Source organism: Vibrio sp. SCSIO 43009, from assembly GCF_023716525.1.
Taxonomy (GTDB): domain Bacteria; phylum Pseudomonadota; class Gammaproteobacteria; order Enterobacterales; family Vibrionaceae; genus Vibrio; species Vibrio alginolyticus.
Genome location: NZ_CP071842.1, coordinates 3,283,340 through 3,341,010 on the forward strand (window position 1 = coordinate 3,283,340; position 57,671 = coordinate 3,341,010).

Consider the following 57,671-nt stretch of genomic DNA (forward strand, 5'->3'; position numbering starts at 1 on the left):
TGAAGGTGCACATACCCATAGAGAGTTAATTGCTCAAGTTGAGAACGAGTTGCAAGAGAACTACCTTGAAGGAAAACGAATTGTCGATGAAAAAGCCGCTAATGGTTCGATATTTTTTTTTATACTAACTAACGGTCAGGTAAATACACAGAAACGCGCTCAATCAATCAACAACAATAAACCCCGAAAGCCACATGACATTATTGCCCCTCTCGCACAAAAATTATCAAGTATTCCATTAAAAAACGGGAGTGATTTTCAGCGTTATCTAGCACAACTAATCACTGCTAATTACATTGTGTGTGGAGGGTTTAGCGGTATGCGTGATTCAGAGTTGGATAAGTTGACTCCCAATAGTTATTACACGGACACCCTTGATGGGCGTGAGTACCACATGCTTCAATCACATACCTTTAAGCTCGGCGAGAAGAGAGAAACGTGGATAACCGCCAGTTCATCTAAGACTGCTATTGAACTCATGACCACACTTACTGAGCGGTGGCGACAAGAGGTAATGTACCCAGATAAAAAGTACAACAATAGCCTTTGGGTTAATCAAACGTATCGCTCTAAATCACCCATATTCATCACGAATTGGAATCGACGCCTTCAACGCTTTTGTGAGCAATTTAATTTCATTGTGACAGAGGAAGACTATCAAGACTGCCTTGATTCCAACCCTCAATCTCATGAGAAAATTAAAAAGACGATACAGGTTGGTCAGCCTTGGTGCATGACTACCCACCAATTTAGACGCTCTTTAGCATTCTATTGCATTAAAAACCGCTTTGGCACACTGGTTGCCCTTAAACAACAATTTAAACATCTCCATCTTGCAATGACAGAGTGGTATACAAATGGTGGAAAGTTAGCGAGTTATCGAAATCTTATCGTAGATGACAAGTTTAAGGCGATGCTTGACGATATTAACGCAGAAACCACCGCTAACAAGATATTTAAACAATGGCACTCAGATGAAACCCTATCAGGTACTCATGGCAAATCGATCATGAAAATGCGAGGGGATGTCCCTACCATCTACAGTTCTTGGGATGTGATATACAAGGCCGTAAAAAATGGTAAGTTGACATTGCATGGCTCAATGCACAGCTATTGCAAATCTGGTTATGACTGCGATATGGACGGTGTGGTCACTCCCCAATTCTGTGTGGGCTGCGCCTCTGGTAGTAGCATCATTGACGAGCAACAGGCTAAGTGGTGGCAGAAAAAGCACCGCAGTCTAGTTGCTTACATGGTATCTGGCGAAGAAATTTCGGTAAGTGAACATAGCCACTATGTCACTCAAGTAAGAGCCGCAGAGAAAGTCATGGCTGACTTTGATATGTCCTTTACCCCTTTTGAACCTGACTTAAAGGTGGCCAACTTATGAGTAAGAGCGAAAATACACAATTAGCATTAGAGGCTGCACTAGAACGTATAAAACAAGGCAAGCCCAAGCGTATTCCCACCACGCGAAAGCTTAGCGTAAGAGCGGTGGAGGAAGAAGCGAACTTAGGTAACGGTAGCGGCTATTACTACCCCGATTTCGTTCAGAAGGTAAAACAGGTCAAAGCCGATATTGCCGAAGCCAAAGGAGAATATGTTCAACCTGAAATTCAATCAGTACGCACCAAGCTCAGTGAGCAAAAGCGCATCAAGCAAAACTACAAAGATAAGTATGAGGCTGTTAAGCAGCAACTAGCAGACTTTGCAGCAGCTCAGCATCATCTGAATGATAAACTCGTAAAAGCTCTGAGTGACAAGGAAGAGTTGGAGTTTGAGAATGCCAAATTGCGAGAAGAATTAGCAAATTTCAAGCGGAGTAAGGTCACCTCTATTACACCGATGGATTAACCCTTTTTGCATCCTCAACTCGAATGAACGTCAATCTTCTATGGTTTCGACACCACCTCAATTTCGAAGCCATAGAAAGCGCTAACAACTTACATGTATTTACTAAGATATTGATGGCCGTCATGTGAATTAAATTGAATAATACATTTCCGTAAGGATAATGAAACCATTCTCCATAATAGCGTACAAGACCATGAATAATATTGTTGGATCCAGATGGTGGAAGTTTGACTTTCACGCTCATTCCCCTGCATCACTAGACTATAAACAGAAAGATATTTCTCCGAGAGATTGGTTACTAGGTCATATTGAACATGGAATTGAATGTATAGCCGTAACCGATCATAACACTTCAGGGTGGATAGATTGTCTACAACAAGAAGCTCAACAGTTAAGAACGGAAGGCCATACCATACATCTATTCCCTGGAGTCGAAATAAGTACACAAGGCAACGTACATGTCCTTGCTATCTTTGACCCCTCTGTGGATGCTCAACATGTCGCAACAGCAATCGGAGCTGCCGGATACACAGGAACTTATGGTGATAGCGATACCGATGGAAGTCAAAGCCCAGAGCACGTCGTAAAAGCCATAACTGAGAATCTAAATGGTGTTGCTATTCCTGCGCATATTGAACTTGAAGGATCAGGTGTATGTAAATTAGGAAGTAAATCTGTATTGCGAGTCTGCAAAGCAGCGGATGCAGTAGAAGTTGTATTCCCTGATAAACCACAAATGTCGACCTTCAGAGCTACTGGATTATCATTACCACAAATCATTGGTTCCGACTCCCATGCCCCAAACGAGAATGGAAGAGCATACACATGGGTCAAAATGTCCTCTCCAACTATAGACGGTCTTAAACTTGCCTTGCTAGATGGGAATACGTGCATTAGGCGATCCGATGAAGAATTTACACCTAATACTCTTCCGTCGACATATTTGAAAGAACTGACAGTGAGTGATACAAAATATTGTGGCAGAGGTAAGCCATTTAGTGTCAAGCTAAACCCTTGGCTCAACTCAATTGTAGGTTCTCGTGGTAGTGGCAAATCGACTTTAGCGGAGTTCATTCGTATCGCTCTACACAAGACAGGAGATATTCTTCAACTCGATGAGTCAAATGAGATTAGGCGTAATTTTGAAAGGTTCTTCAGAGTTGCCCAAAATCGAAATGATTATGGTGTTCTATTAAACAACAGCCAGATCCAGTGTGTTGTTGCGAAGAACAATATTGATTACAGAATCTCTTGGGATCAGACACAACAACAAGCCACCATTCATCGAAAAGACAATGAGCAATGGGTTCCTGAGTTGGGTGACATTCAAACCCGATTCCCAGTCAGCATATTTAGCCAGAAACAAATATTTGATATGGCTAAAGACCCAAACACACTACTAGCGATCATCGATAACTCGCCAGAAGTAAGCATACAAGCATGGCAAACACATTGGGATGAGTTAAAAAATCAATTCATTCAGCTTCGTGCATCTGAACTAGGCTTAATCAATAAAGTTTCTAGTCTGAATACTATAAAAGGTCAGCTAGCAGACGTTAATGCTAAAATCGCACATATAGAGGCATCTGGTCACGCACAAATACTGCAAAACTACAATAATTTATACCATCAAAAAAACTACGTCTTGAATGCTCTCAATCTCATGAATAGTGAGATTACGACCATAACAAATAGCATTCAAACTTCCACTGGCCAGATAAGTGGAGGCATTAGTAACGAAGTCACAAATGATCCAATGATAGCTAACTCTCTCCAGCAAACGGCTCGGAAGATTGAAGATTGGAAACACAGCGCAACTCAAGAACTCGGCTTAATCGCATCTGAATTAGCCTTGCTGGGCGAGGCTGTAGAAAAGTCCAACCTTTCACAACTATGTACTGGTGCCTACAACCAATACTCTCAATTAGTCACCTCAATGCAGCAACAAGGCATAAAAGAGCCGTCTGAATACAATTCATTGGTAAAAGAGCGTGTTGCTCTAAATGGAAAGGTAGAAGAGATAGATTCCGCCAATAAGCAGCTAAACACACTAAGGGATCAAATCAAAAACTCTTATCAGAGCCTTATTGAATGGAGAAAAGAGCTGACCAAACGACGAGATGCATTTGTTAACCAATACATCTCACCACATCGAGATCTCAAGATAACAATTGGTCAATTGCAGCATTCTGAACACTTGGAGCTATCTTTTCGCGAACTGATTAATCGTGTTGATGGAGCCTTTGCCAGCGATTTAATGGATGAGGACAAACAACAAGGTATCCTGTATGCATTAAAGTCTAAAATGGCTGAAGCTGAAGAAAAGCAAGTAGGATCTTCTTACGAGCATTTACACCAATTCAAGTTAGATGTATTCAACCACCATACGTCAAAAACAAACATACTTAACTGCACTATTGGCAAACGATTATCATCTGTTATTGAGCAGTTAGATAGCTCAAGCCTAGATAGGCTCTGGAGTTGGTTCCCAGAGGATAACTTATCTGTAGAGTTTTACGATGGGCGTCGATTCAAACCTCTAAGCCAAGGTTCCGCAGGGCAAAAAGCTGCGACAGTTTTGTCATTTTTGCTATCGTATGGCGATGAGCCTCTCATCGTTGATCAACCAGAAGATGACTTGGATAATGCACTAATCTCCAAGCTGGTGATAACTAAGTTGCATGACATAAAACCTAAGCGTCAGTTTTTAATTATTACTCACAACCCAAATATTGTTGTGAATGGCGATAGTGAATTAGTCATCGTACTAGAGGATAAAGGAAATATTACATTGGCTGCTGCGGGTGGATTACAAGAACTATCTGTTAGGCAGGAGGTATGTGAAATCATGGAAGGCGGCAAAGAGGCACTGGAAAAGCGATATAAACGAATGAAGTACAATAGTTAACTCTCTGGAAAATGCTATACTGACAACACAGTTTTTAGAAAAAATGGCTATCAAAATTCATTTTTCTGGAAAACACACAAATACCTTGCCATAAAAGGCTTTACAGAAATCCTCCAGATTCTACGTGTGACGGTAATTCGTAACGATGCGTTAATTACGCTCTAATCGCATTGCTGATTTCAGTGAATCATTTGAAAAGGTCATCTTAGGATGACCTTTTTTTGTTATCCCATGCTTAACTCGCATTCTCTAATAATGTGCGAATAAACTCGGCTTTAATAGCACTCTCTTGCTTACCATCATGAATCAGACACAAGTCTGCACGCAGTGACTCTTTCAGCTTGATAAAACGAATCCCATGCCAATGATGCTGAGAAAACGTCGACGGAACCAACGTCACGGTATTGCTGTTTGCTACATATGCCATCAAGGTGCTTGGCTCCACCACTTGTTTGCCAATATGGGGTGAAAAGCCTTCTTGCAGACAGGCATTGATGATGAAGTTTGCCGAGGCAGAATTCGCCAAACTCATAAACGCAAACTCACACGTCTTTAAATCTTGGAGCCGCAGCAAAGATTTGCTGGCTAACTCATGTTGCTCCGACACCGCCACCACAAACACATCTTTGCCCAAAGATACCGACTGATACGGATAAATGTTGAGTGCATCAGCAAAACGCACAATGCCCACATCGATTTTCTTCTCGCTCAGATGCTTCTTTTGCGTCTCTGGGTTAAGGTCAAAAATGTCGGCGTGATAAGTGTCATGCTCAGCATGGAAGCGCTGTAACAGACGATCAAATCCGCCCCAAAATGCGCTACTTACCACACCAACTCGCAGGATATTTCTCTGGTTCAACCCCACTTGCTGCACTTGATTGAGCGAGACATCCAAGGTCTGAAAAATCAGTTGGCATTTGGACTCCAACAATCGCCCGGCCTCCGTCAGCATGACATTTCTTGAATCGCGCTCAAACAGTTTGACGTTAAGCACCTCTTCCAACTCTTTGATGCGATTGCTCAACGGCGAATTGGTGATATTGAGATTCTCAGCCGCCTTAGTGAAATGCTTGGTTTGTGCGACCTCGTAAAAGTAACGCAGCATCTTCAGCGTCACGCGCTCAAATGGTTCTGACTTCATGCATTGAGTCCTAGCGAATTTCATCATCCTCTTTTTAAGGATGATAGTAGCGAATAAAGCAAAGATAACCAGCGCAGAAAGTCACACAATGGAATCAACACACAACCAGAAGGTGACTAACATGAATCACGATCCAGTAATCGGCGCGCTACAAACCATTCGCGAACGCAAACCAAACTTCCAACCTAAAGCGGCGTTTATTTTAGGCTCTGGCTTAGGCGTATTGGCAGACGAACTACAAGACAAAGTGGTCATTCCATACGAAGAGCTCGAAGGCTTTCCGGTTAGTACCGTGCAAGGCCACTCTGGTGAGTTGGTGCTTGGTACCATGGGCGGCGTAGACGTAGTGTGCATGAAAGGTCGCGGTCACTACTACGAACACGGCTCAATGAAGGTCATGACCACGCCCGTGCGCACCTTTAAAAAGCTGGGCTGTGAGTTTCTGCTCGTCACCAACGCGGCAGGCTCACTTCGCCCTGAACGCATCGACGTCGGTTCTCTGGTGGTATTTCATGACCACATCAATACCATGCCTGAATCGCCAATGATCGGTCCGAATGATGAAGAGTACGGCCCGAGGTTCTTCAGCCTCGCCAATGCGTACGACAAAGACCTACGTGCAGAAGCGTTTGAAGTCGGCAAAGCCAATGGTATTCACCTGAATGAAGGTGTGTTTGTCTCTTACACAGGCCCCAACTTTGAGACCGCAGCCGAAATCCGCATGATGCAAATCATCGGTGGTGATGTCGTGGGCATGTCGGTCGTGCCAGAAGTGATTTCTGCGGCGCATTGCGGCTTACCCGTATTGGCAGTATGTGCGATCACCAACATGGCAGAAGGCTTGGGAGATGTAGAATTGTCTCACGCCCAAACATTGAAGTGCGCGAAGCTAGCCGAAGCCGATTTCATTCGCTTTATTAAGCGCTTTATGAAGCATCACTTCTAAAGCCGTTTCATCCCAAAAAGAAAAAGGGTCATCAAGTTACTTGATGACCCTTTTTCGTATCACGTTTCCCAACGTTCGGGGGCATTTCGGAGCCGTTTGTGCGTTTTACTTAACTGCGCGAACCAATTCAGCAATGCCTTCCCAATCGCCGTTGTCCATCATTGCGGTTGGCACCATCCACGTACCGCCACAAGCTACAACCGATTTCAGCGCTAGGTAATCTTCCACGTTGGATGGGCTTACGCCACCTGTTGGCATGAATTCAACTGGGTAAACCGCCGTGAGTGCTTTCAGCATGCTTACGCCGCCTGATGGCTCAGCAGGGAAGAACTTCAACGTACGCAGACCCATTTCCATCGCTTGCTCAACCAAGCTTGGGTTGTTTACACCCGGTACGATAGTCACGCCACGTTGCTGACAGTATTTCACTGTGGTTGGGTTGAAGCCTGGGCTAACGATAAAGTCCACGCCCGCTTCGATCGCGATGTCCACTTGTTCTGTGGTCAGAACGGTGCCCGCGCCAATCAACAATTCTGGGTACGCTTCACGCATGATGCGAATCGACTCCGCCGCCGCTTCGGTGCGGAATGTTACTTCCGCACATGGTAAACCGTTTTCTACCAACACTTTTGCCAGTGGCAGAGCGTGTGCTACGTCGTTGATTGCGATAACTGGGACGATTTTGATATCTCTTAATCGTTGTTCAAGTGTTGTCATGTGGAACCTCTAAAGAATAAAGCTTAATGTTGCGACGATAATAAACGCGATACCGCCAAGTAACGTTTCCATTACCGTCCAAGTTTTTAATGTGGTTTTCTCATCCATCTCAAGCAGACGAGATACCAACCAGAAACCAGAGTCATTGAAGTGAGACAGTACCGTTGCACCACCCGCAATCGCGATTACGATAAAGCAAAGGTCGAGTTCACTCAAACCTGTTGATGCTGCCACAACCGGCGCGATAAGAGCCGCCGTCGTGGTTAGCGCGACGGTTGCCGAGCCTTGAGCAACACGCAAACAGGTTGAAATCACAAACGCCGCCACAATCACAGGCATACCTGTGTCTGTAAGAACGTCAGCCAGTGCATCACCAATACCGCTTGAGCGCAGTACGCCGCCAAACATGCCACCTGCACCCGTTACTAGGATAACACCACAGATAGGAGCCAATGACTCACCACATAATTTTTCTAGTTTTGCCATGCCGTAGTCTTTGGCAAACACAGCCAGACAGACAATCAAAGTGATCAGCAACGCAACTGGGGTTTTACCTAGCATGCGTAGGAACTCAACCAGTGCCGTTTTGCCATCAATCACACCCGCAACCGCCAGTGTGTTCAATACCGTATCCAAACAGATTAGCAGGACTGGCAGCACAAGGATGGTCATAACCGTGCCAAATTTTGGTGCGTTGCGCTCATCCACCATCGCTTCGCCATTAAAGAAGGCTTTAGATAGTGGGATATCGAATTTTTTGCCCGCGTACAAACCAAATAGGTAAGCGCCAAGGTACCAAGTTGGAATAGCCACCAGAATACCCACCACCAATAGCAGACCGATGTTTGCGCCAAGGAATTCTGCCGCTGCAACCGGACCTGGATGTGGTGGAACAAACGCGTGCATAACCGCAAAAGCACCGGCTGCTGGCAACGCGTATTTAATTGGTGAGCCACCAAAACGAGCCGCCACACTTAGGATGATTGGCATCATCACTACAAGGCCAGCATCGAAGAAGATTGGGAAGCCAAACAGTAATGAAGCGACGCCCAAAGCAAATGGTGCGCGCTCTTTACCAAAGCGACCAATCAAAGTGTCTGCCAGCACTTTCGCACCGCCAGTCACTTCAAGAATTTTACCGATCATCGCACCAAGACCAACCAGCAATGCTACGGAAGCCAGTGTGCCGCCGAAGCCGCCCATCATGGTCGATACGACTTTCTCTGAAGGAACGCCAGTGGCGATTGCCGTACCTAAACTCACCATAGTAAGGGAAGCAAAAGCATGGACTTTCAGTTTAATGATCAGAACGAGTAACGCTGCAATGGCAAGGCCTGCAATCGTCAGTAGGAACGTAGGATCTGGGGCTTGGGTTAATTGCTCCATAGGTTCACCTTTAAGAATTATTGTTTGTGTTATGGTTCACATTTATTTCAGTTACCGGTAACATGTTACCGATAACATGAATAAGATAAACCCATATTTTAAAGTGAATTCAAAAATTGAGATCACGCGCAAATTTGGTTATGAGGATAAGTTATGGCTGGTAGTAGTGTCATCGTTATGGGCGTTTGTGCTAGTGGTAAAAGCACAATTGGTGAGCATCTAGCGAAAAAGCTAGGGCGTAAATTCATTGATGGTGATGATCTTCATCCACGAGCGAACATTCAGAAAATGGCTTCGGGCCAGCCTCTGAACGATGATGATCGCAAGCCATGGCTAGAACGCATTCGTGATGCGGCGTACAGCCTAGAAAGCAAAAACGAACACGGCATTATTGTCTGTTCAGCACTGAAAAAGATTTACCGCGATCAGATCCGCGAAGGCAACAACAACGTGACCTTCCTGTTCCTTGATGGCGATAGGGAGTTGATCCTTAATCGCATGCGTATGCGCAAAGGCCACTTCATGAAAGAAAACATGGTGAAGAGCCAATTCGAGACACTAGAGCGCCCAGACAACGAGCCTCAAACTCTGATCGTCAGTATCGACGGAGACATCAGCGACGTGGTGGAACGCTCTGCCGCTGAGCTAATCAAAATGCAAGCGATCGAGGTGGCGTAATGACTCACTCTGTTGTTCTTGAGGTCACACAACGCTTGACCGAGCGCAGCCGTGAAGCGCGCGCTGCCTTTCTTGCTCGCACCGAAGTGCAAGCCGAAGCTGGCAAAGGCCGTGTTGGTTTATCTTGTGGTAACTTAGCCCATGCAGTCGCCGCTTCTTGCTCTTCTGAAAAGAAAAATATTCTCGATTTTACTCATGCCAATGTCGCGCTGATCAGCGCCTACAACGACATGTTGAGCGCCCACCAGCCGTACCAAGACTACCCAGCACAAATCAAAAAAGTGCTGGCGGACTACGGCCATACGGCGCAAGTCGCAGGTTGTGTGCCAGCGATGTGCGATGGGGTGACTCAAGGTCAAGCCGGCATGGATATGTCGCTGTTTTCGCGTGACTTAATTGCGCAATCAACGGCGTTGTCTTTGAGCCACAATGTCTTTGATGCCACATTACTGCTTGGCATCTGTGACAAAATTGCCCCGGGGCAACTGATGGGCGCACTGTCTTACGCGCACCTACCGACTGCGTTTGTACCAGCGGGTCTGATGGCAACGGGCATCAGCAACGAAGAGAAAGTCGACGTGCGCCAAAAATACGCGGCGGGAGAAGTCGGCAAAGACGCTCTGCTGGATATGGAGTGTCGCGCTTACCACTCTGCGGGTACGTGTACATTTTACGGCACCGCCAATACCAACCAGTTGGTGTTCGAAGCCATGGGCTTGATGCTGCCAGGTTCGGCATTCATTCATCCCCATACCCAACTGCGTAAAGCGTTAACCGATCACGCAGCTCTGAAAATCGCCTCTATGACGGCGGGTTCTGCACACTTTCGTCCGCTGGCCGAGGTGGTCACAGAAAAGAGCTTGGTCAACGGCATCATAGCTCTACTTGCATCTGGCGGCAGCACCAATCACACCATTCATATGATCGCCGTGGCGCGTGCTGCTGGCATTTTGCTCACGTGGCAAGACATCAGCGATCTGTCGGATGCGGTTCCTTTGTTAGCGCGCGTTTACCCGAACGGCCCAGCCGATATGAACGCGTTCCAAGACGCGGGGGGCGTGCCAGCGTTATTGCACCGCTTGAACCAATCCGAGCTTTTGCATCGCGATGTGAAACCCGTGTTTGGTGAATTTGAAGACCAAATGACGCTACCGAGCCTTGTCGATGGCCAACTGACCTGGACATCGTGCCAAGGCAGCCAAGACGGTGACGTGATCGCCAAACCAGACGCCACATTCCAAAATACTGGCGGCACTCGCGTATTGACTGGCAACTTAGGCAAAGCCGTGGTGAAAGTGTCTGCGGTGAAAGAAGAGCAACGCGTGATTGTTGCACCAGCGATCGTATTCCAATGCCAACACGAAGTGGAGGCCGCGTACAAACGTGGCGAGCTGAACAAAGACTGCATCGTTGTGGTCACACACAACGGCCCAGCGGCAAACGGCATGCCTGAACTACACAAGCTGATGCCAATTTTAGGGAACGTGCAAAAAGCGAGCTTTAAAGTCGCGCTAGTGACGGACGGTCGTTTATCTGGTGCATCCGGTAAAATTCCGTCTGCGATTCACGTTTCTCCAGAAGCCATTCGTGGTGGCGCGATTGGTTTAGTGCGCAACGGTGATTTGATTCGCCTTGATTGTCAAACGGGCGAACTGAACAACTTAAGCGACACCACTGGTCGCGAGTTGATTCATTTCGATACCGAATCGACCCAACAAACTTGGGGACGAGGCTTGTTTAGCGTGATCCGCCAAAACGTATCGAGTGCAGAAGAAGGCGCAAGCTTTATTGTTTAAGGCGAGAAGAAAAACCTCGTCATTCCGACGAGACTAAGCAAGATCAGGAATCTAATATCAACGAGCTGTGAAGCCAGAGAAAATCCCCTCTGCCACTGCACTTTTTGTTGGTAGATTCTGAATCACACTCGTTCCTCGCTATTCAGAATGGCAAGCTTTGGAGTTGACCTCGGTTCTTTCTAGAAACGAATGAATCCGTCATTCCGACGAGCCTAAGCAAAATCAGGAATTTAATATCAGCGTGCAGTGAAGTCAGAGAAAACTCCTCTGCCACTGCACTTTTTGTTGGTAGATTCTGAATCACACTCGTTCCTCGCAGTTCAGAATGACGAGCTTTAGGATTGGCCTCGGTTCTTTCTAAAAAACGAATGAATCCGTCATTCCGACGAGCCTCAGCAGGATCAGGAATCTAATATCGACATGCTATGACGTCAGAGAAAACTCCTCTGCCACAGCACTTTTTGTTGGTAGATTCTGAATCACGACCGTCCCTCGCAGTTCAGAATGGCAAGCTTTAGGATTGGCCTCGGTTCTTTTTAAACGAATGAATCCGTCATTCCGACGAGCCTAGGCGAGATCAGGAATCTACTATCAACGTGTTGTGAAGCTAGAGAAAACTCCTCTACCACTGCACTTTTTGTTGGTAGATTCTGAATCACGCTCGTCCCTCGCTGTTCAGAATGACGAGCTTTGGGATTAGCCTCAGTTCTTTCTAAAAAACGAATGAATCCGTCATTCCGACGAGCCTAGGCGAGATCAGGAATCTAATAGCAAAATGCTGTGAAGCCAGAGAAAACCCCTCTTCCACAGCACTTTTTGTTGGTAGATTCTGAATCACGCTCGTCTCTTGCTGTTCAAAATGACGAACTTTAGGATTGGCCTCTGTTCTTTTTAAAAATGAATGAGTCCGTCATTCCGACGAGCCTAGGCGAGATCAGGAATCTAATATCAAGGTGCTGTGAAGCCAGAGAAAACCCCTCTTCCACAGCACTTTTTGTTGGTAGATTCTGAATCACGCTCGTCTCTTGCTGCTCAGAATGACGATATCTAGCATTCAGTAAATTACATCAAGCGGTCTTCATCACTACGACGGCAGCAATCACCACAAAGATACCAAACCAGCCGATTGGCTTGAGTTTCTGCTTAAACAGCAAGGCTCCACCCACTGCGGTACCCAAGATACCGATCGCACCCCAAGAGGCATAAGCAATGGCTAAGTCGATCTCTTTCACCGCTTGTGCCAACAGCGTGAATGCTGTCAGTACCAACACAATCGCCGCAATGCCCCAGCCTTTATATTTAAAACCTTTTGAGCGTGTCAGCGCCATATTGGCCATGATATCGACCAAGGCAGCCATCACGACAAATCCAAATGACATCGTAAAAAATTGACTCATGATTCGCACCTTGTACTAGTAGAAAATGAACGTTCTTTTGCCGGTTTATCGGCATTTTTCTTGGCGTTAGGTTGACCATGTGATTCCCCTAAGGTCACACACACAATGCCAACAACGGCTAACATCAAACCAAACAACTCTTGATGGTTTAAGTTGGCATCAAAGGCGATGATCGACACCACGGTGATCAACGAGATACCTAACCCTTCCCAGACAGCGTATGCCACACCGATAGATATTTTCTTCGCGGCAAACGCGAGAAAGTAGTAAGAGATTGCGATCAGCACATACATTACGATGTAGCCCCACCACCCGTGCCCTTGTCCGATAAGAGACATAGTGCTGGTGCCAGCCACTTCGGCAACGATGGCGAGCAATAAAAATAGACGTGCAACTAGCATGATTAATCCTCCATCAGAAATTAAAAAAATGCATAACGGAGAATGGTGAATGCCACGTACCTGTATCGACATTCAAAAAGTTAAAAAGATAAAAATGAGCCACTTCTCCTGACTATTTGAGATAAGGTTAACGCTGGGTAGGAAAAAGAGACAGGTAATTGAGATATTCATTTTTGAATATCTTAAGAAATAAGTTGTCTATGTAATCACACAACATTGATAAGGTTAAAGCATCTGCTCTCTCATTCAGCTGATGCCATCAGGTGACGTCACTGCGTAAAAATCAGCGGCGTATTGAGGGTTTGTCGCACCACTTTATGTAGGTGTCTGTGCAAAGGATGGTTGCGGTTGGTTTGAAGGAAACCGCCAGAGACCACAAACTGACTGAACTCACGATTAACGGGTGGCATTGCGTAAGAGGCGAGTTCTGGCATCAACAATGCCGAGCTTTGACTGGCATACATAATCGCGTCGGTTTCTTGCAACATTTGGCAAGCCAAACGCAAATTATAGGACTTCAGTAACACTACTGGCTCATAACCCATACGTCGATACTCGGACTCCACGGTACAAAGCGGTTTATATGACGCGGGCGCAGGCAAAGAGACAAGTGGTAGTTTGGACACCGTGTCCCAATCATTGCTGACTTTCGACAACGTTGGGTGGTTTTTGCGCGCCAAAATCACTCGTTTTTCAACGAATAACGGGCGCATGTAAATGTCTTTCGACAGCTCGGTCTCTTGGTCAAGAATGCAGTAATCGTGCTCGCCTTCTAACATTTCATCGTGCGAGTAAGTATTCCAGCTGGAAAAAGCAAAGTGCGCTTTGGGAAAGGCTCGATGACAACCAGTGAGCAGTCGCTGCCCTTGTTCATCCATCAAATAAGGGTCAGTTACAATCGCAATCTGCCCTTGGTATTGCAGCGGGTCGAACACTTCAAATTCTTGCACCACTTTTTCCAGTGGTGCAACCATATTGTCGAACTCGGCGGCGAGACGAATCGCCATGGGTGATGGCTCTACCCCATGTGCTTTACGCACAAAAAGCGGGTCATCAAACACTTGTTTCAACTTCATCACGCCGCGGCTGGCGCTCGGTTGAGAAATGCCAAGCTGCATTGCGGCCAGCTTGATGCTGCGGTTTTCCACCACGGCTTTTAATAAACGCATTAAGTTGAGATCCAATGCATCCAGCTGATGTGCCATACCCTAACCTGCCAATACCATTAATGAGCGAATACGAAGAGCGGTTAACTGCGAGTTAAACACTCTCTCCCGACGTAATCTGATACCCCATATCGAAGACTTTTTCTTCTTGCGTTTCGCCTTTCAGGCGCGCAATTAATAGTTCTGCGCTCTTTACACCAATTTGGAAACGCGGCGTATCAACGCTGGTCAGTTTCGGGCTGATGGTTTGACCGATATCCAGCGCGTTATAGCCCGCCACTGCCAATTGCTGTGGAACTTGAATGCCACGTTGCTGCGCACTCAACATGGTGCCAATTGCGATGTCATCGTTGGTACAGAACACCCCATCGAGCGTTGGGTGCGTTTCCAGTGCGCGTTCGAGCAAATCATGTGCTAAAGAAAAACTAGAATGATCACCAGTTAATACATGTTTGGGTTCTAGCCCTGCTTCTGTCATCGCGCGATCGTAACCTTGCATCCGCAATTTGGTTCGCGTATCCAGACGCGCGCCAAAATAGACGATTGTACGCTTCCCCGTATCTAGCATCTGCTTAACCACGGTGTACGACGCATCCTCATGATCGAGTCCAACCGCCATATCAATCGGCTCCGATGGCAGTTCCATGGTTTCGACCACCGGAATGCCCGCATTTTTGATCATCTGTAATGTACGCGGCGTGTGATGGCTTTCAGTTAGAATAAGCCCATCGACTTGATAAGAGAGTAATGACGCGATCTTGCGCTCTTCTTCAAGCTCATCGTAGCTAAAATGCGCTAAAAGCGTCTCATAGCCATTGGCTTTGGTCACCATCTCTATGCCCTGAACAAAGGAAGCAAAAATTTGGTTGGACAAAGACGGCAGTAAAATACCAATGGCTTTACTGGAGGACTTTGACAACATCGCCGGTGCACGGTTTTCGATGTAACCCATCTCTTCAATCGCAGTCGCAATCTTGGCCCGAGTCTTTTCTGCCACCGATTCGGGGTTACGCATATAGCGTGAAACGGTCATTTTCGTGACGCCAACCTGGTCTGCGACATCCTGCAATGTCGTACGAGTTTTCTTATTCTGTTGAGCCATAAATATGTGATTTATCAGTAATGTTACAAGTAACATTATGACGAATAGACTCTCTGCCGACAAGCTCAGTGAAAATAATTCGCAAAATCATGACGTTATTACTCCACTAGCCATCAAATTGCGTTTCATGGATTGTGAATCAAAACCGAATAAATAAATGACATTTATATCAAAGTTCTTATAAAATGCCGTACCTAAAAGAATAAGACATTAGTCACAGTGCAGTTAGGCTCTAGCGAAACCCAGATTTACTACCACCTGCTTGATCTGGACGACTCCCAAAAGCAGCAATACCTCCAAGCATTGCAACGAAGTCAACCTGAGCTGTATCGACAACTCGTTCCTCTTTTAGCCAACGAGACACCGGAAGAACAACTAACGCAGTTACTTTATTTTGGTGCTCATCAGGCAACGAACCAAGACGTCGATCTAAGCGGAGAAATCATCAGTAAGTACCGCCTAACTCATGAGTTGGGGCGTGGTGGCATGGGTGTCGTATACGCAGCTCTACGTGCAGATGAAACGTTCGAGCAAGATCTGGCTATCAAGTTTATTCAAAGCAATTTGAGCAATGTGTTAGGGCAACGCGCACTCTTCGATGAAGCTCAACTTCTCGCGCGTCTAAACCATCCTTACATCGCGAAAGTGTTTGACGGCGGTCTCCATCAAGATTCGGTTTACATCGTGATGGAGCGGGTGTTTGGTCAAACTTTGGATGAGTACCTATCTGAAAATAAGCTAGAAAAAACGGAGAAGCTGCTGCTGTTTAAGCAGATCTGTCAGGCGATGGAGCACGCCCATCAGCACCAGGTTTTGCATGCCGATCTAAAACCAGAAAATATACTGATTGATCGTAGCAAGCGTCCCAAGCTGCTTGACTTCAACTTGACTCAAAAAGCGCACTCCAACCGAGAAGATTCACCCTCAGCGCTGATTGCGTTTAGCCAAAATTTTGCCAGCCCAGAGCAGCAAGCAGGACAGGTTCTAACAGAGCAAAGCGACGTGTACTCCTTAGGCAAAATTCTCGCTTTGATGTTTCCATCACCAACAATTTGGTCTGATGTTTACTGGGTGATAAGACGCGCAACGCGTCCTGCCACTCAAATGCGATATATCAATGTTCGAGCATTGCGCATTGATATCGAACGAATTATCGAACGCCGTCCAATCGAGCAGAAAAAAAACTGGCCATTGTATAGCGCCTTTCGCTTGGTACAACGACGTCCCCTTGCTTCGGTATTGTCAGGCATCATTGTGCTCTCTGGTGTGTTATTTGGCAGCGCCATGATGCAAAAGAATATCCAGCTGCAACAAGAGAAGAAGATTGCAGAAGATATGATGTACGAAATGACTCGCCTCATCTTCCACGCGAAGGGGCAAAATGTCGAACATCTCTCAGTGAACTCCATGATGGAGTTAACACGAAGGCGGATACTCTCTAACCCAGATATCCCCAAACATATAAAACAAAAAATGTTGTTGGCGATGATGACACCGGTGCCAGAGAAGCACCTAACTACACCAATGAGTTGTCAGCCAAATTGTGCGTCTAAGGACAGCACCAACCAATAAGGCTTAAAACAAGATGTATACTCGTTCAGTGGTATTTTGGCTGTCTGCATTGACGGCTACGTCCACGTTGGCAGCAGACGTTTCAGCTGCCACTTCACACCCACCAGCTTCAACCTTGAAGCAAGGCTACTTTATCGACGCCCCAGTGACTGGCCTGTATTACAAAACCAGTTCCAATATCACTGGCGTCACTCAGCAAGGAGCATTTCATTACCAACCCGGTGATGTAATTAGCTTCTTCCTTGGTAACGATGATAAAGGTTATCTGCTGACGACCTTATCAAGCCAAGAAGTGCTGACGCCGACGATGGCGACAACCAAACCTAGCCGCAGCATCAATATGACGCGTCTGCTGCTTTCTCTCGACAGCACGCCTGAGAATCGTGAGGAAATTGTCCTAGCAAACCGTGTGCTGTCTGATCCTCACTTTCAAAGCCAGCTCAAAGGCCTTGATCTCAATTACCTGGATGACGCTAAACGCTACCTCAATCTCGATTGGGTATCTGTCAATGAGGCGATTGAGCACCTAAACGAAAGCCAGCAGTACATTGAAAAAAACTTTTCCTCTGATGAGATCATTTTTGAACCTCGCGACATGACGTTCAAAAACATCGTCATCAAAAAGAAGGATTGGCAAGGCCGCGCTTGTGCTTACGATCTACGCTATCAGCATCATCCCAAATATCATCCTCCTATTGGTGAAACTCGATTCACTATCACCAAAGACTCATTGATTGAACACCCAAGCATTGGCGATCATTTTCAAGGCTGCTTCCTCTCGATGAAGCGCCCTATCACGGAAGATGTCGTCGAACCGATAAGCAAGTTTGCGGATTGGTTTAATATCGTTGGTTGTTCAATCACAGGGTGCACCCGCAACGACTTGAATGGCTTCTCTCTCGAAGACTTCGATGATGAAGGCGACTGGAAGTACCGCTCCGTTGCCCTCAATTTTGATCCGAGCACCGTGTTATTGATGGAAAAAGTACAAGGTCTCGGGCGTAAAAAAAACATCCAACACAATAACCGCACAGAAATGCTCTGGTTTACGTATCCCAATACTAGCGAACACGACATTGACTACCTCGGCGTGTGGCAGCAAACCGAATACCACCAACAGTCCATGACACAATCGTGCCTATTGATGCGCCATCAACAAGTCATGCGACTGCCGAAAAATACGGACACCTGCCCAACCGATACAAGCCTGTACACCCAAGATGTTACCCGCGAATTTGCCGACATGTGGTGGGTCAACAATAGCGCCCCCAAAGCCGAACTCGCGCAAATGAACGTCATGGTACGTTGGTCAACAACCCCATCCGAAATCAATTACACCACCTGGGAATACTTGCCAGCTGGTGCAACTTGGGAGCAAGGCATTTTATATCGCTATCAACAAAATGTTCTGCGCAACCAAGACGGTTCCGATCGCATTGAAACCCACACCATTTCTGAATTTGTCAAAGTGAGCGAGGATGTATAACCATGGCAACAGCAGTAGCACTGACACAAATCATTCAACAATGGCAATCTGGTGATAAACGAGCTGAGAGCGAACTCTATCAGTTTGCTTATTTACAGTTGCGTAAGATCGCCCAACACGAGCGTGAACGAAATGCAGAAAAGTACGGCACCGACAACAAAGTACTGGCAGACAGCGTCAACAGCACCACAGCATTAATTCATGATGCTTACCTGAAAATGTCCAACTGCGACATGAGTGAAATTGAAACAAAGCGCGATTTCTTTTTGATGGCCGCCAAAGTGATGCGTCAAATCTTGATCGACAACGCACGCTCGCACCAAGCACAAAAGCGTCAACACATTACATTGATGAGAGATGAAGAAGATCGTTTCGAGCAATTGATTATCATGGATAAAGCTCTGGATAGTTTCAGTAGCCGCTATCCACGCCAATCGAGCGCACTCAAACTCAAGTATTTAATGGGCATGAAAAACCAAGAAATCAGTGAGCTACTCGAGTGCAGCGCAAGCCTGATAGAGAAAGACCTCAAATTCTCTCGCAGTTGGCTACAATCACGAATGGCGCACACGTAATCATGAACAAAAAGCTTTGGATAATCGGCACAGTATGCGTCGGTTTGTTCGGTATTTACTTCATTTCAAACAAACACAATTTGGCATCTGTGAAAGACTCGTCAGACAACGCCGACAAGTCAACCCAGCAAGCACATCGTCAATATGAGCGCACATCTTTAGTTGAAGTAAAGCAAGCGTTGACAGGTTCTGCGTTGGATCGCACTCCTAAAAAAACGGGAGATGACGCATTTAACTCCGCCCTTTTAGGACAACCAGGCCCTGTTACGAATCCATTTCATACCACAGAAGACAACACGTTTTACGAGTCAGCATTGGGTGATAAGAACAGCCGACCACAAGAGGACCCATCAGAGAATAATAAACCCATCATCAACCTCACTGTGGAACAGCAGCTACAAACCATTATTTATGCTTGGGAGCTGAAACAAAACTCTCCGGTGAGTTATTCGCTCAACCTTAACCAGCTTTTTGAAGACCCAGATGGCGATCTCCTCACCACTCAGATTTGGCTTGAAAACGCCAATGGGTTAAGAGTCCTCAACCAAGGACAAATGATGGTGCAAGGAGCGCCTGAGGAAATAAAAACCACCACATATTTGGCGGTAGCAGCGCGCGATGATTATCACGGTAATAGCGATCATGCATGGGTCACAACGCGCTTTGAGTTACCCGTTATCACACCCGATCAAAATGACACAGAACACCCGTTAGTTGGCGATGTAGTTTATCGCCTAGAGACGACACAAAATCTTGCAGGTATCGCGTACGCGTATGAAGTGGTGTATTGCGAGGCCTTTCAGTTTGAGGGGGGCGAAGTAAGTTATGCCGCCTCACACAACAAACGCCAGTGTCCTGAAAAGGGAGACTTGAAAAAAGTGGGCAAGTACAAAATCAGTGATGACTCGTTGATCGTTTATGTCCAAGGTGTACGCCAAATTTGGACCATCAAAAAAGAATACCCATCTCAGGTTCATGAAGATACTCGGAACTACTTCACCACCGTGTTTGATGGTAAACAATTCGAAAGCTATACCATGCAAAAGAACAAGCAGTCCATGGAAAAGCGCATCAATGCACCGACAGGACGATATCTGCATCAAATCTCCTTTTTTGATTATTTGCTACCTCTCCCAAGTGGGGGGTATCTGGTTGCTGAAGTTGGCAATTATATTTATCACTATGGTACTCAAGTCATTGGTCCTCATGGTGAAAGCATCGAATCCGATTTCAATTTACACACTTATGGTCCTAACCTGTATTGTAGCGATGTCGCCATTTGGTATCACAGCCATGTCATTGCTGGTCAAGGAGACTATCAAATCGACATCATATCAGACCCTAACCCAGACGATCCGACTTACCAAATTGATTGCCACGAGTTCATCAGCACCCCCGCTACTGGACAACAATCGTTATCGTTTGATCTTAACTATTCCCCTTACGACGAGCTACTTGATGGCGAGGTGTATAGCTACATTTTACGTCCAAAACCTGAGCTCGCTGATCGCGTTGAGGAATTTAAGATCAACATGATTTATCACGCCCCTGTCCTTAGCGACACCCAATAAACCTTTTTTACAGGTGGTTATTTTAACAAAACAATCATTTCCAAAATAAAACTGGAACCGTGATCAAATTATAAATTTTCTATCATAGACAAAAAATAGAAATAAATTTTACGGGTTTTGTGCGGATTTTCGTGTCTTGAACCTAAGCTCAATAGTCATTAAAAAGACACCACTCTCTTATATCTCACTAGTGAGATATAAAGAAAAAAAGAATAAAAAAGCGACTTTCTCATTCGGAAACGAAACAAGGACAAATAAATAATGAATAAGGTGAGTTTACTAGCAGCGTCAGTGGCTATCGCTCTTACAGGCTGTGGCGGTTCAGATGGTGGTTCAAACAGTGCTAACGACGGCGTTGTGATCACAGGTTTTGACGGCTACTTCAAGCATGCCGTTGTTTTTGAAGATACGAACAACAACGGCCAATGGGACACTCAAGAAACATTCCTTGGTCTGACCGATGAGAAAGGTCAACTGAAATTGGATGCAAAACCAGAAAGCACTCTAGCGCTACAGACCATCACACCAAACGGTTCAAAGCAGAAACAGCTCATCGCCTTGGATGCGAAAGAGTACGCTGGCAAATACACGGTTGATATGGATCATCCAGGCCAAGCTATGGCGCACGAAATCGTATTCCGTGCACCAACATCGTCAAACGTGATTTCACCTATCACGGATCTTGTGGCGATTGAAATGGCAAAAGATCCAGCCATTAGTGAAGAAGATGCGAAAGCGAAAGTAAACCAAGCGCTAGGAGGCTCAGAAGAAGCACCAATTGATCTGTACAGTGATTTTGTTGAAGGTGCGACAAAAAACGCCGAACTACATAAAACCGCTCAGATTCTGACCGACTCGAAAGCACAAAACCCAACGAACTACGAGAAAAAAGCCACGGAGTTTGCTCAAGCGGCAAACCAAGAAGTGGAACGTCTTGTTGCATCTGGCGAAAACATCAATGACCCAAATCTACGTCCAATCATCACTGACGCGACCCCAGACAGCGACACCTTAGCACCTGAAACGGCAGTTAATAACAAGCTAACCGTAAACAAAATCGTCGAAAAGGCAGCTAAAGATAAGCTAGAAAAACTACCAAAAATCGTACAAGGCGTGGACTTTGATGGCTTAGAGCTAGACATTGAAGGTCTATTTGCAGACAAAGACCAAAACCTTGTGACAACCAAACTGACGCACAACTTTGCAGGCACAGGCATTGAAGTTGTGCAAACTGGCAACCTGATTGTTCTACATCCAACTGCAATCGTAGAGAAAGCTGGTGATTTTGAGATTGTTCTAACGGCGCAAGACATTGATTCGTCAGGTAAGGTTTTGGGTACGGTAAGCACCGTATTTCAGTTCGAAATCGAATCGGCAAACTTACCACCAATGGTTGTAGAAACAGAACAAGCGCGTCTGCAGTCCATCGTTGATGGTTGGTACCTACAACAAGGTGAAGTGTTTGAACAAACACTCGATATTTCTGGTTTGTTCCAAGATAAAGACGGTCAAATTACCGACTACTCAGCGGACTATGTAGACATTGAAGGTCTAACAGTATCTGAGGATGGTAATGCAATTATCACCATTAAAGGCACACCAACAAAAGCAGGTGAAGCTGGAGCAGTACTTGCGATTAGCGCAACAGATGGCCATACCGCGGTACAAATTGCGCTCAGCATGCCAACGGTTATCGAAGGCGTCACGCCACCACCAGTAGTACCGACTTTGGGCTTCACTCACGAGCACTTCAACGGTCAAGAATGGAAAATGGGTAGCTTTGCACAGAAAGATGGTGAAATTGGCTACGCCATGTTGATGCAAGATTCTGAAGGCCTACTATTCTGCTGGGGTTCAAACCACGATGAGATGAATCAAGAATACAAAGCGAACATCAGTGACTTCCTAAAAGACACATGGGAACACGATGCTTACGCCATTCTTGCCGATCTGGACCAACAAACTGGTTACACGGAATACAACAATAAAGACTGTAACGACGTTGAGCTGAAAGACGGTAAGCTATACAACAGCTACGGCGACGAGTATGAAATGTTGTACCAGCACAAAACCGAGCATAACGGCACTCAAATGATCGTTAAAATCTCAGATGATGAGCTGTTCTGGATGGACTCAAGCAATACCCCATTTGCAGAATCACTTTCGGTTGCAGAACACATCAAACACGGCACGGTAGAGCATGACTTGATGGTAGAAAGTAATGGCACAGGCGACGACACAGTCCTGAAATACTCGTCAGGTGCGTACGAATACGACACTGATACTTACAACTACACTTCGTTCATGCCAACAGGATTCCAAACTCCAGGTAATTGGGAAATCCAGAATGATGAAGACCGTGAACTGCTGATTCTAGAAGAAACAGGCTCAGAGTCAGATTACAAAACTCGTCATCGTTACATCAACCGCGATTTTGGTGACTTTTATATTGGTATTCGTTGGAGTAAAGAACAAAACGGTCATGAATCCGCACCGGAATATGGTCTGTACTCTAACAGCAAAGAAGCCATGACAAGCATCGCGAGTTCACTACCGATTTTGGAGCCTGGTGATGATGACTAAAGCAACCATCGTTAACCCTTGCTGTGATAGCGTGCATTTGCGTAGAAGACGCAGAACACTTTGGGAACGATTGGTCGGCATCAAAGAAGTGTATATCTGCTCTAACTGTCACAAAGAAACGCCACTCAAATAGCGATAATATTTGAGACCGCAAAAAAGCCCCGAACTCGGGGCTTTCTTCTATATTTTGACCACAATATCTGAGTCGTTATTTCACGCACACCACGTTCAATAATGAGGTCCCGGTGAGCTGATTGGGCTCACGATCGGCGAACAAACCTTTCTTATCTTTGCCCCAATACGGCAGTTGCAGTGGCCATTGATTTTTTTCCATCACCCCAGACGCCCTCAGCGCTTTAAACTCTGCAGGGTTAGCTAAGTTCATACCCAGGTGCTGACATACTTTGTGCGAGTTTTCGTAGTTGAGGCGGTTCCACGGCTTACCATGTTCCATGTAAAACTGATTATGGTGATCGAGTAAATATGGGACCACGTACGTTTTGCCCTGTACTGAAGTTCTCAACCGAACTTCAATGTCATCATTTCCAGTGACAATTGGCTTCGCTTTGGTCTTAGCAACAGGCGTAGACGAAGAGCTATCATGTGAACTTTTTGCCTTGGTATCTGGCTTCTCTGCCCGCGCTTTAAAGGCGTCGGTATCAGCTCGCACAGCAGGAACTGGCGCGGGTTTCGGGGTCACCGTCGGTGTTGGCTTAACCGAAGATGCGGCTGATTTCGACGATACAGTAGATTTAGGTGTAGGTGGTGTTACTGGTTGTTTCGTCCCTTTCCCAACCACTCGGATGAACGCCTCTTTGTAATTCGACAAGGTTTTGACTCCTCGTAAGTCATCCCTCGCATCAGACAATGCCTTGTAAGGTCCAATCAAACAGCGATAGCCTTTGGATTCAGGCTTCATCCATACGTCAGTCGTGATTTTACTATAGAGAGGCTTAGCTTTCGCGAGAGACATAGGCTTGGGTAGCAATCCGCATTGAATCCAGTAAAGGTAGTTGCCCCCCTGCGGCACTTTCTTTCCCCATACTCCGTTACCAATTGGGCACGTTTTCTCAAGCATCGGTAATTCTTTCTCGCTAGCTTGAGTGGCTTGGCAAAGGAACTCCTCCGCCTCAACTGGATTAGAAAACTGGGCGCATACCAGCAACAAACCCAAAGCCAGGCTTGCTTGGAAGACGTTAGATGGGCGTTGGGCCTTCTTCATTTCCATACACTTCACTCTAAATTAGTGGGTAAGGTCATCATGGCGGAAAAGCGCCAAAAAAATGTGAACAAAGAATAACTAGCAAAAAAAGAGCCGGAATTTGCATCCGGCTCTCAGTTTAGGAAGGAATTAAGTGAATTTACAACGCTTGGTGGGAAAATTCTTATCCTTTGTACAGTTTCGGGTTGAATACATCACGCAGCCAGTCGCCCAACAGGTTGATAACCAAAACCAATGTTACTAGCACGATGCCAGGGAAAGCAGTAATCCACCATGCACCAGAGAAGATGTAGTTAAAGCCGATGCTGATTAGCGCACCCAGTGACGGCTGATCGACTGGCAGACCCAAACCTAGGAATGACAGCGCCGCTTCCGACATGATCGCGTTCGCTACCTGTACCGTCGAGATAACCAAGATTGGTGATAGACAGTTTGGCAGAATGTGACGGAACATGATTCGCGGAGCTTTAAAGCCCATCACACGCGCCGCTTCGACGTATTCTTTCTTCTTCTCTGCCAATACCGAGGCACGAATAGTCCGTGCGTATTGCGGCCATTCTGCCACACCGATGATCACCACCAGCATGACCACCGCATATTGGCTGTAAAAATCACTGCCAAAGCTGGCTTTAAAGATTGCAGAGACGATGATCGCCACCATCATGGTCGAGAACGATAGTTGAACATCCGCAAAGCGCATCAAGAAGCTATCGATACGACCACCGAAGTAACCCGCCGACAAACCAATGATGATACCCAGAATCAACTGAAGACCGACGGCTAAAAAGCCGATCGTCAAAGACAAACGAGAACCGTAAAGAATGGTCGATAAAATATCGCGACCTTGCTCGTCAGTACCCAACACAAAGCGCTCATCGCCATCTTCCATCCACGAAGGTGGCAACTCAGAATCCATGATGTCGATAGACGTCAGATCGTACGGGTCTGTTGGCGCAAGAATCGGTGCAGCCAATGCCAATACTAAGAACATCATAAAGACGGTAAAACTCGCCATCGCCACTTTGTCGCGTTTGAAGTAATACAGAAAATCTGACTCTTTGAAACGCTGCCACGCTGATGGAGCAGGAGCTGGTGTTAAATTTGATTGGCTCATGATTAAGCTCCTTTTCCAGTTAGGTTCACAGTTGGGTTGATGATGCCGTACAGCAAGTCAACGATGGTATTGGTTACCACGAAGATCAGACCAACAAAGATAACGTAGGCAGTGATCAGCGGTGTATCTACACGGTTGATTGCCTCTAGGAAAAGGAAGCCAGTGCCCGGCCATTGGAACACGGTTTCAGTAAGAATGGTGTAGGCAACCATGGTACCAATCTGCACACCACCTACTGTCAATACTGGCAGCATGGTGTTCTTAAGTGCATGTTGGTAATAAATCTTTTGTAAGTTCAAACCTTTTGCTTTGGCGAACTTAATGTATTCCGAACTCAGAACTTCCAGCATTTCTGAACGCACCAAGCGGATGAACAACGGCAACATGATAGACGCTAGCGCAATACAAGGTAGGATGAGGTGCTTGATACCATCAATGGTAAAGAAGCCAGATTCCCAACCGAGTACGTTAGCGGTTTCACCTCGCCCATAGGAAGGCAACCAACCGAGTTCTATTGAAAAGACATACATCAGCATGATTGCGGTTAAGAACACCGGAATCGAGATGCCGACACTGCTCATCGCCATGACAAATTTGGTAAAAACACTCTTAGGATGAATCGCAGAGTACACCCCAAGCGGAATAGAGAAAACAATGATGATAAGCGTCGCGCCAAACACGAGCTCTAATGTAGCTACCAGCTTGTCGAGAATCACCTCAACCGCAGGTCGCTTGAAAAAATATGAGGTACCCAAATCACCTTGCAGTGCATTACCCACAAAGCGCGTGTACTTTGTGATAAAGGGATCGTTCAGGCCCAAGTCGTCGCGTAGCGCTTGACGCTCCGATTCCGAAACCGACTGACCTACAAGCTCACGCAGCGGATCACCCAGGTTGTCCTGAATGGCAAACGCCACCAAACTGATCACAAACATCACTATCAGTGCCTGAAACAGGCGCTTGACCAGAAACGAAAACATTCCTTGCCCCTTAACTATCCATAGATCTCTAAATTAGAGAGAAAATTCAGTCTAAATAACCAACTCAATCCGACTGAAACAAAACTGAGTCGAGTGCTTTAAGTTGAGGAGGGAAATCCATCCCTCCTCAAAGTCGACTAACCGTGATTATTCAACCACTAGGTCACCGAAGTAAGGCATTACCATTGGGTTAACGATGTCTGCCGCTTTCACGTTAGACTTCGCACCCCACGCTTCACTTTGCCAGTGTAGCGGTACGAATGCTGCGTCGTTGTATAGTGTCGCTTCTACACCTTTCAGCATTTCTGCACGTTTCGCAGGATCCGTTTCTACGTTCGCAGCTTCAACCACTTTGTCCATTTCTGGGTTTGAGTAGTAACCACAGTTGTACTGACCACGGCCCGTTTCTTCGTTACGAGTCATGGTTAGGAACTCGTTGAAGTTCGCCGAATCTTCCGTATCTGAGTGCCAACCGATCATCAGCATGTCTGCCGCACACTTGTCGAACTCTGGCCAGTATTGCGCTTTTGGCATGGTCTTCAGATCAACCTTGATACCGATCTTAGACAACATTGCCGCCGCCGCTTGTGCTACTTTCGCATCATTCACGTAACGGTTGTTTGGTGCGATCATCGTTAGCGTCAGGCCGTTTTCGTAACCCGCTTCTTTCATCAGTTCTTTCGCTTTCTTCAAATCGTAGCGAGGAACCAGTTTGTCATCGTGACCCACGTAACCTGCCGGGCTTTGCTGACCAGCGGCCGTTGCGAAACCTTTCATGATTTTCTTCACGATACCTTCGTTATTGATTGCGTGAACAATCGCTTGGCGAACGCGAACGTCTTTCAATGCTTCGTTGCTGTTTTGGTTTAGTTGGAACGTGATGATACGAGTACCAGGTAGCGTAACTAGGTCGATGCCATCAGCATCTTCAACGCGTTTGTGGTCGTTTGGCGCTACAGGGTGAATCATGTCAACACCGCCAGAAAGCAGCGCTGCTACACGAGTTGCGTCTTCTTTAATTGGCACAAGCGTTAGCTTATCAACGTTACCTTTCGACTCTTTGTCCCAGTAATCTTTAAAGCGTTCAAATTCCACTTTTACGCCCTGTTCACGAGAAGTCACAATGAATGGACCCGTGCCAGAAACGTTAGTCGATGCGAATGAATTACCGTGCTTCACTAGCTCAGACTTATCTTTGCCGTCCGCAGTTTTGCCAGTGTAGAACTTGCTGTCCATTGGGAAAATGTACGTTGCGGTTTGCAGCACTAGTGGGTAAGGACCTTTAGTTACAAGATCGAACGTGTTGTCGTCAACTTTGACGATTTTCTCGTACGGGTCGAAGATGTTTTTAAAGTCAGGAGAGCTTTGTAAACGCTGGAACGTCCACACGACGTCGTCAGCCGTTAGAGTATTGCCAGAATGGAATTTCACACCTTCACGCAGTTTGAAACGAACAGTCGTATCGTTAATGCGTTCCCAGCTTTCTGCTAGGCGAGGCTCGAAGTCCATTTTTTGAGTAAAGCGAACCAACGGATCAAATACCATGTGTGACATTTGCAGTGTGCCACCTGATAGCTGCTCATGTGGGTCAAGCGATACTGGGTCAGCTGCATAGCCAACTTTGATATCTGCTGCCATTGCGTTAAAGCTTAGGCCCGCAGCCATTAGCGCCACTGCTAATTTGCTTTTCATGGTTTTCATTTGCATAACTCCTTCATGCGGGGATACGGATCCCTTGTTGTTGTGTTTGCGTCTTTGTTATGACTAAAGGTTAGCCAAGCGAATTGCTTGGTTTATGCCGTTTCGATCTCTTCTCGCAAGCCAGTAAACTCCGGCATCAGAGAAATCAATTTTTTGCTGTATTCGTGTTGAGGTGCCGTGAATAACTGTTCTGTTGGGGCCACTTCTAAAAGTGTACCCATTTGCATCACACCTACTCGGTCACACATCTGACGAATAACAGGTAAATCGTGGCTGATAAACAACATAGTCAAGTTCAGCTCACTTTGCAGATCTTTCAGCAAGTTTAGAATTTGTGCCTGTACCGATACGTCCAGTGCTGAGGTCGGTTCATCACAAATCAAAAGTCGAGGACGAGTCGCCAACGCACGCGCAATAGAAATACGCTGACGCTGACCACCGGAGAATTCATGAGGGTACTTAAGCCCAGCCATTCGACCCAAACCAACATGATCCAATAGGTCATTCACGATTTGGCGAGTTTCCGACTCGTTTTTCGTCAATTTATGGAAACGGATTGGCTCAGCAATAATATCGAATACCTTCATACGAGGGTTCATTGAAGTATATGGGTTTTGGAACACCATCTGCATTTGACGACGCATCGGGCGGCGCTCTTTCTCAGAGGTTAAAGCGGTCAGGTCAATGCCCTCGAATTTCACCTGACCAGAGTTAGGTTGGTATAAACCAGCAATCACACGTGCAATGGTCGATTTACCTGAACCAGACTCGCCCACCAAACCAAAGGTTTCGCCTTCGTGCACTTCAAAACTCACATTATTAGATGCTTGCACGTATTCTCGGCGGCTCTCGAACAAAGAGTCTTTGGTCACAAAGCGAAGATTGACGTTCTTCACGTCCAAAAGCGGGCCAGTGTACTCACGCTCATCTTGGCTTTGTCCTAACCAGTGGTTCTTGATATCGAGTGGCTCCATTTCCGCTGCTTCTTCGATATAGCTTACTAACGGGAAACGATCTAGCTTTCTGTCTGAACGTGGTACCGCTGAAATTAGACTGCGAGTATAAGAGTGATCAGGATCGCCCAATACTTTGGCTGTTGGTCCAAACTCCACTAAGTCACCACGATACATTACCGCCACGCGATCGGTGACGTTGGAGACGACACCCATATCGTGAGTAACCAACATACAGCCGACATTGTTCTTGATACACAGCTCGCGGATCAAGTTGAGGATTTGGTCTTGGATAGAAACGTCTAACGCCGTAGTTGGTTCGTCCGCAATGATGAGATCAGGCTCACCAGCCAAAGCAATGGCAATGACAACACGCTGACGCATACCACCAGAGAATTGGTGCGGGTACTGTTTTAAGCGGTTTTCTGGTTGCGGAATACCAACCTGCTGCATAAGAGAAAGCGCGCGCTGATACGCCTCTTCATCAGAGACCTTCATGTTGGCGTGGATCGTCTCTTTCAGCTGTTGCTCAACAGTAAAAAGTGGATTGAGCGAGGTCATCGGATCTTGGAAAATAAAACCTATTTTCGAGCCGCGAACCTTACGCATCGCTTCTGGTGATAGGCCAGAAATTTTTTCTCCATCCAAGAATACATCACCGCTAGCAACGCGACCTGGGGGACTAAGCAAATCGATAACAGCGTTACCAACGGTGGATTTACCCGCACCTGATTCGCCAACAACACCCACGATTTCACCACGTTCAATATGAAAAGAAAGTGACTTCACGGCAGCGTGAACGCCGTGTCGGGATGGGTATTCAATACGAAGGTTTTTCACTTCTAATAGTGACATTTCAGACCTCTACTGCCTTGTCTGTGGTATCGAATCATGCCAAAGGCACCATTCATCACCTGAATGAATCCGTTCAAATTCAGAATAATACTCTGAAATCTTAATGCGGAAATAATTTGGCAAAAATCACACAAAAAAGCAACAATTAAAGTATATTCCGCCGAAAAAACATTAAATAAACGCACAATTAGCGAATAAAAATGCATTAACAAGTATTTAACCATTTTCATATCACACTATTTTTGTGCGTCATGCACCAATAAAACTAGAAAAATGCTCTAAAAGTAAACATGAGCTAAACAAGATCATTAACCATATTATTCATGTGCATTTATTAACATTTAACAAACAATATCATATGCAAAAAGTGTTTTTTCAACATAAAAAACTATTAATAAAATAGTCGGCAAATACAAAAAGCCAAACTTAGGAAGAGAAAGGATAGGTCAAAACGTGAACAAAACAGCAAAACCACACAAATCCTGCTCCAACGCAGATTATGCGCCACTTAAGCGGTTTATTGACTAAACAAAGGAAAGTACCGCTATCCTCATTCGTACGTCATAAGAAAACTCGCCGGTTTTAACCCTTTACGACACAATTGAGAGTGGGATAATAGATGAACAGTGTCAAAGCCAAGCCGTAAATAAAAGGAGCCCCTGTGCTTAAAGCGATTTTTTTTGATATGGACGAGACTTTATGTGCAACGTCACAAGCCGATAAAGTTGCAGGACAAGCGTTTACAACTTGGATTCATAAAACCTACCCACAAGTGACTGAGCCAAAAGCTTTTTTGCAGTGCTACTTACAGGGTGTATACAAAAAGCTGAATGCTGAGTTCCCTCACCTTGTGGCTCTGCTACCCGATGAAAATGCCTTCCGTTGTGGCCTGATCCAAAACATCTTGGCGGAGCAAGGCGTCAGCATCACTGCAAAAGAGGCTCAACAAGCTCAAGACTACTTTGACTCTGCACGTATGGGCGCGTTCACTTTCTTCCCTGGTGTAAAAGAAATGCTCAGCGACCTTCGTCAACATTACAAACTCGTCGTGATCACTAACGGCCCGATTTTTTCTCAACACCCTAAATTAAACGCGACACAAATGAGCAACTGGGTGGACCATATTATTGTGGGAGGAGAAGAGCCAGAAGAGAAACCTGCTACAAGTATTTTCCAAAAAGCGCTCGACTTGGTCGAAGTAAAACCAGAAGAGGCTCTACACGTGGGCGACTCTTTACCTGCTGACATTGCTGGCGCTAACAATATGGGCATTTTGAGTGTGTGGGTGAATGCGACAGGCGCAAGTAACTCAACGGATATAACGCCAAGTTTTGAAATCCAAAAAACGGTAGAAGTAAAAGAAATCCTTAAAACACTCGCCCAATAAAAGCAGCGGATTAGAAAACTACAAACCCCCAGACACTGCTCTGGGGTTTATTTTGTCAGCTCGAAAAGCATTTGGATCATAGGTGGTCAAAAGCCCCTAGAGCTGTACACTTTTGGGGAAAATTGAAATGGAATGCCGATTCTTTTCAGGAGAGATGCAAAAAAGCCCCAGTCTTTCGACTGAGGCTCTAAATAGCGGTCGGTGAAGAGCCGAATCCTAACTTCAGGCGAACCCCACTTGGGTTCAAATCCATTGATACATTACCGACTAATACAGTCCAAGCGAGATCATAAACTCTAAAACGACGAAAGCCTGCTAAAAAGCAGGCTTTCTAATAGTGGTCGGTGAAGAGGGATTCGAACCCCCGACCCTCTGGTCCCAAACCAGATGCGCTACCAAGCTGCGCTATTCACCGAACTGTATTTGCTGATTTTCTCAAATCAGACAGGACACTTCAACTAAGAAGTCACCTTAATTAATGGGGTGGCTAACGAGATTCGAACTCGCGACCACCGGAATCACAATCCAGGGCTCTACCAACTGAGCTATAGCCACCATCAATTTTTGCTGTTTACCGCTCTATATAGCCATAAACTAAATAGTGGTCGGTGAAGAGGGATTCGAACCCCCGACCCTCTGGTCCCAAACCAGATGCGCTACCAAGCTGCGCTATTCACCGACGATGTTTTATCTTGATTGAATCAAGATTGGGAGCAATGCTACCGCATTCAATCTAAAAAAGAAAGAATGGGGTGGCTAACGAGACTTGAACTCGCGACAACCGGAATCACAATCCGGGGCTCTACCAACTGAGCTATAGCCACCACTGATTTTTACCGATGTATCCTCCGAGGCAATGGTACGCCCGAAAGGATTCGAACCTTCGACCTTTGGCTCCGGAGGCCAACGCTCTATCCAACTGAGCTACGGGCGCATGCCCTATCGGCGGAGTGGAATAATACGGATATCACACTATGCCGTCTAGTACTTTTTTTACTTTTTTTATCGTTTGGTCTCTTTTTCGACAGTTATCTTCCGTTAAAGTGGATTTTTGATGTGATTCACGCCCTGTCATGGATAACTTGTTGTTTATTGCAACAAGTTATCGGGATATAATCACCCATTATTTACATTGATTTAACAGCTGCAACCAAGTTGTCTAATCATTCTATGCCATTCAGTGGAATTTAATGATTTCTCTGCTCGGCATTAATACTCTAACTATATAAATAGGTAAGTCACTTACCTCGGGAATGTGAAGTGGGTTTAATGGATATGTCTCGACAAATGATTAGCGTTTTGTTCGCTGCCTTAACGTTTTCTACGGCAGCTTTAGCTTCTGACATCAGCCAAACTGAATACGATGCGATCGCAGAACGCATCCAACCTGTCGGTGATGTTTATCTAGCGGGTTCTGAGCCAGTGAAAGAAGAACCAACCGGTCCACGTGATGGCGCCACAGTTTATGGTACTTTTTGTATTGCTTGTCACGCATCTGGTGTAAACGGCGCACCTAAAACAGGTAATGCCGATGATTGGGCACCACGTATTGCACAAGGCAAAGATACGTTAGTGAAGCACGCATTAGAAGGCTTCAATGCGATGCCAGCCAAAGGAACCTGTATGGACTGTTCTGACGATGAAATCATCGCAGCAATTGACCACATGATTGAAGGTCTATAAGTAAAGACATCAACGAAAAAGGCTTGCCAGTTGGCAAGCCTTTTTGTTTTTAGTCAGTGAGAACAAGGTTACTTTACTTCTTGAACATTGCTCGAATATTGGCAATGTGTGCTTGACCTTTCGCCATACGCTCTTCTGCTGATACTGGCTTTTTGTTTACTTCCCATTCAACGTCATCAAATGGCAACTCATCCAAAAAGCGGCTTTGAGTCGGTTTTATCAACTCGCCGAACTGCCGACGCTCTTTGCACATAGTGAAAGTCAGTTCACGTTGCGCTCGAGTAATACCAACGTACATCAGGCGACGCTCTTCTTCCACGTTATCTTCATCAATACTGGTTTGGTGCGGTAAAATACCTTCTTCGGACCCAATTAAGTATACATATGGGAACTCAAGGCCTTTTGATGCGTGCAAGGTCATCAGTTGTACTGCATCACTGTCTTCATCTTCTTCACCGCGCTCCATCATGTCACGCAAGGTCAAACGTTGAACGACTTCTTTTAACGTTTTCTCTTCTTGATCGTAGTTGTCACCCTCTAGGTCCGCCACTATCCATGAATAAAGATCAGAAACGTTCTTCATTCGCATTTCAGCGGCTTTCGGACTTGCTGAAGTTTCGTATAGCCAATCTTCATAATGGATATCACGAACTAGCGAACGAACCGCTTCGACGGTATCACCACGCTCAGCTTGATCAGCAATCGCCACTAGCCATTGGGTGAAACGACGCAGGTTTTCTAGGCCACGTCCCGTTAGGTGCTGTTCGAGCCCCATTTCAAAGCTCGACTCAAACAAGCTCTTGCCTCGCATATTGGCATAACTGCCTAATTTCTCTAACGTTACTGGGCCAATTTCACGTCGCGGAGTGTTCACAATGCGCAAAAATGCATTGTCGTCATCCGGATTAACCAAAACGCGCAAATACGCCATGATGTCTTTAATCTCTGCGCGCGCAAAAAACGAGGTGCCGCCAGAAATTTTATACGGTACACGGTTTTGCATCAGAGACTTTTCAATCAAACGTGATTGGTGGTTACCACGATATAGAATCGCATAATCTTTATATTCGGTACGGTTTAGGAACTTATGCGCAATTAGTTCACCCGTTACGCGCTCTGCTTCGTGCTCTTCATTTTTAGCCAACAACACTTTGAGTTTTTCACCGTCAGGAATTTCAGAGAACAGGGACTTCTCATAGACGTGAGGGTTGTTAGCTATCAAAATGTTGGCCGCACGCAGGATTCGACTCGTTGAACGGTAGTTTTGCTCTAGCTTAATCAAACGCAAATTCGGATAATCTTCACCCAGCAACACGAGGTTCTGAGGTTTCGCACCACGCCATGAATAAATAGACTGATCGTCATCCCCTACAACCGTCAATCGTCCACGTTCTCCGACAATTAATTTGACCAGCTCATACTGACTCGTGTTGGTATCTTGATACTCGTCAACCAGTAGGTAACGGATACGATTCTGCCAACGCTGACGAACGTCTTCATGATTACGTAAGAGTAAAACGGGCATCAAAATTAGGTCATCAAAATCAAGCGCGTTATAGGCTTTCATTTGCTTTTGGTACATATCAAAACAGAACGCAAACAATTGTTGCTGTTCACCTTGCGCACGCGCTTTGGCTTGCTCTGGCGTCAACATGTCGTTTTTCCAGTTGGAAATACAACTCAGAAGCTGACGTAGCAGATCTTTATCACCATCAAGCTGCTTTTCAGTAAGCTCTTTGAGCAGCGCTAGCTGGTCTTGGTCATCAAACAGTGAGAAGCCCGCTTTCAACCCTAAATGCTTGTACTCACGCTTGATGATGTTCAATCCTAAAGTGTGGAATGTTGATACCATCAAACCTTTAGACTCACCTTTCCCTAACGTTTGACCTACACGCTCCTTCATTTCACGTGCCGCTTTGTTGGTAAACGTCACCGCCGCAATGTTACGCGCTTTGTAACCACATTGCTGAACCAGATAAGCGATTTTATTGGTAATAACACGAGTTTTGCCCGAGCCAGCACCAGCTAGCACTAGGCATGGACCAGACACGTATTTCACGGCTTCATCTTGACTAGGGTTCAGCTTCATAGAAATTCTCTGCGGGTGATGAATGTGGCGCCTATGATAAAGGGGTGGCCTCGTGAAAGCTATGCTGATTTCTTGTAATTTTTACACCAATTAAGTGCAATATTCTGTTGCATAAATGGCGGGTATTTAAGCTATAATGAATGAACGTTCATTCACTAAAGGGTGACATTATGAAGGATAACCCTGCTGTAGATAAACGAGAACAAATCTTAGTCGCTGCTGAACAACTCATTGCTGAATCTGGCTTTCAAGGGCTTTCCATGCAAAAGCTCGCCAATGAGGCAGGTGTCGCAGCAGGGACGATTTACCGTTATTTCTCAGATAAAGAACATCTTTTAGAGGAACTACGCCTTAACGTTGCTAAGCGTGTTGCTACTGCGGTGCAACTAGGTGTTAGTGAAGAGATGCCTTTAAAACAGCGTTATCGAACCATGTGGCTCAATATTTGGAATCTAGCGAGCTCGAACTTAAGTGCGATCAGCAACCGAGTCCAATATGAATCTTTACCCTGTTCAAATAGTAGCAAAGCTCGGGAACTTGAGAGACAAATGTTTGCCCAAGTAGATCTTCTTTTTAATCAGGGTAAAGACGAGGGAGTATTCAAGCTTCTCGATAACGAAGTACTTTCTGGATTAAGTTTTGAGGCAAGTGTTGCACTTGCTCGGAAACACGCTTTGGGATTTTATCAACTGGATAAGACGGCATTAGAGGCCGCTATTGAAGCCAGTTGGGATGCAATTATTAAACACTAACTTGGAGTTCTTAATAGAATGAAAAAGTGGATTTTGATGCTATCAATTGTTTTATTACTTTTTGGTAGCGTTGTTACATACAGACTAATTGATATCAAAGACAAAATGGAGCAGTTTGCCAATCGCCCTGAACCAGCATTCCCAGTAACCGTAACTGAAGTGCAAGCGGTGGATTGGGTACCAGTCATCGAGGCAATTGGTTTTATCGAGCCAAATCAAGGCGTGACGGTAGCGAACGAAACGAGCGGTGTTATCGATAAAATCGCATTTGATTCCGGTACTCAAGTCAAAGCAGGTCAGCCACTAGTACTGCTTGACTCTGACGTTGAGAAAGCGAATTTAAAGAGCTCGCAAGCCAAGTTGCCAGCAGCAGAAGCGAAATACAAACGCTACCAAGGGCTATTTAAAAAAGGCTCTATTTCTAAAGAAGCGTATGACGAAGCAGAAGCGAACTACTTCTCCTTAAAAGCGGACATTGAAAGCTTGAAAGCGACCATCGACCGACGCGAAATCAAAGCGCCATTTGATGGTGTAGTAGGTATTCGTAACGTGTACCTAGGTCAGTACCTACAAGCGGGTACCGATATTGTTCGCCTGGAAGACACCAGCGTGATGCGTTTACGCTTTACCGTGCCGCAAACCGATATTTCACGTATCAATATCGACCAAGAAGTGGATATCTTTGTTGACGCTTATCCAGACCAACCTTTCAAAGGGTCTATTTCTGCGATTGAACCAGCTGTAAACGTACAAAGTGGTTTGATTCAAGTTCAAGCGGATATCCCTAACAGTGACGGCAAACTGCGTAGTGGTATGTTCGCGCGTGCAAACATCATTCTGCCTAAGTTAGAAAATCAGGTCACTCTACCTCAAACCGCGATCACATTTACGCTATATGGCGACAATGTTTACATCGTAACAGAAGAAGATGGCGAAAAACGCGTTAAGCAGCATGTGGTAAAAGTTGGCGAACGCTCTAAAGATATCGCACACATTCTAGAAGGCGTGAAGCCAGGTGATGTGGTAGTGACATCGGGTCAAGTCCGTTTGAGTAACCATGCGAAAGTAAGCATTGTCGAAAGCGATGCAACTACCCCACCTGCTGAAACACCAATGCTTTAAGTTGGAGGCATCATGCGCTTTACAGATGTTTTTATAAAACGTCCAGTTTTAGCGGTATCGATCAGCTTTTTGATTGCATTGCTTGGTTTGCAAGCGGTGTTCAAAATGCAAGTTCGTGAGTACCCTGAAATGACGAATACGGTGGTCACCGTGACCACCAGTTACTACGGTGCAAGTGCCAACTTGATCCAAGGCTTTATTACTCAGCCATTGGAGCAAGCGGTGGCGCAAGCCGATAATATTGATTACATGACTTCGCAATCGGTACTAGGTAAATCAACCATTACTGTCAACATGAAGTTGAATACTGACCCGAATGCAGCATTGGCTGATATCTTAGCGAAAACGAACTCAGTACGTTCTCAGCTTCCAAAAGAAGCCGAAGATCCAACCGTAACCATGTCGACAGGTTCGACAACGGCGGTACTGTACATCGGCTTTACGAGTGACGAGTTATCTTCAAGCCAGATCACTGACTACCTTGAGCGTGTAATCAACCCGCAGTTGTTCACTGTAAACGGTGTATCCAAAGTTGACCTGTATGGTGGTATGAAGTACGCACTGCGCGTATGGTTAGATCCTGCCAAAATGGGCGCTTTGAAGTTGACCGCTACGGATGTGATGAGCGTTCTTAACGCCAACAACTACCAATCTGCAACCGGTCAAGCGACGGGTGAGTTCGTACTTTATAACGGTAGCGCAGATACTCAGGTATCAAACGTTGCTGAACTTGAAGCATTGGTCGTGAAAACTGGTGAAGGGGATGTCATCCGCCTAGGTGATATCGCTAAAGTAACGCTGGAGAAGAGTCACGACGTTTATCGCGCAAGTGCAAACGGTCAAGAAGCCGTGGTTGCGGCGATCAACGCAGCACCAAGCGCTAACCCAATCAACATTGCAGCAGACGTACTTGAACTGTTGCCTCAGCTTGAGCGCAACCTACCAAGTAACATCAAAATGAACGTGATGTACGACTCAACTATCGCCATCAACGAATCGATTCACGAAGTAGTGAAAACGATTCTTGAAGCAGCGGTCATCGTACTTGTGGTTATCACACTGTTCCTAGGTTCATTCCGCGCGGTAATCATTCCTATCGTGACCATTCCACTTTCATTGATTGGTGTGGCAATGGTGATGCAGGCAATGGGTTTCTCTTGGAACTTGATGACGCTACTGGCGATGGTGCTTGCCATCGGTCTGGTGGTGGATGACGCGATCGTTGTACTAGAAAACGTTGACCGTCACATCAAAGAAGGGGAATCGCCATTCCGAGCTGCAATTATTGGTACGCGTGAAATTGCGGTTCCAGTTATCGCGATGACATTGACGCTAGGTGCAGTGTACGCGCCGATCGCATTGATGGGTGGTATCACCGGTTCATTGTTCAAAGAGTTCGCTTTGACACTGGCAGGTTCAGTATTCGTATCCGGCATCATCGCTTTGACACTATCACCAGTGATGTGTTCGAAGATGCTGAAGGCGAACGAGAAGCCAAGCAAGTTTGAGCAAAAAGTTCACCATGTACTTGATGGCATGACTAATCGCTACGCAAGCATGTTAAAAGCAATAATGGCTAGCCGACCAGTGGTGATCGTGTTTGCGATAATTGTATTCGCAAGTTTACCAGTCCTATTCAAGTTTATTCCTAGCGAGCTAGCTCCATCTGAAGATAAAGGTGTTGTAGTACTCATAGGGACCGCACCATCAAATTCGAATTTGGACTACATCCAAAACACCATGGATGATGTGAATAAGATTCTCTCTGATCAACCAGAAGTGGAATACGCTCAGGTATTTAACGGTGTACCGGATTCTAACCAAGCGTTTGGTTTAGCTACACTCAAACCATGGGGCGAACGAGAAGCGAGCCAAGCAGAAATCAAACAGCGTGTTGGCGGGCTTGTTTCGAGCATTCCGGGAATGTCTATTGCTGCCTACGAAATGCCGGAGCTACCAGGTGCTGGTTCAGGCCTTCCTGTACAGTTCGTAATTACAACGCCAAACAACTTTGAAAGTTTGTTTACCGTTGCAAATGACATTCTGTCGGAAGTAGCAAGCAGTCCAATGTTTGTCTATTCCGATCTGGATCTGAAATATGATTCTGCAACGATGAAGATCAAGATCGATAAAGACAAAGCAGGTGCCTACGGTGTGACTATGCAAGACATTGGTATCACCCTCAGCACCATGATGGCAGATGGTTATGTAAACCGTATCGACCTAAATGGCCGCTCTTATGAGGTAATTCCTCAGGTTGAGCGTAAATGGCGTCTAAACCCAGAATCGATGAAGAACTACTATGTACGCTCTGTGGATGGTAAAGCGGTTCCATTAGGTAGTCTGATTACCATTGATGTGGTGGCTGAGCCTCGCTCTTTGCCACACTTCAACCAGCTAAACTCAGCAACTGTGGGGGCTGTTACAGGCCCTGGTGTTTCGATGGGGGATGCAGTTAATTGGTTTGAAAATATTGCACAAACCAAACTGCCTGCAGGGTATAACCATGATTACATGGGCGAATCTCGTCAGTTTGTAACGGAAGGTAGTGCCTTGTATGCAACCTTTGGTCTTGCACTTGCGATCATCTTCCTCGTTCTGGCGATTCAATTTGAATCACTCCGCGATCCTATTGTCATCATGGTATCTGTACCTCTGGCAATCTGTGGTGCCTTGATCGCATTGGCCTGGGGTACAGCCTCGATGAACATCTACTCGCAGGTTGGTTTGATCACGCTGGTCGGCCTAATAACCAAGCACGGTATCTTGATCTGTGAAGTAGCCAAAGAAGAGCAGTTACATAATAAACGGTCTCGTATTGATGCGGTGATGGAAGCTGCGAAAGTGCGTCTTCGCCCTATCCTAATGACCACTGCAGCGATGATCGCAGGTTTGATCCCGCTGATGTACGCAACAGGTGCAGGTGCCGCGCAACGTTTCAGTATCGGTATCGTCATCGTTGCTGGCCTTGCAATCGGTACACTGTTCACACTATTCGTACTACCTGTGATTTACAGCTACCTAGCTGAAAAACACAAACCTCTGCCAGTATTTGTTGAAGACAAAGACTTGGAGAAGTTAGCGCGAGTTGACGAAGCGAAAGCAGCTCATCGTGAATTAGCGGATAACAGATAAGCTATTAAGGCACTCAAAAAGGTCACTTCGGTGGCCTTTTTTATTGCCGCTCTCTTTTTTGCCATCTAAGTGGCGACTTTCACGTATCATTTACTTAAAATGAGGACAAATCAAAAGGAGTTTTAGCCACTATGTTTGACCCAAAGAAATTAGAGCAAATTGCTAAACAGATTCACGACTCAATGCCTCAACCTGTAAAAGAATTGGGCTCTGATGTCGATCAGAAAGTTCGTCAAGTAATCCAAGGCCAGCTAAACAAGCTAGATGTTGTAAGTCGCGAAGAGTTTGATGTTCAAACTCAAGTTTTACTACGTACACGTCAAAAGCTAACAGAAATGGAACAGAAGTTGGCGCAACTTGAAGAAAAGCTTGCTGAAAAATAAGTATCAAAGCGCTCCTCACAAAGGAGCGTTTTTCTTATCGGCGCGCAGATAAATCGGCTAAAAACAAAAAGGCTTGGTCAACGGCGACCAAGCCTTTTGATTAGATGTTGTGTTTTATTTTGTATTTATCACTCCAGTCTGCCTGGAGTTTATCTACTGCGTTACTTGAGACTAAGTAAATTACGCAGTATTAAGGCTTCATTTCTAGGAGAAGGCGCGGACTTTACGATAGTAAACGAGCACCTTCGACACCAAAATGGAACCTTAAGGCCAGTAATTTAGCCGCCCACCGCGATACGCTTCATATCAGTCATGTAACCACGTAGCTCTTCACCGATGTACTCTACAGGGTGGTTACGGATTGTTTCATTCACAGCGATAAGAGTCGCGTTATCCACTTGGTTAGACGTTTCACCTAAACCTTTACCAATTACGTCAGTATTTACGGCTGGCATAAACTTCTCACGTAGAAGCGGCGTTGCTACGTTAGCGAACAGGTAGTTACCGTATTCCGCAGTGTCTGAGATAACCACGTTCATCTCGTATAAACGCTTACGTGCGATAGTGTTTGCGATAAGTGGCAGCTCGTGTAGAGACTCATAGTAAGCAGACTCATCGATGATGCCAGATGCCGTCATCGCTTCGAATGCTAGCTCAACGCCCGCACGAACCATAGCAACCATCAAGATACCGTTATCGAAGTACTCTTGCTCAGAGATTTCTACGTCAGTTTCTGAGTAGTTTTCGAAAGCAGTTTCACCTGTTTCTGCACGCCAGCCTAGTAGATTTGCATCGTCGTTTGCCCAGTCAGACATCATAGTGCTAGAGAAGTGACCGGTGATAATGTCATCCATGTGCTTGTTGTATAGCGGACGCATCAGTTCTTTTAGCTCTTCAGAAAGCTCAAATGCTTTCACTTTTGCAGGGTTAGTTAGGCGATCCATCATGTGAGTGATACCACCAAACTTCAGTGCTTCAGTGATGGTTTCCCAACCGTATTGAAGAAGCTTACCAGCGTAGCCAGGATCGATACCATCAGCAATCATCTTCTCGTAACATACGATAGAGCCAGCCTGTAGCATGCCACAAAGGATAGTTTGCTCACCCATTAGGTCAGATTTCACCTCAGCAACAAAAGAAGACTCTAGACAGCCTGCACGGTGACCACCTGTTGCTGCAGCCCAAGCTTTCGCGATATCCCAACCTTCACCTTTTGGGTCGTTCTCTGGGTGAACAGCGATAAGAGTCGGTACACCGAAACCGCGCTTGTATTCTTCACGAACTTCCGTACCTGGACATTTAGGTGCAACCATTACTACCGTTAGGTCTTTACGGATTTGCATGCCTTCTTCAACAACGTTGAAACCGTGAGAGTAACCTAGTGCTGCGCCTTCTTTCATTAACGGCATTACCGTCTCAACAACGTTTGTGTGCTGCTTATCTGGAGTAAGGTTTACTACTAGATCAGCTTGTGGAATTAGCGTTTCGTAGCTACCTACCTCAAAACCGTTGTCTTTTGCGTTTTTGAATGACTGGCGTTGCTCATCAATCGCGGCTTGGCGAAGCGCATAAGCAACGTCTAGACCAGAGTCGCGCATGTTCAGACCTTGGTTAAGACCTTGAGCACCACAACCAACAATGACTACTTTCTTACCTTTCAGATAATCCGCTTCTGAAGCGAACTCACTGCGGTCCATAAAACGACAACGACCTAATTGGTCCAACTGCTCGCGCAAGTTTAGGGTATTGAAATAATTAGCCATCTGGGTGCTCCTTTGAGATTCTTCCATTGAGGTCAGTAATTGCCTTACCGAATAACTTTATACTAAAACAGACATGAGATTGCTTAAAGTGATATATTCACAATTAGTTATTGCAATTTATGCAACGTGGAAATGAAAATTTAATGAATATCAAAAGCCTGCAACTTTTCATTCATCTCTGTGAGAGTAAAAGTTTCGCCAAGACCGCAGCGGCAATGCATATTAGCCCTTCAGCCTTAAGCCGACAGATACAAAAATTAGAGGAGGAAACCAGCCAACAATTGTTTTTACGCGACAACCGTAGCGTTGATTTAACTATCCAAGGTAAAAAGCTAGTCCCAGTCGCCTTAAAGATTCTTGGCGAATGGCAGCAGTATCAGAGTCATCTGAAGGGAACCGAGGATGAATTGAAAGGAGAAATCCGTCTCTTTTGTTCTGTTACTGCAAGCTACAGCCATCTTCCGGAGCTAATATCTGACTTTCGTATTCAGAACCCTTTCATTGAATTCAAACTATCAACCGGCGATCCAGCTCAAGCGATCGACAAAATACTAGCAGATGAAGCCGATATTGCCATATCAGCCAAGTCAGAACAGATGCCAAATAAAATCGCATTTGAAACGATCAGTGAAATCCCACTTTCTGTCATCGTACCTGTTGGGGTTAGTGCGTTTGCTGAAGAGCTACAAAAAGAAAAACCAGACTGGTCGGTCATTCCATTCATACTCCCAGAAGCAGGAACGGCAAGGGACAGGGCCAATACTTGGCTCAAACAAATGAAAATAAAGCCAAAGATCTACGCACAAACCTCCGGACATGAAGCCATCGTAAGTATGGTTGCATTGGGGTGTGGAGTAGGTATCGCACCTGATGTTGTAATCAACAACAGTCCGGTAAGAGAAAAGATAAATCGTTTAAAAGTCTTACCAATTAAACCTTTTAAACTTGGTGTTTGCTGCAACAAAACTCAGCTGGAGAATCCGCTTGTTAAAGCCTTTTGGAAGGTTGCAGAGAGCAAGTATATCGCACCTTAGATGAGCACTTTTTAGGTATAAAGTGAGCTAATTTTAAAACTCTATAGAAGCAAAAAAGCCCGCTCTTTCGAGCGGGCTTCTTAAATTTAAAGCCTGGCGATGTCCTACTCTCACATGGGGAAGCCCCACACTACCATCGGCGCTATTTCGTTTCACTTCTGAGTTCGGCATGGAAATCAGGTGGGTCCAAAACGCTATGGTCGCCAAGCAAATTCTTTAATCTGGAAAGCTGTTTTTTTAATTCTCGTTACTACACATTCAATTTTCTTTCATTGAGTCCATCAAAACCCCTTGGGTGTTGTATGGTTAAGCCTCACGGGCAATTAGTACAGGTTAGCTCAACGCCTCACAACGCTTACACACCCTGCCTATCAACGTCGTAGTCTACGACAACCCTTTAGGATACTTAAAGTATCAGGGAGAACTCATCTCAAGGCTCGCTTCCCGCTTAGATGCTTTCAGCGGTTATCGATCCCGAACTTAGCTACCGGGCAATGCGTCTGGCGACACAACCCGAACACCAGAGGTTCGTCCACTCCGGTCCTCTCGTACTAGGAGCAGCCCCTTTCAATTCTCCAACGCCCACGGCAGATAGGGACCGAACTGTCTCACGACGTTCTAAACCCAGCTCGCGTACCACTTTAAATGGCGAACAGCCATACCCTTGGGACCGACTTCAGCCCCAGGATGTGATGAGCCGACATCGAGGTGCCAAACACCGCCGTCGATATGAACTCTTGGGCGGTATCAGCCTGTTATCCCCGGAGTACCTTTTATCCGTTGAGCGATGGCCCTTCCATTCAGAACCACCGGATCACTATGACCTGCTTTCGCACCTGCTCGAATTGTCATTCTCGCAGTCAAGCGGGCTTATGCCATTGCACTAACCTCACGATGTCCAACCGTGATTAGCCCACCTTCGTGCTCCTCCGTTACGCTTTGGGAGGAGACCGCCCCAGTCAAACTACCCACCAGGCACTGTCCGCAACCCCGATAGGGGTCGACGTTAGAACATCAACACTACAAGGGTGGTATTTCAAGGACGGCTCCACGCAATCTAGCGACTGCGCTTCAAAGCCTCCCACCTATCCTACACATGTAGGGTCAATGTTCAGTGCCAAGCTGTAGTAAAGGTTCACGGGGTCTTTCCGTCTAGCCGCGGGTACACTGCATCTTCACAGCGATTTCAATTTCACTGAGTCTCGGGTGGAGACAGCGTGGCCATCATTACGCCATTCGTGCAGGTCGGAACTTACCCGACAAGGAATTTCGCTACCTTAGGACCGTTATAGTTACGGCCGCCGTTTACCGGGGCTTCGATCAAGAGCTTCGACCGAAGTCTAACCCCATCAATTAACCTTCCGGCACCGGGCAGGCGTCACACCGTATACGTCATCTTGCGATTTTGCACAGTGCTGTGTTTTTAATAAACAGTTGCAGCCACCTGGTATCTGCGACTCTCAATAGCTCCATCCGCGAGGGACTTCACCGTCGAGAGCGTACCTTCTCCCGAAGTTACGGTACCATTTTGCCTAGTTCCTTCACCCGAGTTCTCTCAAGCGCCTTGGTATTCTCTACCCGACCACCTGTGTCGGTTTGGGGTACGATTCCTTACAATCTGAAGCTTAGAGGCTTTTCCTGGAAGCATGGCATCAATGACTTCACACCCGTAGGTGCTCGACGTCGTGTCTCAGCCTTAGAAAGAGCCGGATTTACCTAACTCTTAAGCCTACGCACTTGAACCTGGACAACCGTCGCCAGGCCCACCTAGCCTTCTCCGTCCCCCCATCGCAATTGTAAGAAGTACGGGAATATTAACCCGTTTCCCATCGACTACGCCTTTCGGCCTCGCCTTAGGGGTCGACTTACCCTGCCCCGATTAACGTTGGACAGGAACCCTTGGTCTTCCGGCGAGGAGGTTTTTCACCCCCTTTATCGTTACTCATGTCAGCATTCGCACTTCTGATACGTCCAGCATGCGTTACCACACACCTTCAACCGCTTACAGAACGCTCCCCTACCCAATATACAAAAGTATATTGCCGCAGCTTCGGTTTACTACTTAGCCCCGTTACATCTTCCGCGCAGGCCGACTCGACCAGTGAGCTATTACGCTTTCTTTAAATGATGGCTGCTTCTAAGCCAACATCCTGGCTGTCTGAGCCTTCCCACATCGTTTCCCACTTAGTAGTAATTTGGGACCTTAGCTGGCGGTCTGGGTTGTTTCCCTCTCCACGACGGACGTTAGCACCCGCCGTGTGTCTCCCGGATAGTACTTACTGGTATTCGGAGTTTGCAAAGGGTTGGTAAGTCGGGATGACCCCCTAGCCTTAACAGTGCTCTACCCCCAGTAGTATTCGTCCGAGGCGCTACCTAAATAGCTTTCGGGGAGAACCAGCTATCTCCAGGTTTGATTGGCCTTTCACCCCTAGCCACAAGTCATCCGCTAATTTTTCAACATTAGTCGGTTCGGTCCTCCAGTTGATGTTACTCAACCTTCAACCTGCCCATGGCTAGATCACCTGGTTTCGGGTCTATATCCAGAGACTGAACGCCCAGTTAAGACTCGGTTTCCCTACGGCTCCCCTAGATGGTTAACCTTGCCACTGAATATAAGTCGCTGACCCATTATACAAAAGGTACGCAGTCACAGGACAAGCCTGCTCCTACTGCTTGTACGTACACGGTTTCAGGTTCTATTTCACTCCCCTCACAGGGGTTCTTTTCGCCTTTCCCTCACGGTACTGGTTCACTATCGGTCAGTCAGTAGTATTTAGCCTTGGAGGATGGTCCCCCCATATTCAGACAGGATATCACGTGTCCCGCCCTACTCGATTTCACTGAACACACGTCGTCAACTACGGGACTATCACCCTGTATCGTCGGCCTTTCCAGGCTGTTCGTCTAACGCGTGTAAAGCTTAAGGGCTAGTCCAATTTCGCTCGCCGCTACTTTCGGAATCTCGGTTGATTTCTTTTCCTCGGGGTACTTAGATGTTTCAGTTCCCCCGGTTCGCCCTGTTGAGCTATGTATTCACTCAACAGTAATACCTTATGGTATTGGGTTTCCCCATTCGGAAATCCCAGACTCAAATGGTTTTTACTACCTAATCTGGGCTTATCGCAAGTTAATACGTCCTTCATCGCCTCTGACTGCCAAGGCATCCACCGTGTACGCTTAGTCACTTAACCATACAACCCGAAGGAGTTTCGAGTTGATGTTCAAATCACCAAAGTTGTCTCTCATTATTTGAATGAGCGAGAGACATTCGATTTTGCCGGACTCATCTCTTTACCTTCATTTTTAGAAAAAATGAAAACAAAAAGCCAAGAACACTTGAATGTGTTTTTTGGTGTTTATCTTTCGATAAACATTGAGAACTTTACAAACAACAATAAATTGTTGTTTTGTCAGCTTTCCAAATTGTTAAAGAGCTATGTTGCTTCACAAGGAAGTTACATTTTCTAAAGACTTTCAGAGTCAAAAAGACCAACCAGTATCAATTGCTTGTTCTGGTTTGGACGTTTTATTCCAAAAATACTTAGAGAATGGTGGGCGATACCGGGCTCGAACCAGTGACCCCCTGCTTGTAAGGCAGGTGCTCTCCCAACTGAGCTAATCGCCCACATTGTTTTGATTTCCGTGGAAGGAAATGGTGGGTCGTGCAGGATTCGAACCTGCGACCAATTGATTAAAAGTCAACTGCTCTACCAACTGAGCTAACGACCCAATGGTATCCCGTAGGGGAGTCGAACCCCTGTTACCGCCGTGAAAGGGCGGTGTCCTAGGCCTCTAGACGAACGGGACACTAAGTGAACATCTTGGGGGATGTTCTATCTCTTAAACTTCATAAACCGTATCAATCTGTGTGAACACTCATCGCAATAATCATCGTTTAAGGAGGTGATCCAGCGCCAGGTTCCCCTAGCGCTACCTTGTTACGACTTCACCCCAGTCATGAACCACAAAGTGGTAAGCGTCCCCCCGAAGGTTAAACTACCTACTTCTTTTGCAGCCCACTCCCATGGTGTGACGGGCGGTGTGTACAAGGCCCGGGAACGTATTCACCGTGGCATTCTGATCCACGATTACTAGCGATTCCGACTTCATGGAGTCGAGTTGCAGACTCCAATCCGGACTACGACGCACTTTTTGGGATTCGCTCACTTTCGCAAGTTGGCCGCCCTCTGTATGCGCCATTGTAGCACGTGTGTAGCCCTACTCGTAAGGGCCATGATGACTTGACGTCGTCCCCACCTTCCTCCGGTTTATCACCGGCAGTCTCCCTGGAGTTCCCGACATTACTCGCTGGCAAACAAGGATAAGGGTTGCGCTCGTTGCGGGACTTAACCCAACATTTCACAACACGAGCTGACGACAGCCATGCAGCACCTGTCTCAGAGTTCCCGAAGGCACCAATCCATCTCTGGAAAGTTCTCTGGATGTCAAGAGTAGGTAAGGTTCTTCGCGTTGCATCGAATTAAACCACATGCTCCACCGCTTGTGCGGGCCCCCGTCAATTCATTTGAGTTTTAATCTTGCGACCGTACTCCCCAGGCGGTCTACTTAACGCGTTAGCTCCGAAAGCCACGGCTCAAGGCCACAACCTCCAAGTAGACATCGTTTACGGCGTGGACTACCAGGGTATCTAATCCTGTTTGCTCCCCACGCTTTCGCATCTGAGTGTCAGTATCTGTCCAGGGGGCCGCCTTCGCCACCGGTATTCCTTCAGATCTCTACGCATTTCACCGCTACACCTGAAATTCTACCCCCCTCTACAGTACTCTAGTCTGCCAGTTTCAAATGCTATTCCGAGGTTGAGCCCCGGGCTTTCACATCTGACTTAACAAACCACCTGCATGCGCTTTACGCCCAGTAATTCCGATTAACGCTCGCACCCTCCGTATTACCGCGGCTGCTGGCACGGAGTTAGCCGGTGCTTCTTCTGTCGCTAACGTCAAATGATAGTGCTATTAACACTACCACCTTCCTCACGACTGAAAGTGCTTTACAACCCGAAGGCCTTCTTCACACACGCGGCATGGCTGCATCAGGCTTGCGCCCATTGTGCAATATTCCCCACTGCTGCCTCCCGTAGGAGTCTGGACCGTGTCTCAGTTCCAGTGTGGCTGATCATCCTCTCAGACCAGCTAGGGATCGTCGCCTTGGTGAGCCCTTACCTCACCAACTAGCTAATCCCACCTAGGCATATCCTGACGCGAGAGGCCCGAAGGTCCCCCTCTTTGGCCCGTAGGCATCATGCGGTATTAGCCATCGTTTCCAATGGTTATCCCCCACATCAGGGCAATTTCCTAGGCATTACTCACCCGTCCGCCGCTCGACGCCGTTATCGTTCCCCGAAGGTTCAGATAACTCGTTTCCGCTCGACTTGCATGTGTTAGGCCTGCCGCCAGCGTTCAATCTGAGCCATGATCAAACTCTTCAATTTAAGATTTTGTTCGGCTCAATGAATACTGAACATTACATAAAGTAATGTTTGAATTGACTGTGCTGAATCCGAAGATTCAATGGTCACTTCGTTTCATTGAAACCTAATTTGAAGCCGAAGCTTCTAATTGGATTATCATCAACGAGTGCCCACACAGATTGATAGGTCTATATTGTTAAAGAGCTTTCCTGTTGAGCTTTGCTCAAAACAGGACGGCCATTTTAGCGAGTTAAAGTTTAGTGTCAATCACTTTTTTCAAACTTTCTTCAAGCGTTTCCGCTTGGCTAATTTGGCTTGCTAACTTGGCTTCTTACTTTCGAAACTTAAGCTTCGAAGCGTTGCCGTGTCAGCGAGGTGGCATTATAGAGATTGCGATCACATTGGCAAGCCCTTTTTCTCGTTTTTTTTGATTTTTTTATCGTTTGGGTGTTTTTTATTCTAAAAGGCGAGTTTTCACTACTATTCTACCTCCATACACCCTGTAATCGCCCTGAATAAGGAAAAAAGATGAGCTCAATGAGAAGCTACAAAGGTATAAAGCCTGAACTTGGTGAGCGTGTTTACGTTGACCCAACCTCTGTTTTAGTCGGTGATATCCGAATTGGCGATGATTCTAGCATTTGGCCATTGGTAGCAGCGCGAGGCGATGTAAACCACATTCACATTGGTGATCGAACGAATATTCAAGATGGCAGTGTTTTGCATGTCACCCATAAGAACGCTGAAAACCCAAACGGCTACCCATTGATTATTGGTAATGACGTTACGATTGGCCACAAAGTGATGCTGCACGGTTGTGAGATCCACGATCGTGTTTTGGTTGGTATGGGAGCTATTGTTTTAGATGCTGTTGTAATTGAGTCAGAGGTGATGATCGGAGCAGGCAGTTTAGTGCCACCAGGGAAAGTATTAGAAAGTGGCTACTTATATGTTGGAAGCCCAGTAAAGCAAGCTCGCCCTCTATCAGAAAAAGAACGAGCTTTCTTGCAAAAGTCTGCCAACAACTATGTGCAGAACAAAAACGACTACTTAAATGAAGTAAAAGACTTGAACTAAAGACCTGTTAACCGATGATGATATGGCCTTCTTCGTTGAAGGCTTCATCTTCTATTAGCTCTTCAGCCATTTCTTCTAGGTCGAATCGGTAATCAGTAAACACTTTAATTGCCGCTTGCTCAGTTTCAATCAGTGAACCACTGAGCTTTTCTAGCTTTTGTTTCGTCACAAAGCACTCTATTAGTGCGCCTGATTGTTGCGCCGAAAAGTTTACCGATTGTGATACTTCATCCCATGATTGAATATCTGGGAATAAGATGGATTGATTCATCGCTTATTGACCTTCAAGATTCTTTCTTAGTTCTCTGAGAATTTGTTTGGCACCAGGACGTAAGCCACGCCAGAGCATAAAGCTTTCCGCAGCCTGCCCAACTAACATTCCAAGACCGTCATACGCATGAGCGGCACCATTCTCTTTTGCCCATAAGTTAAAGCTCGTCACCCCTTTGCCATAAATCATGTCATAGCTTGTACTGTTAGCGGCAAAGATGGAGGATGAAATAGTCGGCAGTTCACCACTAAGAGAAGCGGATGTGGAGTTAATGATGACATCATACTCTTTATCAATACTTGCTATCTCTTTGGCGAGGATAGGACCGTGAGAGACAAACAGCTCTGCAAGCTCCTGTGCTTTACTAAAGGTACGGTTGGTAATGGTTAAAGAGGTCGGCTTTTGATCAAGTAGTGGCTTAATAACACCACGAGCTGCACCACCAGCGCCAATAATTAGGATTCGCGCGCCTTCCAATACAACCTGATGCTGAAGCAGATCTTGCACTAAACCTGCACCATCAGTGTTGTCACCGATGATTTCACCATCGTCTAACTTCTTGAGGGTATTTACCGCGCCTGCTAACTGAGCCCGTTCTGTCAATCGACTAGCAAATTGATAAGCATCTTCTTTAAATGGCATAGTGATGTTACACCCCTTGCCACCTTCAGCAAAAAACACCTTCGCCGCGTCAATAAAACCATCAACAGGTGCACTTTCTGCGGTGTACACCAAAGATTGATTAGTTTGACGAGCAAACAAGGTGTGAATGAATGGCGACTTACTGTGTCCGATAGGATTACCAAACACGGCATAGCGATCGATTTGCTGGGTCATTTCCTTACCTTTGTTCCTTACTTAGATATAGAGAAAACAGGGCCACCTGATTACAGATGACCCTATCACTATCTATCTATATAGAAAAGGAGATTCCGTGCTTACCACTCTCGTGGCGTTAGGTATCGCTCGTAAAGTTCAGCTTCTGGCGATCCCGCTTCTGGCTCGTAGCAGTACTCCCAGCGAGCGAGCGGCGGCATTGACATCAGAATCGACTCAGTACGCCCACCACTTTGTAAACCAAATAAGGTACCACGGTCATACACTAAGTTGAACTCTACGTAACGGCCGCGACGATATAGTTGGAATTCACGCTCACGCTCACCATACTCGATCTCTTTACGACGAGAAACGATCGGCAAGTAAGCCTGGCAATAGCCTTCACCGACTGCTTTGATGTAAGCAAAACACTTATCAAATTCCCACTGGTTTAGATCATCAAAGAACAAACCGCCAACACCGCGAGTTTCATTACGATGTGGTAGGAAGAAGTATTTGTCACACCATGCTTTATGCTCTTGGTAAACATCGTCACCAAATGGCGCACAAAGCAGTTTTGCAGTGTCGTGCCATGATTGGCAATCTTCTTCAAATGGATAGAACGGCGTTAGGTCAAAACCACCACCAAACCACCAAATTGGGTCTTCGCCATCTTTTTCTGCAATAAAGAAGCGGACATTGGCGTGTGAAGTCGGTACATAAGGGTTTTTAGGGTGAATAACCAAAGAAACACCCATCGCTTCAAAACGACGACCCGCTAGCTCTGGACGATGCGCTGTCGCAGATGCTGGCATTTCTTTCCCTTCCACATGCGAGAAGTTCACGCCTCCCTGCTCGAAAACAAGGCCATCACGCATAACACGTGAGCGCCCACCGCCACCAAGACGTTCGCCCGGTTCACGATGCCATGCATCCTCGACAAAGACGGCCTTTCCATCTTCTTGTTCTAACTGCTGACAAATGGAGTCCTGAAGTGACATCAAGAACTGCTTTACGGCGTGCTTATCGATCGCTGACATACGTTATTACCTATTACGTGAAACCTAATGATGGCTGGCTAGCAGGGTTAACCCTGTCTTAATATTTGTGAAGTTTTGGCGTCACGAATCTCGCTGGGTTTATCACGACCGCTGGTCTCGCCACGAAGAATGGCGACCAGCTTATCACCCAACTGCTCTTCGACTTCTTCCGTGGTCATACACGGTGGTAAGCCGGAAAGATTCGCGCTGGTAGAGGTTAACGGCTTTCCGAATGCATTACACATTTTTTGCACCAAAGGATGATCAGTCACACGAACCGCAATTGAATCAAACTGCCCTGAAACCCAGTTGGATACTTTATCGCTCGCTGGCATGATCCAAGTGTATGGGCCTGGCCAAGTGGCATGAACAGTCTGTAATTGTTCTTCAGTCAACTGAGATTCATCAATATAAGGCAAGAGCTGATCATAACTTGCCGCGATGAGAATCAGCCCTTTTTCTACCGGACGCTGCTTGAGCTCTAATAGCTTTTGAATTGCTTCTGGGTTATCTGGATCACATCCGACACCAAAAACCCCTTCTGTTGGATAGGCAATCACTTCGCCTTGCTTGAGTGCGTTGAGCACTTGTTCAAAGTTATCCACCGATTACTTCCTATTTGTTTGACTGTGTTGTTTTCACTAAGTGTACAAATATTCATTCTCAGACACTAAAGCAATTTTTTTATAAAATGTATCAATAGCGCCAACAACAAGACGCAAACGTTTGCTTGAGATAAAAATCCCCGTATAATGCGCACAAATTTATAGCTCACCTAATTTTTGCAGCTTAAAGGAGTTTGAGATGAAAGTCGGTATCATCATGGGTTCTAAATCCGATTGGCCAACCATGAAACTAGCAGCGGACATGCTAGACCAATTTGGCGTGCCTTACGAAACAAAAGTCGTGTCAGCACACCGAACTCCTCAATTACTGGCTGACTACGCTAGTGGCGCAAAAGAACGCGGCATCAAAGTTATCATCGCAGGCGCAGGTGGTGCAGCCCACCTACCAGGTATGGCGGCGGCGTTTACTAGTTTGCCAGTGCTTGGGGTTCCCGTTCAGTCTCGTGCACTGAAAGGTATGGATTCACTGCTTTCTATTGTACAGATGCCAAAGGGAATTGCGGTTGGTACATTGGCGATTGGCGAAGCGGGCGCAGCAAACGCCGGTATCCTAGCAGCGCAAATCCTAGGCACTCATGATGAAAACATCATGGCGAAGGTAGAAGCATTCCGTAATGAGCAAACGGAAACAGTTCTCGCAAATCCAAACCCTGCAGAGGATTAATCAGATGCATGTACTGGTTCTTGGTGCGGGTCAGTTGGCTCGTATGATGTCTCTGGCTGGTGCGCCACTGAATATTCAAATTTCAGCTTACGATGTCAGCAGCGGTGATGTCGTTCACCCTTTAACTCAACAGGTACTTGGCCATGGCTTGGAAAATGCGATTACGCAAGTTGATGTGATTACTGCCGAGTTCGAGCATATTCCACATGACGTGCTCAAAGTTTGCGAAGCGAGCGGCAAGTTCCTACCAAGTACGCAAGCCATCAAAGCAGGTGGTGATCGCCGTATTGAAAAGGCACTGCTTGATGATGCTGGCGTGCGCAACGCGAAATACTACGTCATTGAAACTCGTGAAGACTTTGAGCGCGCAATTGAACACGTTGGTATGCCAATGGTTCTGAAAAGTGCATTAGGTGGTTACGATGGTAAAGGCCAATGGCGCTTAAAAGAAGCTTCTCAAGTCGACGACATTTGGACTGAGATGGCAGAGTGCATCGCGGCAACACCAACTCAAGCGATTGTTGCTGAAGAGTTTGTTCCTTTTAACCGCGAAGTATCACTGGTTGGTGCTCGAAGCAAAGATGGCAGTGTGGAAGTGTACCCTCTGGCAGAGAATGTTCACACCAACGGTGTATTGAGTCTTTCTACTGCGATTGATGCGCCAGGGTTACAGGAACAAGCAAAGCAAATGTTCACGGCAGTCGCAGATAGCCTAGATTACGTTGGCGTATTAGCGCTTGAGTTCTTTGATGTCGATGGGGCACTTTTAGTGAATGAGATTGCTCCACGCGTGCACAACTCTGGTCACTGGACACAGCAAGGTGCAGAAACGTGTCAGTTTGAAAACCATCTGCGCGCAGTGTGCGGCTTACCATTAGGTAGTACGAAATTGGTTCGTGAAACCTCAATGATCAATATTCTTGGTGAAGACACACTACCAGATGCATTGTTATCAATGGATGGTTGCCACCTTCATTGGTATGGCAAAGAGAAACGTGCAGGTCGCAAGATGGGACACATCAACGTGTGTGGCGACTACCCAGGAGAATTGCACCGTAGGTTGTGCGCCCTGGCAGACATCTTAGACCCAATAGCTTTCCCAGCCGTGCAAGCGTTCGCTAAACAGCCTCAACACTAATGTTTGGCAGCAAAAAAGTAAATTACCACCTTCTAAAGAAGGTGGCTTTGTGTGAGCCCCCTAAAAGGGGGCCTTTGTTTAGTCCAGCGCCAATTGCTGCTGCTCTACTCGCTCTTGCTTCTCTTGATGTCTTACATATCGGCGTATTGTTTCTTCATTGATTCCAACACTATCGACAAAATAGCCTCTTTGCCAAAAGTGATTACCCCAAAGCCTATTCTTCCTAAGGTGAGGAAACTTGCTAAATAGCTTTAAGGCTATTTTGCCTTTCAATACCCCCATCAACTTGGATATCGAAAGCTTTGGTGGGACCTTTACAACTAAATGTACGTGGTCAACTTGTACGTTTAGCTCTACGACTTCACATCCAAGTTGATTACAGTAAACATAAATACATCGATAAACTTCTTTACCTATATTGTTCTTCAAGATCCTAAATCGATACTTTGGCGTCCACACTATATGGTATTGACAACGCCAAAATACGTGGGATGCTTGATTGTATCTACTCATGTTATTTGTCCTCTTTGACTTCTGGAAAAATCAAAGACGCATTTAGCATGAGTAGTTTTACAGGCAAAGCCGAAACGGATGATAACCACCTACTGAAGTAGGTGGTTTAGGGCTGAAAACAAAAAAAGGGTCGCACGATGCGACCCTTTTCAATTCCTTTGATTCATTTACCCTTGCTGGGTGTGCTGACACTTACGATTAGCACATTGCAATTTCACACCACTGGCAAGTTTCTTCTCCACCAACAGAGTAAAACCACACTCTTCGCATCGCCCCTTGACCGGAGCAAGGTTCACAGCAAATTTGCATTTAGGGTAGTTATCACACGCGTAGAATGTTTTGCCAAATCGGGTTTTACGCTCAACCAAATGTCCTTTGCCACATTCAGGGCAAGCGTGTTGCTCTTGTGACTGCGCCTCTGGCTCTGGTTGATTAATCGACTCAATATGATGACAAGCCGGGTAATGGCTACAACCGACGAACATACCGTAGCGCCCTTGGCGGAGAACCAACTCATTGCCACACTCAGGACAAGGCACACCCAACTCTTTCACGATGTGACCATCATTGCTGTGTAGCGATTTAATGTAATCACAGCTTGGGTAATAGTTACAGCCGAGAAATGGGCCATGTTTTCCGTGCTTGAGAGTCAGCTCACCACCACATTTTGGACACGGCTCGTGCTCCAAAGCGTGTTCATGGGCAGAGAAAAGGGTGTTGTCGATTTTACTACTCATACTTACCGTTTCGTGAAAAACACACAAAAAGACAAGCTCGCGTTTATTCTAGTTAAACTCGAACTTGCCCAGATGGTTAGTGAAGAATCCCTTGTTCCTTGGTGTACAACAGCTCTTCCATTAGCGTGTAAGCGTTTTCGTTGCCAGGCACATTAAACAGCACCATCAGAATGATCCATTTGAGATCTTCAAGCTCAAACTCACTCGTTTCTAATCCCATCACTCGGTCAATCACCATTTCGCGAGTTTCTGTGGTTAACACATTGATTTGCTCGAGAAACAATAGAAAACCTCGGCATTCCAAATCTAAACGCTGCATCTCTTTCGCTGTGTAGATACGAGTTGATGACGAAGCCATGCAAGTCGAGATTGCAGAAGAGGTGTCACTTTGCTGCAATGCGGCAAGCTCTTCTAACCAGACAAGGGCTTTGTAGATATCTTTTTGTTGGAAGCCTGCACGAAGCAACTCTTCTTCCAACTCGTCTTGTTCGACCTGTAACTCTGCATCGCTATGGATGTAGGTTTCGAATAGATACATCAGTATATCCATCATCATAGCTAGCCCCTCCCCTTTCGAATATAGCCACCTGAAACCGCAACGACATGCCCAGAGAGTTCTAACTCTAAGAGCTGCATCATGACTTCTTGGACAGGTATATTGGTCCTGTTTGCAAGAATATCAACCGGTGTAGCTTCACTTCCTACGTTAGCTAACAGCTGAGGAAATGGCAATTCTTCTTCATCATTTAACGTAGAAAATAAATCGGTACTCTGATTAATAGACCAATCAAGCAAGGACTGTATTTCATCTAAGACATCTTTCGTCTTTTCTACGAGGCAAGCGCCATGACGTATCAACTGGTTTCCACCGCAGGCATTGGGGGCATTGATTGACGCTGGCAGAGCAAATACTTCTCGACCTTGCTCAAGCGCGTAACGAGCTGTAATTAACGAGCCGCTCTTTTTCGCCGCCTCGACGACCAGTACACCAAGCGATAATCCACTAATAATACGATTACGACGCGGGAAGTTTTCTGGGCGCGGCTTGGCATTAGGCCGAAACTCAGACACCAAAGCCCCATGTTCAATAACACGTTGCGCTAAACCACGATGACGTGCCGGATAAATATTTTCTAAGCCAGATCCTAGCACCGCAATCGTCTTACCACCCGCTTGCAACGCACCATCATGCGCATGACCATCAATGCCTAAAGCGAGACCACTGGTGACAATAAAATCGTGCTGAACAAACTCTGCAGCAAACTGACGTGCATGCTGTAATCCATCAATACTCGCATTTCGACTTCCAACCATCGCGATTTGTGGCTGAGAAAGACAAGTAGGGTATCCTTGAACAAAAAGTAGAGGTGGCGGTGCAACGATTTGTTTGAGCTGAGGTGGATAACACGGGTCAGTCAGTGTCAGGATTTGATGATTTGTAGAAGTCTCAAGCCAGCTTAAACAAGCATCGACTTCTTTATCTGTTGAAGCCCAAGCTTGAATTTGCTTAGTTGTTAACCCAAGTTGTTGTAGCTGTTCAGGAGAGAAGTTTACGATGTTACGTGGCGTGTCTCTTGCCAGTAGCTTATTCATTTTGACGCCGCCAATGCCTGGTAAACAACTCAGTTTTAACCAGGCAGCGAGATCATCGTTATTTCGTCGATTCATCGATGGTTAATTCGTCCGCCAACGGTGACACCACCGAAATATCTTGGTTAATGGGTTTAGTACTGTTAGTGATCAGTGCCAAGCTAAAGTACTCATAAGGACGAATGACCAGCAACTCACCAACTTTGCTTTGAGGCAAAGTAATTTTCTTATCAAGCACGCCAAACTCTTTCTTGAACTCATCGCCGTCTTTGTAAACTGGGTGCGCGTCTTCTTTTAAATCAAACACACTGCCTTGCTT

At 46.1% G+C, this 57,671-nt stretch carries 45 protein-coding genes, 8 tRNA genes and 3 rRNA genes (2 of these 56 running past the window's edge); 22 read left to right on the top strand and 34 right to left on the bottom strand.

All coding sequences use genetic code 11. From position 1 onward, the window contains the following. The 3 genes from J4N43_RS15225 to J4N43_RS15235 form a co-directional block, all read left to right on the top strand. Positions 1 to 1,390 carry the 3' portion of a hypothetical protein gene (locus J4N43_RS15225; RefSeq protein ID WP_252094121.1) on the top strand. Its footprint begins 659 nt before the window's first position, so 1,390 of the gene's 2,049 nt are visible here — the last part of the coding sequence; the start codon falls outside the window, past its left edge; the stop codon is at positions 1,388 to 1,390. Continuing rightward, on the top strand, positions 1,387 to 1,854 hold the full coding sequence (locus tag J4N43_RS15230; protein WP_140103249.1) for a hypothetical protein: 468 nt from the start codon (positions 1,387 to 1,389) through the stop codon (positions 1,852 to 1,854). The genes J4N43_RS15225 and J4N43_RS15230 overlap by 4 nt, the downstream gene beginning before the upstream one ends. Before the next feature lie 193 nt (positions 1,855 to 2,047). Continuing rightward, positions 2,048 to 4,762: a TrlF family AAA-like ATPase gene (locus J4N43_RS15235; RefSeq protein WP_180793863.1), complete on the top strand. Its 2,715-nt coding sequence runs from the start codon at positions 2,048 to 2,050 to the stop codon at positions 4,760 to 4,762. 235 nt (positions 4,763 to 4,997) lie between these two features. On the opposite strand, the gene J4N43_RS15240 is transcribed toward J4N43_RS15235, so the two are convergent. After that, on the bottom strand, positions 4,998 to 5,903 hold the full coding sequence (locus J4N43_RS15240; protein ID WP_005379156.1) for a LysR family transcriptional regulator: 906 nt from the start codon (positions 5,901 to 5,903) through the stop codon (positions 4,998 to 5,000). A 121-nt stretch (positions 5,904 to 6,024) separates the two neighbouring features. Here J4N43_RS15240 and xapA point away from each other — a divergent pair, with 121 nt between their 5' ends. Next, positions 6,025 to 6,849, top strand: a complete 825-nt coding sequence (gene xapA, locus J4N43_RS15245; protein WP_005379149.1) for a xanthosine phosphorylase — start codon at positions 6,025 to 6,027, stop codon at positions 6,847 to 6,849. Between the two features lie 105 nt (positions 6,850 to 6,954). Here the strand turns inward: xapA and J4N43_RS15250 are convergent, their stop codons facing one another. Both J4N43_RS15250 and J4N43_RS15255 read right to left on the bottom strand, forming a co-directional pair. After that, entirely contained in the window at positions 6,955 to 7,566 is a 612-nt protein-coding gene (locus J4N43_RS15250; RefSeq protein WP_158159529.1) for a bifunctional 4-hydroxy-2-oxoglutarate aldolase/2-dehydro-3-deoxy-phosphogluconate aldolase, read from the bottom strand. A 9-nt stretch (positions 7,567 to 7,575) separates the two neighbouring features. Continuing rightward, the gene (locus J4N43_RS15255) at positions 7,576 to 8,952 is read right to left on the bottom strand and encodes a GntP family permease (RefSeq protein WP_012841240.1); all 1,377 of its coding nucleotides are present in this window, start codon (positions 8,950 to 8,952) and stop codon (positions 7,576 to 7,578) included. Positions 8,953 to 9,105: 153 nt separating this feature from the next. Here J4N43_RS15255 and J4N43_RS15260 point away from each other — a divergent pair, with 153 nt between their 5' ends. Next, positions 9,106 to 9,630, top strand: a complete 525-nt coding sequence (locus tag J4N43_RS15260) for a gluconokinase (protein WP_005379140.1) — start codon at positions 9,106 to 9,108, stop codon at positions 9,628 to 9,630. Beyond that, a complete protein-coding gene (gene edd, locus J4N43_RS15265) occupies positions 9,630 to 11,426 on the top strand; it encodes a phosphogluconate dehydratase (RefSeq protein ID WP_158159528.1) in 1,797 nt (598 codons plus the stop codon). Before J4N43_RS15260 ends, edd begins: the two co-directional genes overlap by 1 nt. A 1,067-nt stretch (positions 11,427 to 12,493) precedes the next feature. On the opposite strand, the gene J4N43_RS15270 is transcribed toward edd, so the two are convergent. From J4N43_RS15270 to J4N43_RS15285, 4 genes are all read right to left on the bottom strand, one after another. Then, a complete protein-coding gene (locus tag J4N43_RS15270; RefSeq protein WP_005478614.1) occupies positions 12,494 to 12,823 on the bottom strand; it encodes an SMR family transporter in 330 nt (109 codons plus the stop codon). Continuing rightward, on the bottom strand, positions 12,820 to 13,224 hold the full coding sequence (locus J4N43_RS15275; RefSeq protein ID WP_005379135.1) for an SMR family transporter: 405 nt from the start codon (positions 13,222 to 13,224) through the stop codon (positions 12,820 to 12,822). Before J4N43_RS15275 ends, J4N43_RS15270 begins: the two co-directional genes overlap by 4 nt. Before the next feature lie 269 nt (positions 13,225 to 13,493). Then, a complete protein-coding gene (locus tag J4N43_RS15280; RefSeq protein WP_005379132.1) occupies positions 13,494 to 14,429 on the bottom strand; it encodes a LysR family transcriptional regulator in 936 nt (311 codons plus the stop codon). Positions 14,430 to 14,484: 55 nt separating this feature from the next. Continuing rightward, a complete protein-coding gene (locus tag J4N43_RS15285; protein ID WP_017636149.1) occupies positions 14,485 to 15,492 on the bottom strand; it encodes a substrate-binding domain-containing protein in 1,008 nt (335 codons plus the stop codon). A gap of 219 nt (positions 15,493 to 15,711) precedes the next feature. Here J4N43_RS15285 and J4N43_RS15290 point away from each other — a divergent pair, with 219 nt between their 5' ends. From J4N43_RS15290 to J4N43_RS15315, 6 genes are all read left to right on the top strand, one after another. Then, complete coding sequence (locus tag J4N43_RS15290) at positions 15,712 to 17,064, top strand: serine/threonine-protein kinase (protein ID WP_053349772.1); 1,353 nt, start codon at positions 15,712 to 15,714, stop codon at positions 17,062 to 17,064. 13 nt (positions 17,065 to 17,077) lie between these two features. Then, on the top strand, positions 17,078 to 18,550 hold the full coding sequence (locus J4N43_RS15295) for a hypothetical protein (protein WP_053349773.1): 1,473 nt from the start codon (positions 17,078 to 17,080) through the stop codon (positions 18,548 to 18,550). Between the two features lie 2 nt (positions 18,551 to 18,552). After that, entirely contained in the window at positions 18,553 to 19,125 is a 573-nt protein-coding gene (locus J4N43_RS15300; RefSeq protein WP_005379118.1) for a sigma-70 family RNA polymerase sigma factor, read from the top strand. A 2-nt stretch (positions 19,126 to 19,127) separates the two neighbouring features. Then, positions 19,128 to 20,696 carry a hypothetical protein gene (locus J4N43_RS15305; RefSeq protein WP_053349774.1) on the top strand — a complete coding sequence of 523 codons (1,569 nt, stop codon included), beginning with the start codon at positions 19,128 to 19,130 and terminating at the stop codon, positions 20,694 to 20,696. 261 nt (positions 20,697 to 20,957) lie between these two features. Beyond that, entirely contained in the window at positions 20,958 to 23,279 is a 2,322-nt protein-coding gene (locus J4N43_RS15310) for a hypothetical protein (RefSeq protein WP_053349775.1), read from the top strand. Then, positions 23,269 to 23,412: a hypothetical protein gene (locus tag J4N43_RS15315; protein WP_012841245.1), complete on the top strand. Its 144-nt coding sequence runs from the start codon at positions 23,269 to 23,271 to the stop codon at positions 23,410 to 23,412. The genes J4N43_RS15310 and J4N43_RS15315 overlap by 11 nt, the downstream gene beginning before the upstream one ends. A gap of 75 nt (positions 23,413 to 23,487) precedes the next feature. Here the strand turns inward: J4N43_RS15315 and J4N43_RS15320 are convergent, their stop codons facing one another. From J4N43_RS15320 to J4N43_RS15340, 5 genes are all read right to left on the bottom strand, one after another. Beyond that, positions 23,488 to 24,507: an SPOR domain-containing protein gene (locus tag J4N43_RS15320; RefSeq protein ID WP_053349776.1), complete on the bottom strand. Its 1,020-nt coding sequence runs from the start codon at positions 24,505 to 24,507 to the stop codon at positions 23,488 to 23,490. 157 nt (positions 24,508 to 24,664) lie between these two features. Then, positions 24,665 to 25,615: an ABC transporter permease gene (locus J4N43_RS15325; protein ID WP_005384239.1), complete on the bottom strand. Its 951-nt coding sequence runs from the start codon at positions 25,613 to 25,615 to the stop codon at positions 24,665 to 24,667. A 2-nt stretch (positions 25,616 to 25,617) separates the two neighbouring features. Further along, positions 25,618 to 26,595, bottom strand: a complete 978-nt coding sequence (locus J4N43_RS15330; RefSeq protein WP_005379110.1) for an ABC transporter permease — start codon at positions 26,593 to 26,595, stop codon at positions 25,618 to 25,620. 147 nt (positions 26,596 to 26,742) lie between these two features. Beyond that, positions 26,743 to 28,296 carry an ABC transporter substrate-binding protein gene (locus tag J4N43_RS15335; RefSeq protein ID WP_005379109.1) on the bottom strand — a complete coding sequence of 518 codons (1,554 nt, stop codon included), beginning with the start codon at positions 28,294 to 28,296 and terminating at the stop codon, positions 26,743 to 26,745. 92 nt (positions 28,297 to 28,388) lie between these two features. Then, complete coding sequence (locus J4N43_RS15340; protein WP_005379108.1) at positions 28,389 to 30,104, bottom strand: dipeptide ABC transporter ATP-binding protein; 1,716 nt, start codon at positions 30,102 to 30,104, stop codon at positions 28,389 to 28,391. Between the two features lie 661 nt (positions 30,105 to 30,765). Between J4N43_RS15340 and J4N43_RS15345 the strand changes: the two genes are divergently transcribed. Continuing rightward, positions 30,766 to 31,491 (top strand): HAD family hydrolase, encoded by a 726-nt coding sequence (locus J4N43_RS15345; RefSeq protein ID WP_053349777.1) that lies wholly within the window; start codon positions 30,766 to 30,768, stop codon positions 31,489 to 31,491. A 338-nt stretch (positions 31,492 to 31,829) separates the two neighbouring features. Here J4N43_RS15345 and J4N43_RS15350 read toward each other — a convergent pair. From J4N43_RS15350 to J4N43_RS15370, 5 genes are all read right to left on the bottom strand, one after another. Continuing rightward, positions 31,830 to 31,906: transfer RNA gene (locus J4N43_RS15350), tRNA-Pro, on the bottom strand. A 64-nt stretch (positions 31,907 to 31,970) separates the two neighbouring features. Further along, positions 31,971 to 32,046: transfer RNA gene (locus J4N43_RS15355), tRNA-His, on the bottom strand. Between the two features lie 47 nt (positions 32,047 to 32,093). Next, positions 32,094 to 32,170, bottom strand: a tRNA-Pro gene (locus J4N43_RS15360). Positions 32,171 to 32,239: 69 nt separating this feature from the next. Beyond that, positions 32,240 to 32,315, bottom strand: a tRNA-His gene (locus J4N43_RS15365). 33 nt (positions 32,316 to 32,348) lie between these two features. Next, positions 32,349 to 32,425 (bottom strand) — tRNA-Arg (locus tag J4N43_RS15370). Between the two features lie 335 nt (positions 32,426 to 32,760). On the opposite strand from J4N43_RS15370, the gene J4N43_RS15375 reads away from it, so the two are divergent. Next, positions 32,761 to 33,174: a c-type cytochrome gene (locus J4N43_RS15375; protein WP_005384252.1), complete on the top strand. Its 414-nt coding sequence runs from the start codon at positions 32,761 to 32,763 to the stop codon at positions 33,172 to 33,174. Positions 33,175 to 33,247: 73 nt separating this feature from the next. Here J4N43_RS15375 and rep read toward each other — a convergent pair whose 3' ends face one another. Beyond that, positions 33,248 to 35,263 carry a DNA helicase Rep gene (gene rep / locus J4N43_RS15380; protein ID WP_005379104.1) on the bottom strand — a complete coding sequence of 672 codons (2,016 nt, stop codon included), beginning with the start codon at positions 35,261 to 35,263 and terminating at the stop codon, positions 33,248 to 33,250. Positions 35,264 to 35,433: 170 nt separating this feature from the next. Between rep and J4N43_RS15385 the strand changes: the two genes are divergently transcribed. From J4N43_RS15385 to ubiK, 4 genes are all read left to right on the top strand, one after another. After that, a complete protein-coding gene (locus tag J4N43_RS15385; RefSeq protein WP_005384254.1) occupies positions 35,434 to 36,015 on the top strand; it encodes a TetR/AcrR family transcriptional regulator in 582 nt (193 codons plus the stop codon). 18 nt (positions 36,016 to 36,033) lie between these two features. Next, positions 36,034 to 37,137, top strand: a complete 1,104-nt coding sequence (locus J4N43_RS15390) for an efflux RND transporter periplasmic adaptor subunit (RefSeq protein WP_053349778.1) — start codon at positions 36,034 to 36,036, stop codon at positions 37,135 to 37,137. A 12-nt stretch (positions 37,138 to 37,149) separates the two neighbouring features. Next, positions 37,150 to 40,272: a multidrug efflux RND transporter permease subunit VmeD gene (gene vmeD / locus J4N43_RS15395; protein ID WP_053349779.1), complete on the top strand. Its 3,123-nt coding sequence runs from the start codon at positions 37,150 to 37,152 to the stop codon at positions 40,270 to 40,272. A gap of 131 nt (positions 40,273 to 40,403) precedes the next feature. Beyond that, positions 40,404 to 40,655, top strand: a complete 252-nt coding sequence (ubiK, locus tag J4N43_RS15400) for a ubiquinone biosynthesis accessory factor UbiK (RefSeq protein WP_005379099.1) — start codon at positions 40,404 to 40,406, stop codon at positions 40,653 to 40,655. 278 nt (positions 40,656 to 40,933) lie between these two features. On the opposite strand, the gene ilvC is transcribed toward ubiK, so the two are convergent. Beyond that, positions 40,934 to 42,418 (bottom strand): ketol-acid reductoisomerase, encoded by a 1,485-nt coding sequence (gene ilvC, locus J4N43_RS15405; RefSeq protein ID WP_053349780.1) that lies wholly within the window; start codon positions 42,416 to 42,418, stop codon positions 40,934 to 40,936. Positions 42,419 to 42,561: 143 nt separating this feature from the next. Between ilvC and ilvY the strand changes: the two genes are divergently transcribed. Then, on the top strand, positions 42,562 to 43,452 hold the full coding sequence (gene ilvY, locus J4N43_RS15410) for an HTH-type transcriptional activator IlvY (protein ID WP_005379097.1): 891 nt from the start codon (positions 42,562 to 42,564) through the stop codon (positions 43,450 to 43,452). A gap of 91 nt (positions 43,453 to 43,543) precedes the next feature. Here ilvY and rrf read toward each other — a convergent pair. The 6 genes from rrf to J4N43_RS15440 all read right to left on the bottom strand — a co-directional run bounded on the left by rrf (position 43,544) and on the right by J4N43_RS15440 (position 48,901). Further along, positions 43,544 to 43,660, bottom strand: a 5S ribosomal RNA gene (gene rrf / locus J4N43_RS15415). A 94-nt stretch (positions 43,661 to 43,754) separates the two neighbouring features. Beyond that, positions 43,755 to 46,643, bottom strand: a 23S ribosomal RNA gene (locus J4N43_RS15420). Between the two features lie 358 nt (positions 46,644 to 47,001). After that, positions 47,002 to 47,077, bottom strand: a tRNA-Val gene (locus tag J4N43_RS15425). Between the two features lie 28 nt (positions 47,078 to 47,105). Then, positions 47,106 to 47,181: transfer RNA gene (locus J4N43_RS15430), tRNA-Lys, on the bottom strand. Positions 47,182 to 47,183: 2 nt separating this feature from the next. Then, positions 47,184 to 47,259: transfer RNA gene (locus tag J4N43_RS15435), tRNA-Glu, on the bottom strand. A gap of 89 nt (positions 47,260 to 47,348) precedes the next feature. Then, positions 47,349 to 48,901 (bottom strand): 16S ribosomal RNA (locus tag J4N43_RS15440). The 16S, 23S and 5S rRNA genes sit together here with 3 tRNA genes alongside, the layout of an rRNA operon. A 507-nt stretch (positions 48,902 to 49,408) precedes the next feature. Between J4N43_RS15440 and J4N43_RS15445 the strand changes: the two genes are divergently transcribed. Continuing rightward, the gene (locus J4N43_RS15445; protein ID WP_005379096.1) at positions 49,409 to 49,957 is read left to right on the top strand and encodes a gamma carbonic anhydrase family protein; all 549 of its coding nucleotides are present in this window, start codon (positions 49,409 to 49,411) and stop codon (positions 49,955 to 49,957) included. A gap of 7 nt (positions 49,958 to 49,964) precedes the next feature. Here the strand turns inward: J4N43_RS15445 and J4N43_RS15450 are convergent, their stop codons facing one another. The 4 genes from J4N43_RS15450 to tsaC form a co-directional block, all read right to left on the bottom strand. Further along, positions 49,965 to 50,228: a DUF1488 family protein gene (locus J4N43_RS15450; RefSeq protein ID WP_005379090.1), complete on the bottom strand. Its 264-nt coding sequence runs from the start codon at positions 50,226 to 50,228 to the stop codon at positions 49,965 to 49,967. A gap of 3 nt (positions 50,229 to 50,231) precedes the next feature. Beyond that, a complete protein-coding gene (gene aroE / locus J4N43_RS15455; protein WP_025768913.1) occupies positions 50,232 to 51,065 on the bottom strand; it encodes a shikimate dehydrogenase in 834 nt (277 codons plus the stop codon). Positions 51,066 to 51,166: 101 nt separating this feature from the next. Continuing rightward, the gene (gene hemF / locus J4N43_RS15460) at positions 51,167 to 52,084 is read right to left on the bottom strand and encodes an oxygen-dependent coproporphyrinogen oxidase (protein WP_053350839.1); all 918 of its coding nucleotides are present in this window, start codon (positions 52,082 to 52,084) and stop codon (positions 51,167 to 51,169) included. 47 nt (positions 52,085 to 52,131) lie between these two features. Then, entirely contained in the window at positions 52,132 to 52,689 is a 558-nt protein-coding gene (tsaC, locus tag J4N43_RS15465; RefSeq protein WP_005379084.1) for an L-threonylcarbamoyladenylate synthase type 1 TsaC, read from the bottom strand. 199 nt (positions 52,690 to 52,888) lie between these two features. Here tsaC and purE point away from each other — a divergent pair, with 199 nt between their 5' ends. Together purE and J4N43_RS15475 are read left to right on the top strand one after the other, a co-directional pair. Beyond that, positions 52,889 to 53,374: a 5-(carboxyamino)imidazole ribonucleotide mutase gene (purE, locus tag J4N43_RS15470; protein WP_005379082.1), complete on the top strand. Its 486-nt coding sequence runs from the start codon at positions 52,889 to 52,891 to the stop codon at positions 53,372 to 53,374. A gap of 4 nt (positions 53,375 to 53,378) precedes the next feature. Beyond that, positions 53,379 to 54,512 (top strand): 5-(carboxyamino)imidazole ribonucleotide synthase, encoded by a 1,134-nt coding sequence (locus tag J4N43_RS15475; protein ID WP_053350838.1) that lies wholly within the window; start codon positions 53,379 to 53,381, stop codon positions 54,510 to 54,512. A gap of 78 nt (positions 54,513 to 54,590) precedes the next feature. Here J4N43_RS15475 and tnpA read toward each other — a convergent pair whose 3' ends face one another. The 5 genes from tnpA to J4N43_RS15500 all read right to left on the bottom strand — a co-directional run. Next, a complete protein-coding gene (gene tnpA, locus J4N43_RS15480; RefSeq protein ID WP_062730726.1) occupies positions 54,591 to 55,025 on the bottom strand; it encodes an IS200/IS605 family transposase in 435 nt (144 codons plus the stop codon). A 167-nt stretch (positions 55,026 to 55,192) separates the two neighbouring features. Then, a complete protein-coding gene (locus J4N43_RS15485; RefSeq protein WP_158159527.1) occupies positions 55,193 to 55,762 on the bottom strand; it encodes a DNA topoisomerase family protein in 570 nt (189 codons plus the stop codon). Positions 55,763 to 55,838: 76 nt separating this feature from the next. Beyond that, positions 55,839 to 56,318, bottom strand: a complete 480-nt coding sequence (locus J4N43_RS15490) for a DUF494 family protein (RefSeq protein WP_005379074.1) — start codon at positions 56,316 to 56,318, stop codon at positions 55,839 to 55,841. Between the two features lie 2 nt (positions 56,319 to 56,320). Next, the gene (gene dprA / locus J4N43_RS15495; RefSeq protein WP_158159526.1) at positions 56,321 to 57,430 is read right to left on the bottom strand and encodes a DNA-processing protein DprA; all 1,110 of its coding nucleotides are present in this window, start codon (positions 57,428 to 57,430) and stop codon (positions 56,321 to 56,323) included. After that, on the bottom strand, positions 57,414 to 57,671 hold the final stretch of the coding sequence (locus J4N43_RS15500; protein ID WP_158159525.1) for a LysM peptidoglycan-binding domain-containing protein. It continues 837 nt past the right edge of the window; the window shows 258 of its 1,095 coding nt (coding positions 838-1,095); its start codon lies off the right edge, out of view — the gene reads right to left on this strand; its stop codon occupies positions 57,414 to 57,416. Before J4N43_RS15500 ends, dprA begins: the two co-directional genes overlap by 17 nt.

Bases quoted from the DNA above. Each gene is read 5' to 3' on its own strand.
- ilvC (WP_053349780.1), bottom strand. From the start codon at position 42,418: ATGGCTAATTATTTCAATACCCTAAACTTGCGCGAGCAGTTGGACCAA.
- J4N43_RS15330 (WP_005379110.1), bottom strand. From the start codon at position 26,595: ATGTTTTCGTTTCTGGTCAAGCGCCTGTTTCAGGCACTGATAGTGATG.
- J4N43_RS15275 (WP_005379135.1), bottom strand. From the start codon at position 13,224: ATGCTAGTTGCACGTCTATTTTTATTGCTCGCCATCGTTGCCGAAGTG.
- J4N43_RS15335 (WP_005379109.1), bottom strand. From the start codon at position 28,296: ATGAAAACCATGAAAAGCAAATTAGCAGTGGCGCTAATGGCTGCGGGC.
- J4N43_RS15475 (WP_053350838.1), top strand. From the start codon at position 53,379: ATGCATGTACTGGTTCTTGGTGCGGGTCAGTTGGCTCGTATGATGTCT.
- J4N43_RS15310 (WP_053349775.1), top strand. From the start codon at position 20,958: ATGAATAAGGTGAGTTTACTAGCAGCGTCAGTGGCTATCGCTCTTACA.
- J4N43_RS15255 (WP_012841240.1), bottom strand. From the start codon at position 8,952: ATGGAGCAATTAACCCAAGCCCCAGATCCTACGTTCCTACTGACGATT.
- ilvY (WP_005379097.1), top strand. From the start codon at position 42,562: ATGAATATCAAAAGCCTGCAACTTTTCATTCATCTCTGTGAGAGTAAA.
- J4N43_RS15445 (WP_005379096.1), top strand. From the start codon at position 49,409: ATGAGCTCAATGAGAAGCTACAAAGGTATAAAGCCTGAACTTGGTGAG.
- J4N43_RS15490 (WP_005379074.1), bottom strand. From the start codon at position 56,318: ATGATGATGGATATACTGATGTATCTATTCGAAACCTACATCCATAGC.
- J4N43_RS15375 (WP_005384252.1), top strand. From the start codon at position 32,761: ATGGATATGTCTCGACAAATGATTAGCGTTTTGTTCGCTGCCTTAACG.
- aroE (WP_025768913.1), bottom strand. From the start codon at position 51,065: ATGACCCAGCAAATCGATCGCTATGCCGTGTTTGGTAATCCTATCGGA.
- ubiK (WP_005379099.1), top strand. From the start codon at position 40,404: ATGTTTGACCCAAAGAAATTAGAGCAAATTGCTAAACAGATTCACGAC.
- J4N43_RS15230 (WP_140103249.1), top strand. From the start codon at position 1,387: ATGAGTAAGAGCGAAAATACACAATTAGCATTAGAGGCTGCACTAGAA.
- J4N43_RS15305 (WP_053349774.1), top strand. From the start codon at position 19,128: ATGAACAAAAAGCTTTGGATAATCGGCACAGTATGCGTCGGTTTGTTC.
- J4N43_RS15270 (WP_005478614.1), bottom strand. From the start codon at position 12,823: ATGAGTCAATTTTTTACGATGTCATTTGGATTTGTCGTGATGGCTGCC.
- J4N43_RS15450 (WP_005379090.1), bottom strand. From the start codon at position 50,228: ATGAATCAATCCATCTTATTCCCAGATATTCAATCATGGGATGAAGTA.
- J4N43_RS15325 (WP_005384239.1), bottom strand. From the start codon at position 25,615: ATGAGCCAATCAAATTTAACACCAGCTCCTGCTCCATCAGCGTGGCAG.
- J4N43_RS15340 (WP_005379108.1), bottom strand. From the start codon at position 30,104: ATGTCACTATTAGAAGTGAAAAACCTTCGTATTGAATACCCATCCCGA.
- hemF (WP_053350839.1), bottom strand. From the start codon at position 52,084: ATGTCAGCGATCGATAAGCACGCCGTAAAGCAGTTCTTGATGTCACTT.
- J4N43_RS15320 (WP_053349776.1), bottom strand. From the start codon at position 24,507: ATGGAAATGAAGAAGGCCCAACGCCCATCTAACGTCTTCCAAGCAAGC.
- J4N43_RS15295 (WP_053349773.1), top strand. From the start codon at position 17,078: ATGTATACTCGTTCAGTGGTATTTTGGCTGTCTGCATTGACGGCTACG.
- J4N43_RS15260 (WP_005379140.1), top strand. From the start codon at position 9,106: ATGGCTGGTAGTAGTGTCATCGTTATGGGCGTTTGTGCTAGTGGTAAA.
- J4N43_RS15240 (WP_005379156.1), bottom strand. From the start codon at position 5,903: ATGAAGTCAGAACCATTTGAGCGCGTGACGCTGAAGATGCTGCGTTAC.
- J4N43_RS15390 (WP_053349778.1), top strand. From the start codon at position 36,034: ATGAAAAAGTGGATTTTGATGCTATCAATTGTTTTATTACTTTTTGGT.
- J4N43_RS15485 (WP_158159527.1), bottom strand. From the start codon at position 55,762: ATGAGTAGTAAAATCGACAACACCCTTTTCTCTGCCCATGAACACGCT.
- tnpA (WP_062730726.1), bottom strand. From the start codon at position 55,025: ATGAGTAGATACAATCAAGCATCCCACGTATTTTGGCGTTGTCAATAC.
- J4N43_RS15280 (WP_005379132.1), bottom strand. From the start codon at position 14,429: ATGGCACATCAGCTGGATGCATTGGATCTCAACTTAATGCGTTTATTA.
- J4N43_RS15300 (WP_005379118.1), top strand. From the start codon at position 18,553: ATGGCAACAGCAGTAGCACTGACACAAATCATTCAACAATGGCAATCT.
- rep (WP_005379104.1), bottom strand. From the start codon at position 35,263: ATGAAGCTGAACCCTAGTCAAGATGAAGCCGTGAAATACGTGTCTGGT.
- purE (WP_005379082.1), top strand. From the start codon at position 52,889: ATGAAAGTCGGTATCATCATGGGTTCTAAATCCGATTGGCCAACCATG.
- dprA (WP_158159526.1), bottom strand. From the start codon at position 57,430: ATGAATCGACGAAATAACGATGATCTCGCTGCCTGGTTAAAACTGAGT.
- J4N43_RS15235 (WP_180793863.1), top strand. From the start codon at position 2,048: ATGAATAATATTGTTGGATCCAGATGGTGGAAGTTTGACTTTCACGCT.
- J4N43_RS15285 (WP_017636149.1), bottom strand. From the start codon at position 15,492: ATGGCTCAACAGAATAAGAAAACTCGTACGACATTGCAGGATGTCGCA.
- vmeD (WP_053349779.1), top strand. From the start codon at position 37,150: ATGCGCTTTACAGATGTTTTTATAAAACGTCCAGTTTTAGCGGTATCG.
- xapA (WP_005379149.1), top strand. From the start codon at position 6,025: ATGAATCACGATCCAGTAATCGGCGCGCTACAAACCATTCGCGAACGC.
- J4N43_RS15315 (WP_012841245.1), top strand. From the start codon at position 23,269: ATGATGACTAAAGCAACCATCGTTAACCCTTGCTGTGATAGCGTGCAT.
- J4N43_RS15250 (WP_158159529.1), bottom strand. From the start codon at position 7,566: ATGACAACACTTGAACAACGATTAAGAGATATCAAAATCGTCCCAGTT.
- edd (WP_158159528.1), top strand. From the start codon at position 9,630: ATGACTCACTCTGTTGTTCTTGAGGTCACACAACGCTTGACCGAGCGC.
- J4N43_RS15385 (WP_005384254.1), top strand. From the start codon at position 35,434: ATGAAGGATAACCCTGCTGTAGATAAACGAGAACAAATCTTAGTCGCT.